Annotated in this window: 54 protein-coding genes (2 of these 54 running past the window's edge); 32 read left to right on the top strand and 22 right to left on the bottom strand. The window is 72.3% G+C overall.

The features are described 5' to 3' along the window. Positions 1 to 400, top strand: partial view of a citrate synthase gene (locus ACIQOU_RS33380; RefSeq protein ID WP_401543227.1) — the 3' end only. It extends 890 nt beyond the left edge of the window; only the last 400 of its 1290 coding nucleotides appear in the window; its start codon lies off the left edge, out of view; it ends in the stop codon at positions 398 to 400. Positions 401 to 1267: 867 nt separating this feature from the next. Here the strand turns inward: ACIQOU_RS33380 and ACIQOU_RS33375 are convergent. From ACIQOU_RS33375 to ACIQOU_RS33360, 4 genes are all read right to left on the bottom strand, one after another. After that, a complete protein-coding gene (locus ACIQOU_RS33375; protein ID WP_401543224.1) occupies positions 1268 to 3526 on the bottom strand; it encodes a heavy metal translocating P-type ATPase in 2259 nt (752 codons plus the stop codon). A gap of 92 nt (positions 3527 to 3618) precedes the next feature. Further along, on the bottom strand, positions 3619 to 3858 hold the full coding sequence (locus ACIQOU_RS33370; protein ID WP_401543221.1) for a heavy-metal-associated domain-containing protein: 240 nt from the start codon (positions 3856 to 3858) through the stop codon (positions 3619 to 3621). A 72-nt stretch (positions 3859 to 3930) separates the two neighbouring features. After that, the gene (locus tag ACIQOU_RS33365; protein ID WP_401543219.1) at positions 3931 to 4881 is read right to left on the bottom strand and encodes a PrsW family intramembrane metalloprotease; all 951 of its coding nucleotides are present in this window, start codon (positions 4879 to 4881) and stop codon (positions 3931 to 3933) included. Between the two features lie 301 nt (positions 4882 to 5182). Further along, the gene (locus ACIQOU_RS33360) at positions 5183 to 5833 is read right to left on the bottom strand and encodes a TetR/AcrR family transcriptional regulator (RefSeq protein WP_401543217.1); all 651 of its coding nucleotides are present in this window, start codon (positions 5831 to 5833) and stop codon (positions 5183 to 5185) included. Between the two features lie 230 nt (positions 5834 to 6063). On the opposite strand from ACIQOU_RS33360, the gene ACIQOU_RS33355 reads away from it, so the two are divergent. Then, positions 6064 to 8340, top strand: a complete 2277-nt coding sequence (locus ACIQOU_RS33355; RefSeq protein WP_401543214.1) for an MMPL family transporter — start codon at positions 6064 to 6066, stop codon at positions 8338 to 8340. A gap of 63 nt (positions 8341 to 8403) precedes the next feature. Next, positions 8404 to 9456: a zinc-dependent alcohol dehydrogenase family protein gene (locus ACIQOU_RS33350; protein WP_401543211.1), complete on the top strand. Its 1053-nt coding sequence runs from the start codon at positions 8404 to 8406 to the stop codon at positions 9454 to 9456. Positions 9457 to 9470: 14 nt separating this feature from the next. On the opposite strand, the gene ACIQOU_RS33345 is transcribed toward ACIQOU_RS33350, so the two are convergent. Beyond that, positions 9471 to 9677, bottom strand: a complete 207-nt coding sequence (locus tag ACIQOU_RS33345) for a helix-turn-helix transcriptional regulator (protein ID WP_401543208.1) — start codon at positions 9675 to 9677, stop codon at positions 9471 to 9473. 581 nt (positions 9678 to 10258) lie between these two features. On the opposite strand from ACIQOU_RS33345, the gene iolC reads away from it, so the two are divergent. The 7 genes from iolC (at position 10259) to ACIQOU_RS33310 (ending at position 20187) form a co-directional block, all read left to right on the top strand. Next, the gene (iolC, locus tag ACIQOU_RS33340) at positions 10259 to 11209 is read left to right on the top strand and encodes a 5-dehydro-2-deoxygluconokinase (RefSeq protein ID WP_401543205.1); all 951 of its coding nucleotides are present in this window, start codon (positions 10259 to 10261) and stop codon (positions 11207 to 11209) included. After that, positions 11206 to 12126 carry a deoxyribose-phosphate aldolase gene (locus ACIQOU_RS33335; protein WP_401543202.1) on the top strand — a complete coding sequence of 307 codons (921 nt, stop codon included), beginning with the start codon at positions 11206 to 11208 and terminating at the stop codon, positions 12124 to 12126. Before iolC ends, ACIQOU_RS33335 begins: the two co-directional genes overlap by 4 nt. A gap of 7 nt (positions 12127 to 12133) precedes the next feature. After that, complete coding sequence (gene iolB / locus ACIQOU_RS33330) at positions 12134 to 12946, top strand: 5-deoxy-glucuronate isomerase (RefSeq protein ID WP_401543199.1); 813 nt, start codon at positions 12134 to 12136, stop codon at positions 12944 to 12946. After that, the gene (gene iolD, locus ACIQOU_RS33325) at positions 12943 to 14820 is read left to right on the top strand and encodes a 3D-(3,5/4)-trihydroxycyclohexane-1,2-dione acylhydrolase (decyclizing) (RefSeq protein ID WP_401543197.1); all 1878 of its coding nucleotides are present in this window, start codon (positions 12943 to 12945) and stop codon (positions 14818 to 14820) included. The genes iolB and iolD overlap by 4 nt, the downstream gene beginning before the upstream one ends. Positions 14821 to 14834: 14 nt before the next feature. After that, on the top strand, positions 14835 to 16337 hold the full coding sequence (mmsA, locus tag ACIQOU_RS33320; protein WP_401543194.1) for a CoA-acylating methylmalonate-semialdehyde dehydrogenase: 1503 nt from the start codon (positions 14835 to 14837) through the stop codon (positions 16335 to 16337). 347 nt (positions 16338 to 16684) lie between these two features. Beyond that, a complete protein-coding gene (locus ACIQOU_RS33315) occupies positions 16685 to 19330 on the top strand; it encodes an alpha/beta fold hydrolase (protein ID WP_401543191.1) in 2646 nt (881 codons plus the stop codon). Further along, positions 19327 to 20187: an ABC transporter permease gene (locus tag ACIQOU_RS33310; RefSeq protein WP_401543188.1), complete on the top strand. Its 861-nt coding sequence runs from the start codon at positions 19327 to 19329 to the stop codon at positions 20185 to 20187. Before ACIQOU_RS33315 ends, ACIQOU_RS33310 begins: the two co-directional genes overlap by 4 nt. Before the next feature lie 61 nt (positions 20188 to 20248). Here ACIQOU_RS33310 and ACIQOU_RS33305 read toward each other — a convergent pair whose 3' ends face one another. Then, positions 20249 to 20659, bottom strand: coding sequence for a rodlin (locus ACIQOU_RS33305; RefSeq protein ID WP_401543185.1), 411 nt, complete (start codon positions 20657 to 20659; stop codon positions 20249 to 20251). 230 nt (positions 20660 to 20889) lie between these two features. Next, positions 20890 to 21303, bottom strand: a complete 414-nt coding sequence (locus ACIQOU_RS33300; RefSeq protein ID WP_401543182.1) for a rodlin — start codon at positions 21301 to 21303, stop codon at positions 20890 to 20892. Positions 21304 to 21499: 196 nt separating this feature from the next. Here ACIQOU_RS33300 and ACIQOU_RS33295 point away from each other — a divergent pair, with 196 nt between their 5' ends. The 3 genes from ACIQOU_RS33295 to ACIQOU_RS33285 all read left to right on the top strand — a co-directional run bounded on the left by ACIQOU_RS33295 (position 21500) and on the right by ACIQOU_RS33285 (position 23330). After that, positions 21500 to 21916: a rodlin gene (locus ACIQOU_RS33295; RefSeq protein ID WP_401543179.1), complete on the top strand. Its 417-nt coding sequence runs from the start codon at positions 21500 to 21502 to the stop codon at positions 21914 to 21916. A 284-nt stretch (positions 21917 to 22200) separates the two neighbouring features. Further along, positions 22201 to 22428, top strand: a complete 228-nt coding sequence (gene chpD, locus ACIQOU_RS33290; RefSeq protein ID WP_401543176.1) for a chaplin ChpD — start codon at positions 22201 to 22203, stop codon at positions 22426 to 22428. Positions 22429 to 22541: 113 nt separating this feature from the next. Next, complete coding sequence (locus ACIQOU_RS33285; RefSeq protein ID WP_401543173.1) at positions 22542 to 23330, top strand: chaplin family protein; 789 nt, start codon at positions 22542 to 22544, stop codon at positions 23328 to 23330. Positions 23331 to 23391: 61 nt separating this feature from the next. On the opposite strand, the gene ACIQOU_RS33280 is transcribed toward ACIQOU_RS33285, so the two are convergent. Together ACIQOU_RS33280 and ACIQOU_RS33275 are read right to left on the bottom strand one after the other, a co-directional pair. After that, positions 23392 to 24654, bottom strand: a complete 1263-nt coding sequence (locus ACIQOU_RS33280) for an NAD(P)-binding domain-containing protein (protein WP_401543170.1) — start codon at positions 24652 to 24654, stop codon at positions 23392 to 23394. Beyond that, entirely contained in the window at positions 24654 to 25919 is a 1266-nt protein-coding gene (locus ACIQOU_RS33275; RefSeq protein ID WP_401543167.1) for an ATP-grasp domain-containing protein, read from the bottom strand. Before ACIQOU_RS33275 ends, ACIQOU_RS33280 begins: the two co-directional genes overlap by 1 nt. 188 nt (positions 25920 to 26107) lie before the next feature. Here ACIQOU_RS33275 and ACIQOU_RS33270 point away from each other — a divergent pair, with 188 nt between their 5' ends. Next, on the top strand, positions 26108 to 27427 hold the full coding sequence (locus tag ACIQOU_RS33270) for a glycoside hydrolase family 26 protein (protein WP_401543164.1): 1320 nt from the start codon (positions 26108 to 26110) through the stop codon (positions 27425 to 27427). A 22-nt stretch (positions 27428 to 27449) separates the two neighbouring features. Here the strand turns inward: ACIQOU_RS33270 and ACIQOU_RS33265 are convergent, their stop codons facing one another. Genes ACIQOU_RS33265 through ACIQOU_RS33225 form a run of 9 tightly spaced genes read right to left on the bottom strand, consistent with a single transcriptional unit; the run spans position 27450 to position 37953 of the window. Beyond that, positions 27450 to 28547 carry a GNAT family N-acetyltransferase gene (locus tag ACIQOU_RS33265; RefSeq protein ID WP_401543161.1) on the bottom strand — a complete coding sequence of 366 codons (1098 nt, stop codon included), beginning with the start codon at positions 28545 to 28547 and terminating at the stop codon, positions 27450 to 27452. Then, complete coding sequence (locus ACIQOU_RS33260; protein WP_401543159.1) at positions 28544 to 29197, bottom strand: lipopolysaccharide biosynthesis protein; 654 nt, start codon at positions 29195 to 29197, stop codon at positions 28544 to 28546. Before ACIQOU_RS33260 ends, ACIQOU_RS33265 begins: the two co-directional genes overlap by 4 nt. Beyond that, entirely contained in the window at positions 29194 to 30369 is a 1176-nt protein-coding gene (locus tag ACIQOU_RS33255) for a glycosyltransferase (RefSeq protein ID WP_401543156.1), read from the bottom strand. Before ACIQOU_RS33255 ends, ACIQOU_RS33260 begins: the two co-directional genes overlap by 4 nt. Then, a complete protein-coding gene (locus ACIQOU_RS33250; protein ID WP_401543153.1) occupies positions 30366 to 31136 on the bottom strand; it encodes a polysaccharide deacetylase family protein in 771 nt (256 codons plus the stop codon). Before ACIQOU_RS33250 ends, ACIQOU_RS33255 begins: the two co-directional genes overlap by 4 nt. After that, complete coding sequence (gene murJ, locus ACIQOU_RS33245) at positions 31120 to 32820, bottom strand: murein biosynthesis integral membrane protein MurJ (protein ID WP_401543151.1); 1701 nt, start codon at positions 32818 to 32820, stop codon at positions 31120 to 31122. Before murJ ends, ACIQOU_RS33250 begins: the two co-directional genes overlap by 17 nt. Continuing rightward, on the bottom strand, positions 32817 to 34169 hold the full coding sequence (locus ACIQOU_RS33240) for an O-antigen ligase family protein (protein WP_401543148.1): 1353 nt from the start codon (positions 34167 to 34169) through the stop codon (positions 32817 to 32819). Before ACIQOU_RS33240 ends, murJ begins: the two co-directional genes overlap by 4 nt. Before the next feature lie 4 nt (positions 34170 to 34173). Continuing rightward, complete coding sequence (locus tag ACIQOU_RS33235) at positions 34174 to 35601, bottom strand: exopolysaccharide biosynthesis polyprenyl glycosylphosphotransferase (protein ID WP_401543145.1); 1428 nt, start codon at positions 35599 to 35601, stop codon at positions 34174 to 34176. Then, positions 35598 to 36773, bottom strand: coding sequence for a glycosyltransferase (locus tag ACIQOU_RS33230; RefSeq protein ID WP_401543142.1), 1176 nt, complete (start codon positions 36771 to 36773; stop codon positions 35598 to 35600). Before ACIQOU_RS33230 ends, ACIQOU_RS33235 begins: the two co-directional genes overlap by 4 nt. A gap of 52 nt (positions 36774 to 36825) precedes the next feature. Further along, the gene (locus ACIQOU_RS33225) at positions 36826 to 37953 is read right to left on the bottom strand and encodes a DUF3344 domain-containing protein (RefSeq protein WP_401543139.1); all 1128 of its coding nucleotides are present in this window, start codon (positions 37951 to 37953) and stop codon (positions 36826 to 36828) included. Between the two features lie 248 nt (positions 37954 to 38201). Between ACIQOU_RS33225 and ACIQOU_RS33220 the strand changes: the two genes are divergently transcribed. From ACIQOU_RS33220 to ACIQOU_RS33190, 7 genes are all read left to right on the top strand, one after another. Beyond that, positions 38202 to 38441 (top strand): chaplin, encoded by a 240-nt coding sequence (locus ACIQOU_RS33220; protein ID WP_401543136.1) that lies wholly within the window; start codon positions 38202 to 38204, stop codon positions 38439 to 38441. Positions 38442 to 38725: 284 nt separating this feature from the next. Continuing rightward, positions 38726 to 39424 (top strand): hypothetical protein, encoded by a 699-nt coding sequence (locus tag ACIQOU_RS33215; RefSeq protein ID WP_401543133.1) that lies wholly within the window; start codon positions 38726 to 38728, stop codon positions 39422 to 39424. A 217-nt stretch (positions 39425 to 39641) separates the two neighbouring features. After that, entirely contained in the window at positions 39642 to 39929 is a 288-nt protein-coding gene (locus ACIQOU_RS33210; RefSeq protein WP_401543130.1) for a hypothetical protein, read from the top strand. A 222-nt stretch (positions 39930 to 40151) separates the two neighbouring features. Next, positions 40152 to 40646 (top strand): DUF5949 family protein, encoded by a 495-nt coding sequence (locus ACIQOU_RS33205; RefSeq protein ID WP_401543127.1) that lies wholly within the window; start codon positions 40152 to 40154, stop codon positions 40644 to 40646. Positions 40647 to 40896: 250 nt separating this feature from the next. Continuing rightward, complete coding sequence (locus tag ACIQOU_RS33200) at positions 40897 to 41415, top strand: hypothetical protein (RefSeq protein WP_401543124.1); 519 nt, start codon at positions 40897 to 40899, stop codon at positions 41413 to 41415. A 155-nt stretch (positions 41416 to 41570) separates the two neighbouring features. Next, positions 41571 to 41990, top strand: coding sequence for a tyrosinase family oxidase copper chaperone (locus tag ACIQOU_RS33195; RefSeq protein ID WP_401543122.1), 420 nt, complete (start codon positions 41571 to 41573; stop codon positions 41988 to 41990). After that, positions 41974 to 42840, top strand: a complete 867-nt coding sequence (locus ACIQOU_RS33190; protein ID WP_401543119.1) for a tyrosinase family protein — start codon at positions 41974 to 41976, stop codon at positions 42838 to 42840. The genes ACIQOU_RS33195 and ACIQOU_RS33190 overlap by 17 nt, the downstream gene beginning before the upstream one ends. A 163-nt stretch (positions 42841 to 43003) precedes the next feature. Here ACIQOU_RS33190 and ACIQOU_RS33185 read toward each other — a convergent pair whose 3' ends face one another. From ACIQOU_RS33185 to ACIQOU_RS33170, 4 genes are all read right to left on the bottom strand, one after another. Continuing rightward, a complete protein-coding gene (locus ACIQOU_RS33185) occupies positions 43004 to 43282 on the bottom strand; it encodes a chaplin (RefSeq protein ID WP_401543116.1) in 279 nt (92 codons plus the stop codon). Positions 43283 to 43523: 241 nt separating this feature from the next. Next, the gene (locus ACIQOU_RS33180; RefSeq protein WP_401543114.1) at positions 43524 to 44384 is read right to left on the bottom strand and encodes an immunity 49 family protein; all 861 of its coding nucleotides are present in this window, start codon (positions 44382 to 44384) and stop codon (positions 43524 to 43526) included. A 92-nt stretch (positions 44385 to 44476) separates the two neighbouring features. Then, on the bottom strand, positions 44477 to 45352 hold the full coding sequence (locus ACIQOU_RS33175; protein WP_401543112.1) for an immunity 49 family protein: 876 nt from the start codon (positions 45350 to 45352) through the stop codon (positions 44477 to 44479). 193 nt (positions 45353 to 45545) lie between these two features. Then, a complete protein-coding gene (locus ACIQOU_RS33170; RefSeq protein ID WP_401543291.1) occupies positions 45546 to 47018 on the bottom strand; it encodes an FAD-dependent monooxygenase in 1473 nt (490 codons plus the stop codon). 74 nt (positions 47019 to 47092) lie between these two features. Between ACIQOU_RS33170 and ACIQOU_RS33165 the strand changes: the two genes are divergently transcribed. The 11 genes from ACIQOU_RS33165 to ACIQOU_RS33115 form a co-directional block, all read left to right on the top strand. Next, a complete protein-coding gene (locus ACIQOU_RS33165) occupies positions 47093 to 47767 on the top strand; it encodes a TetR/AcrR family transcriptional regulator (protein WP_401543110.1) in 675 nt (224 codons plus the stop codon). Between the two features lie 402 nt (positions 47768 to 48169). Beyond that, positions 48170 to 48571 (top strand): hypothetical protein, encoded by a 402-nt coding sequence (locus ACIQOU_RS33160; RefSeq protein ID WP_401543107.1) that lies wholly within the window; start codon positions 48170 to 48172, stop codon positions 48569 to 48571. A gap of 113 nt (positions 48572 to 48684) precedes the next feature. Next, positions 48685 to 48918, top strand: a complete 234-nt coding sequence (locus tag ACIQOU_RS33155) for a hypothetical protein (protein WP_401543104.1) — start codon at positions 48685 to 48687, stop codon at positions 48916 to 48918. Then, entirely contained in the window at positions 48915 to 49919 is a 1005-nt protein-coding gene (locus ACIQOU_RS33150; RefSeq protein ID WP_401543101.1) for a polyprenyl synthetase family protein, read from the top strand. Before ACIQOU_RS33155 ends, ACIQOU_RS33150 begins: the two co-directional genes overlap by 4 nt. Further along, complete coding sequence (locus ACIQOU_RS33145; protein WP_401543099.1) at positions 49916 to 51295, top strand: cytochrome P450; 1380 nt, start codon at positions 49916 to 49918, stop codon at positions 51293 to 51295. The genes ACIQOU_RS33150 and ACIQOU_RS33145 overlap by 4 nt, the downstream gene beginning before the upstream one ends. Before the next feature lie 98 nt (positions 51296 to 51393). Then, positions 51394 to 52296, top strand: coding sequence for an SAM-dependent methyltransferase (locus ACIQOU_RS33140; RefSeq protein WP_401543096.1), 903 nt, complete (start codon positions 51394 to 51396; stop codon positions 52294 to 52296). Then, positions 52293 to 53357, top strand: coding sequence for a polyprenyl synthetase family protein (locus tag ACIQOU_RS33135; protein WP_401543094.1), 1065 nt, complete (start codon positions 52293 to 52295; stop codon positions 53355 to 53357). The genes ACIQOU_RS33140 and ACIQOU_RS33135 overlap by 4 nt, the downstream gene beginning before the upstream one ends. Then, positions 53351 to 54220 carry a TauD/TfdA dioxygenase family protein gene (locus tag ACIQOU_RS33130; protein WP_401543091.1) on the top strand — a complete coding sequence of 290 codons (870 nt, stop codon included), beginning with the start codon at positions 53351 to 53353 and terminating at the stop codon, positions 54218 to 54220. The genes ACIQOU_RS33135 and ACIQOU_RS33130 overlap by 7 nt, the downstream gene beginning before the upstream one ends. A 2-nt stretch (positions 54221 to 54222) precedes the next feature. Continuing rightward, complete coding sequence (gene aepY / locus ACIQOU_RS33125; RefSeq protein ID WP_401543088.1) at positions 54223 to 55398, top strand: phosphonopyruvate decarboxylase; 1176 nt, start codon at positions 54223 to 54225, stop codon at positions 55396 to 55398. Further along, the gene (gene aepX / locus ACIQOU_RS33120; protein ID WP_401543085.1) at positions 55395 to 56339 is read left to right on the top strand and encodes a phosphoenolpyruvate mutase; all 945 of its coding nucleotides are present in this window, start codon (positions 55395 to 55397) and stop codon (positions 56337 to 56339) included. Before aepY ends, aepX begins: the two co-directional genes overlap by 4 nt. Then, positions 56336 to 56551, top strand: the 5' end (the start) of a protein-coding gene (locus tag ACIQOU_RS33115; protein ID WP_401543083.1) for an MFS transporter. Its footprint extends 1374 nt past the window's final position; only the first 216 of its 1590 coding nucleotides appear in the window; it begins with the start codon at positions 56336 to 56338; its stop codon lies beyond the right edge, outside the window. Before aepX ends, ACIQOU_RS33115 begins: the two co-directional genes overlap by 4 nt.

Raw genomic sequence — 56551 nt, 5'->3', positions numbered from 1 at the left:
GGACGGCGTCCGCCTGATGGGCTTCGGCCACCGGGTCTACAAGAACTTCGACCCGCGCGCCAAGATCATCAAGGCCGCCGCGCACGACGTCCTCTCCGCGCTCGGCAAGTCCGACGAGCTGCTGGACATCGCGCTGAAGCTGGAGGAGCACGCGCTCTCCGACGACTACTTCGTCTCGCGCAGCCTCTACCCGAACGTCGACTTCTACACCGGCCTGATCTACCGGGCCATGGGCTTCCCGACCGAGATGTTCACGGTCCTGTTCGCCCTCGGCCGCCTCCCGGGCTGGATCGCCCAGTGGCACGAGATGATCAAGGAGCCCGGCTCCCGCATCGGCCGCCCGCGCCAGATCTACACGGGCGTCGTCGAGCGCGACTTCGTCCCGGTGGAAGAGCGCTGACGGTTCATTCCGTTCAGGCTCCAACGGCAGAGGGCGTCGATTCCGGCGCCCTTTCGCCGTCCCAGGGCCAACGTCACCGCCGTTCAAGACGCCCACCCGACGGCGCCTACAGGCTTCTCCGGTCCCCCGACCAACCCAGCGAGTGAGCCAAAGGGGCGCGCCGGTGCCGAGGGACCGAACGCGCGGAGGCCCGAAGGGTCGAGCACGATCGGGCACTCGACACCGGCTTCGGCGCCCCGGAGGCGAACCGAGCTTTCAAAAAAATACAGAAGGCGCCCTGGCGGCGGTCCCCCCACGGGCCGACGTCCAGGGCGCCTTCCCATGTCCCGGTGCGGATTCCCCCCACGGGATCCGGCCGGGCGTCTGTGAGGACAGCGCCTGAATCGCTGGTGTTGCTGTTGAGCGGGCTTGCGGTGTGACAGTGATGCGGGTCGAACGATCCTGCTGTTGAGCAGAACGAGCAGAACTCGTCGTACTCATGGCTGCGATGTGCCGGGACAAGCGCACGTCGGGAGGGCCGCTCAAAGCTTCCCGGTGCGCGTGTCCCGGCAACGCATCTCCGAGGCAGTCCCCCAAGACAACCTCAGATGTCAGAAAACGCCCCCCAAGACGTTGACTGACATCGTCAACTTAGACCTTCGAACCCCTTAGATGGTTACGTTCACATCACTGTGATCTGCGTCTCTTGCATATGTCCGTTAAGTGCGCAAGAGGCCCGTTGTCGCGACGGGGACCCCAGCGTAAGGATGATGCGCGTGGCTTGTGAAGAGCTTATGTGAGCCGGGCGCAGGACTCTAGGGGGACTCTTACCCCGACTTCGACGAACCGTCGGTAACCCCTAGATTCCCGCCGAACCCGGCTCCCGGCTCAGCGGAACGTCCGCAACCGGAGGCTGTTGGTCACCACGAACACCGACGAGAACGCCATCGCCGCCCCCGCGATCATCGGGTTGAGCAGCCCGGCGGCGGCCAGCGGCAGCGCGGCCACGTTGTAGCCGAAGGCCCAGACCAGGTTGCCCTTGACGGTGGTCAGAGTGCGCCGCGCCAGCCGGATCGCGTCCGCCGCCACCCGCAGGTCGCCGCGGACCAGCGTCAGATCGCTCGCCTCGATCGCCGCGTCCGTCCCGGTGCCCAGGGCGATCCCGAGGTCGGCGACGGCCAGCGCGGCGGCGTCGTTCACCCCGTCCCCGACCATCGCCACCGCGCGGCCCTCGCCCTGGAGGCGGCGGATCACGTCGGCCTTCTCCTCGGGCAGCACCTCGGCCACTACCTCGTCGATGCCGACCTCCCGCGCGACCGCCTCGGCCACCGCGCGGTTGTCGCCGGTCAGCAGCACCGGGGTGAGTCCCAGCGCGCGCAGGGCGCGGACCGCCTCCGCGCTGGTGTCCTTCACCGCGTCGGCGACGGTCACGATCCCGCGCGGCACGCCGTCCCAGCCGACCACGACGGCGGTACGGCCGCCCCGTTCGGCCTCGTCCTTGGCGCGGGCCAGTCTGTCGGGCAGCGTGTCGAAGAGGCGGCCCACGGCCACCGTGCGGCCCGCTGTGTGCCCGCGTACGCCCTTGCCGGGCACGTTCTCGAACTCCGTCACCCCGGGCAGCTCACCGAGCCGCTGTGCGGCCCCCGCGGCGATCGCCCGGGCCACCGGATGTTCGGAGGCGTGTTCGACGGCACCGGCGAGCCGCAGCACCTCGTCGACGTCGGTGGAGTCGTCGGCGTGGACCTCCTGGAGGGTCATGCGGCCGGTGGTGACCGTGCCGGTCTTGTCGAGGACGACGGTGTCGACGCGACGGGTGGACTCCAGGACCTCGGGGCCCTTGATGAGGATGCCGAGCTGCGCGCCGCGCCCGGTGCCGACCATCAGCGCGGTCGGCGTGGCGAGGCCCAGGGCGCACGGGCAGGCGATGATCAGGACGGCGACGGCGGCGGTGAACGCGGCGGTGGCGCTGCCCGTGACGGCGAGCCAGACCCCGAACGTGCCGAGCGCGATGACCATGACGACCGGCACGAACACCGCCGAGACCCGGTCGGCGAGCCGCTGCACCTCGGCCTTGCCGTTCTGCGCGTCCTCGACCAGCCGGGCCATCCGGGCCAGCTGGGTGTCGGCGCCGACCCGGCTCGCCGCGACGACCAGGCGCCCGCCGACGTTCACGGTCGCGCCCGCGACGGCGGCCCCGACGCCCACGTCCACCGGCACCGACTCGCCGGTCAGCATCGACGCGTCCACGGCGGAGGCGCCCTCCATGACGGTGCCGTCGGTGGCGACCTTCTCGCCGGGCCGGACGACGAACCGGTCGCCGACGGCCAGTTCGGCCACCGGGACGCGCACCTCACGGCCGTCGCGCAGCACGGCGACGTCCTTGGCGCCCAGCTCCATCAGGGCCCGCAGCGCGGCGCCCGCGCGGCGCTTGGAGCGGGCCTCCAGATAGCGGCCGAGCAGGATGAGCGCGACGACCCCGGCGGCGACCTCCAGATAGATCGCGGAGGCGCCGTGCGCGCGCGACACGGTGAACCGGAACGAGTCCTTCATGCCCGGCATGCCCGCGTCCCCGAGGAACAGCGCCCACAACGACCAGCCGAACGCGGCCAGCGTGCCGACCGAGACCAGGGTGTCCATGGTGGCGGCGCCGTGCCGGGCGTTGGTCCACGCGGCCCGGTGGAACGGCAGCCCGCCCCACACGACCACCGGCGCGGCCAGCGTCAGCGCCAGCCACTGCCAGTTGTCGAACTGGAGAGCGGGCACCATCGACAGCAGCATCACCGGGACGGCGAGCAGCGCGGAGACGGTCAGGCGCTCGCGATGGGCGGTCAGTTCGGGGTCCTCGTCGGCGGTGGGTCCGGCCGGTGCCGCCACGCGCGCGGGGCGCGGCGGGGGCGGCTGTTCGGCGGTGTAGCCGGTCTTCACGACGGTGGCGATCAGGTCGGCGACCTCGACGCCCGCGGGGTGGGCGATCTTCGCCTTCGCGGTCGCGTAGTTGACGCTCGCGGTGACGCCGTCGATGCGGTTGAGCTTCTTCTCGACGCGGGCGGCGCAGGACGCGCAGGTCATCCCGCCGATGAGCAGCTCGACCTCGCGGGCGTCGGCGGCCTGTGGCGGGTCGGTCGTGATCGGGGTCGTGGTGGTCATGTCCGGACTCCAGACATCGGACCGGACCGTGCGGGTCCGGTATCAGCCGGTCGGCACGGCCCGGTCGGAGAACAGGGTGTGCGTGCGGGTGCTCAGACCGTGCCGGCCAGCTCGAAGCCCGCCTCGTCGACGGCCGCGCGCACGGCGGCCTCGTCGAGCGGGGCGGCGGAGACGACGGTGACCTCGCCGCTCGACGCGACGGCCCGCACCGAGGTCACGCCGGGCAGCCCGGACAGCTCGCCGGAGACGGAGCCCTCGCAGTGTCCGCAGCTCATGCCGGTCACCTGGTAGACGGCGGTGACGGTACCCGGGGTGTCGGTCGGGGCGGTCATGTCGTTCTCCTCGTCGAGGCGTGTGGGGTCGGCGGGGCCCCAGGGGACCCCCTCGTTCCCCACGTTATACCCCTAGGGGGTATTTCTCCAAGAGGGGTCACGGTGAGCCAGCGACCGCACCCAGGCCACGCCGAACAGCGACACCAGCACCAGGCCGCCCACCGAGAACAGCGTGAACAGGTGTTCCTGCTGATCGGTCGGGCGCGGGATGTAACCCTGCGCGAACAGCCCTTTGTCGAGGCCGGTCTTCGTCACCTGGGCGACCAGCCAGACCGCGATGCCGTGCGTGGAGTCCCACAGGGCGTGCAGCAGGGCCACCCCGACATAGGTGCCGAGCACCGGCGCGGCGAACCGGAAGTGCCCGTTCGGGCGACGGTAGGAGAGCAGCACCCCGCCCGCGATCGCCGTCCACAGCCCGTGTCCGAAGGGTGCGAGGACCCCGCGCAGGATCTCGGTCTGGAGCAGCGCCCGCAGATCGATGCCATCGGTACTGAGGGCGGCGTTGAAGGCGTACCCGGCACTCTCCAGGGCGGCGAAACCGAAGCCGACGGTCGCGCCGAGCACCAGCCCGGGCCGCATGCCCCGGATGCGTACCTGGCGGCGCAGCACGAACATCAGCGCCGCCAGCTTGACCGCCTCCTCGATCAACCCGACGCCCACGAACATCCACAGGGAGGGGTGCAGGAGGTAGTACTCCATCAGCGACGCGCCCAGCACGCCCAGCGTCCCGCCGGTCAGGAAACAGCCGAGGATCACGCTGACGCCCAGGTCACGGCCGTGCCGCTCGTACGCCCACAGCACGAACGTGACCGGCATGAGGAAGCTGCCGAGCAGGATCAGCGTCGGCAGCAGCGTCGTGTTCCTGGTGGCGTACGTGACCAGCGCGGTCAGCACCCACAACGCCAGGCCACCCCACAGGCACCGCTTCCACAGCCCGGTACGGATCTGCGGATACGTCGGTGGCGGCTGCTGCGGTCCGGGGATGCGGGCCCGGGGTGTGCCGGGCGGCGGCGGGTAGGTCACGGCTGATCCCCTCGTGCGCGGGCGGCGGTACTCGGCGGGCGGGCTGACGATATTTACCGGCACTTTAGGGTGCATATCGGTCAGGTCGCAGTCCGGGAGGCCCGCCCCGCCCTCGCCGAACACCCCGCCGCACTGCGGGAGGCGCCGCCCGCCCCGGTGCCGTCGCCCCGTTTCGCGGGGTCCCGCCGGACCCGTGGACCGACCCCGCCGTACTGGGCCGGGCGGGCGACGGATGCTGTCGCCCGCCCGGCCTCCCGCCGCCTTGCGCCAACGGTCCCGCCGGCGCCGTTCGCGGGAGGGGTCAGGGGGTGGTGGCGGGCGTGGCGGCGCGGTCGCCGACCAGGGGTTCCAGGTAGCGGGTGAGGACGTCCTTCAGCTCCTGGACGTAGACCTCGCGCTCGGCGCCCTCGCGGGCCAGCACCAGTTCCAGGCCCGACTTGTAGATGCCGAGGCACATGTGGGCGACCCGGGTGACATCGGCGGACGGCGACGCGGGCAGGAAGGCGGCGATGAGCGCCTCGATCCGGGTCACCATGGCGCGGTGCAGCGCGTCGTGCTCCTCGGCGATCCGGCCGGGGATGTCCGGGCCGTGCATGAGCGCGAAGAACACCGGGCGACGGCAGTTGAAGTCGATCAGCCGGTCGACGGTGACGTCGATGACGTCCGCCACCGGGGTCGTGGGGTCGATCAGCGTGAACGCCTCGCCGTGCGACTCGCGCATCTCGTGCATCAGCCGGCCGCCCAGCTCGATCGCGATCGCTTCCTTGTTCGGGAAGAACTGGTAGAGCGTGCCCGGCGACACCCCGGCCTCGCGGGCTATGGCGTTGGTGCTGGCGGCCGAGTAACCGCTGGTGCTGAAGACGCTGGAGGCGGCTTCGAGCAGCTGGGCGATGCGGCGCTCGCCGCGGGCCTGGCGGCGGCGCGGCGGCTCGCCGGATGGGTTGTCGGGCACGAGTTATCCCCAAGTCTCCGAACGCCGTTGACAAACGCGAGTGGTCACTCGCATTCTGGGTGGAACGCGAGCGCCTACTCGTGTTTGCCATTTTATGGCTTCCACGAGCTTTCCGCGGGCGTCCACAGGTATGCACGGATGTCCGCGCAGGTATCCATGGCCGTCCGAAGGTATCCATCCGGGCGCCCACGCGTTGACCATGAGTTCCACGGTGAAGGGGACACCGCATCATGACCGACGTCAACAGGCCGCCCGCACCCGGAGGCTGGACCCGTTTGGTGACCGCCAGGCCACGGCTCTCGCTGCTGGTCGCCCTGGTGATCACCGCGCTGGCCGTGGTGATCGGCAGCGGGGTCGCCGACCACCTGGGCAACGGCGGCTGGGAGGACCCGGCCGCCGAATCGACCTACGCGGCCCAGGCCCTGGAGCGCGAGTTCCCGGACTCCCAGCCCAACCTGCTGCTCCTCGTCGACGCGGGCGGCGCCTCGGTCGACTCCCCGGCGGTCGCCGCCGAGGCCCGTGACCTCGCCGCCCGGCTGGCCACCGAGAAGGGCGTCACCGGCGTCGCTTCCTACTGGCAGGCGGCGCCGTCGGCGGCACCGGCCCTGCGCGCCGAGGACGGCCACGAGGCGCTGATCGTCGCCCGCCTCACCGGCGACGAGACGGCCATGAGCAGGACCCTCGACCGGATAGGTCCCGGACTGCGGGGCATGCACGGCCCGGTGGACGTCAAGCTCGGCGGCATGATCGCCATCCGCCACGAGATGCAGTCGATCATCAAGGAGGACCTCACCCGCGCCGAGCTGATCGCCCTGCCCGTGACGCTGCTGCTCCTGGTGATGGTCTTCGGCAGCGCGGTCGCCGCCCTGCTGCCCCTCGGCATCGGCATCGTGGCCATCCTCGGGACCAACGCGATCCTGCGCGCCCTGACGGAGCTGGCGGACATCTCGGTCTTCGCGATCAACCTCACCACCGCCCTCGGCCTGGGTCTCGCCGTCGACTACGCCCTCTTCATCGTCCGCCGCTTCCGTGAGGAACTGGACGACGGCGCCGACCCGTTGACCGCCCTCGGCACCACCCTGCGCACCGCCGGGCGGACGGTCCTGTTCTCCGCCCTCACGGTCGCCGTGTCGCTGGCGGCGATGCTCGTCTTCCCGCAGTACTTCCTGCGCTCCTTCGCCTACTCCGGCATCGCCGTGGTGCTGCTGGCCGCCACCGCCGCCCTCGCGCTGCTCCCGGCCGCCCTCATCCTGCTCGGCCACCGGGTGAACTCCCTGGACCTGCGCCGTCTCCTGCGCCGCCGCGCCCGGCCCGCACCCACCGCCCCGCGCGAGCGGGGCACCACCTGGGGACGGACGGCGGCCCTCGTCATGCGCCGCGCCCCCTTCTTCGCGCTCGGCACCACAGTCGTCCTCGTCCTGCTCGGACTGCCCTTCCTGGACGCCAAGTTCGGCACCGCCGACGACCGCCAGCTGCCCTCCTCCGCCGAGTCCCGCATCGTCCAGCAGCACCTGCGCGAGAGCTTCCCCGGCAACCCCGGCGGCAGCCTCGAAGTCCTCGCCGACGGCCACGCCACCGAGGCCCAGTACCTCGCCTACAAGGAACGGATCACGGCTCTGCCCGGCGCCCTGCGCGTCGATGGCCCGCTGGTCAAGGGCGACTCCGCGTACTTCACCGTGCAACCCCGGGGCGAGGCCGTCGACGAGACCGCCCAGCACCTGGTGAGCGACCTGCGCGCCACCGATGCGCCCTTCGGCACCCGGGTGACCGGCACGGCCGCCGTCCTGGTCGACTCCCAGCACGCCATCGGGGAACGCCTGCCGTGGGCGGTCGCGTTCATCGTCGTCGTCACCCTCTTCCTGGTCTTCCTGCTCACCGGCAGCGTGCTGATCCCGCTCCAGGCGGTGGTGCTCAACGCGCTCAGCCTGACGGCGATGTTCGGCGCCGTGGTCTGGGTCTTCCAGGACGGCCACCTCTCCGGCCTGCTCGCCTTCACCAGCCCGGGTTCCATCGAGACGACGCTGCCGGTGCTGATGTTCTGCGTGGCGTTCGGCCTCTCCATGGACTACGGGGTGTTCCTGATCTCCCGCATCAAGGAGGAGCACGACCGGACCGGCGACCACGAGGGGGCCGTCCGCCGAGGCCTGGAGCGCACCGGCGGCCTGATCACGGCGGCGGCGGTGATCCTCGCGGTCGTCATGGTCGCCATCGGCACCTCCCGCGTCACCAACACCAAGATGCTGGGCCTCGGCATCGCCCTCGCGGTCGTGATGGACGCGATGATCGTGCGCAGCCTCCTGGTCCCGGCCGTGATGCGCCTGACGGGCCGGGCGACCTGGTGGGCACCGGCCCCGCTGCGCAGGTTCCACGCGCGGTTCGGCGTGGACGAGGGCGCCGCGCGGATACCCCCGTCCATAACCCGGCCCCCGCAGAAGGACCCGGCGCCCGGTCCCACCCCGGAGCAGCCGACGGACACGAACGAGAACAGGCTCACGACACGCGGATAGCGTTCCCTCCATCCCGTCCCGACGGCAGGCGAGGGACGACGGACGAGACGGAGGGACCGGCACATGCGGGCTGTGGTGTTCGAACGGTACGGGGAGCCGGCCGAGGTCCGGGAGGTGGCGGACCCGGCACCGGCGGCGCACGGAGTCGTGGTGCGGGTCGAGGCCACCGGCCTGTGCCGCAGCGACTGGCACGGCTGGCAGGGCCACGACCCGGACATCACCCTGCCGCACGTCCCCGGCCATGAACTGGCCGGAGTCGTCGAGGAGACCGGCGCCCTGGTCACCGGCTGGCGCCCCGGCGACCGGGTCACCGTGCCCTTCGTGTGCGCCTGCGGCACGTGCGCCGCCTGTGCGGCCGGCGACCAGCAGGTCTGCGAGCGCCAGACCCAGCCCGGCTTCACCCACTGGGGCTCCTTCGCCCAGTACGTGGCCCTCGACCACGCCGACGTGAACCTCGTGGCCGTCCCCGAGGACATGTCGTTCGCGACGGCGGCCTCGCTGGGCTGCCGGTTCGCGACGGCGTACCGCGCGGTGGTGCTCCAGGGCCGGGTGGCGGCGGGGGAGTGGGTCGCCGTGCACGGCTGCGGGGGCGTGGGCCTGTCGGCGGTGATGATCGCGGCGGCGTCGGGAGCGCGGGTCGTGGCGGTCGACGTGTCGCCGGGGGCGCTGGAGCTGGCGCGGCAGTTCGGCGCGGCCCACCGCGTGGACGGATCGTCGACGCCGGACACCGCGTCGGCTGTCCGCGACCTGACCGGCGGGGGCGCCCACCTCTCACTGGACGCCCTGGGCTCCCCGGGGACCTCGGCCGCCTCGGTGAACGGCCTGCGCCGCCGGGGCCGGCACGTCCAGGTGGGCCTGCTCCCGTCCCCGGAGGGCACCACCCCGGTCCCCCTGGCCCGGGCCATCGCCCTGGAGCTGGAGCTGCTGGGCAGCCACGGGATGGCCGCGCACGCCTACCCGCCGATGCTGGAGCTGGTCCGCGCGGGCGTCCTGCGCCCCGACCGCCTCGTCACCTCCAAGATCCCGCTGGCCGAGACCCCGGCGGCCCTGTCCGCACTGGGCACGGCGAGAGGAGCCGGGGTGACGGTCATAGAACCGTGGGTCGGCCCCAACTGACCTCGCGGGAGGGCCTATTCAGCCCTCCGCTGCCGATTACGGTTCCCGGGCCGGGCGGCGACCCACGCCCGGACCGTGTCGCCGAACCAGTACGGTTTCCCGCCGTCCACCAGATCTGGCGGCGGCAGCAGCCCGTGTTTGCGGTACGAGCGCACCGTGTCCGCCTGGACGCCGATATGGGCGGCGATGTGCTTGTAGGACCAGAGCTCGCGATCGTTCATGAACGTGCACCTCCCTACGCGCGCCGAGACGACGACCGAGAGGACCGCCGGACAAACCCGACACACACCCCAAGAACGACCCCGCCCCCCTAGCCCCCCCTCTCGTAACAAAAACCAACCAAACCCAAGACATCCGTTACAAACCACCAAACCCCGCCCCAGGGCCGCGGAGAACCGCACAAAAACGCGGCGCAGCCGCGTGCCACCTGCACCCAGGAGTTTCAGGGCCGCGGGGAACTGCGCAAAAACGCGGCGCAGCCGCGTGCCGCCCACGAGCCCGCGGGCAATCGCACCACCTGCGCCCAGCCCCCCCAGGGGCGCGGGGAACTGCGCAAAGACGCGGCGCAGCCGCGTGCCCCGCCCACGAGCCCGCAGGGCAATCGCACCACCTGCACCCAGCCCCCCCCAGGGGCGCGGGGAACTGCGCAAAGACGCGGCGCAGCCGCGTGCCCCGCCCACGCCCCCGCAGGGCCCCGCTCAAGCCCCGCAAGGGAACTCGTCCGAATGTCTGGACAAAGTATTGACACCACTCCCCGTACGGGGCTAGAAATCCGGAGGAGAGCCGCTACGAAGGGAAGCCGATGGCGTACGACCTGATCACCATGGGGCGGATCGGAGTCGATCTGTACCCGCTACAGACCGGCGTCCCGCTCCCGCAGGTGACAAGCTTCGGCAAGTTCCTCGGAGGCTCGGCGAGCAACGTCGCCGTAGCCGCCGCCCGCCTGGGCCACACCGCCGCGGTCATCACCCGCACCGGTGACGACCCGTTCGGCACCTACCTGCACGAAGAGCTGCGCCGCTTCGGCGTCGACGACCGCTTCGTCACCCCGGTCGCCGACCTGCCGACCCCGGTCACCTTCTGCGAAGTCTTCCCGCCGGACGACTTCCCGCTGTACTTCTACCGCCGGCCCAAGGCCCCCGACCTGGAGATCCACGTCAACGACCTGGACCTGGACGCCATCGAGGCGGCCCGCGTCTTCTGGGTCACCGGCACCGGTCTGAGCGAGGAGCCCAGCCGCACGGCGACGCTCCAGGCGCTGGCCCACCGGGCCAAGTCCGGCACCACCGTCTTCGACCTCGACTGGCGCCCCATGTTCTGGAGCCACCCGGACGAGGCCCGCCCGTTCTACAAGCAGGCCCTGCGCCACACCACGGTCGCCGTCGGCAACCTGGACGAGGTCGAGGTCGCCACCGGCGTCCGCGACCCGCACGGCGCGGCCCGCGCACTGCTCGACGCCGGCGTCGAACTCGCCGTCGTCAAGCAGGGACCCAAGGGTGTCCTCGCCGTCAACAGCGCGGGCGAGTCCGCCGAGGTCCCGCCGCTGCCGGTGACGGTCCTCAACGGCCTCGGCGCGGGCGACGCGTTCGGCGGCTCCCTCTGCCACGGCCTGCTGGCCGGGTACGACCTGGAGACGATCATGCGCAACGCCAACGCGGCCGGCGCCATCGTCGCCTCCCGCCTGGAGTGCTCCTCGGCCATGCCGACCACCGACGAGATCGCCGCCGCCGTCGCCGCCGGAGCCGTCCGATGACCGCCGGACAGGCCCCGGGCGCGCCCGCGCGCGTGGACATCACCGAACTGGTCCGGCTGCGCACCGAACGCCCCGAGGCGGTCGCCGAGGCCGCCGCCCGCCGCACCCGGCGCCCGCTGCTCGGCGCGAGCGGCCGCCTGATGATCGTCGCGGCCGACCACCCGGCCCGGGGCGCGCTCGGCGTCGGCGACCGCAAGTTCGCCATGGCCAACCGCGTCGACCTGCTCGAACGCCTCTGCCTCGCGCTGTCCCGCCCCGGCGTCGACGGCGTGCTCGCGACCGCCGACATCCTGGACGACCTGCTGCTGCTCGGTGCCCTCGAAGGCAAGGTCGTGCTCGGCTCGATGAACCGCGGCGGCCTTCAGGGCGCCTCCTTCGAGCTGGACGACCGGTTCACCGGCCACCGCCCCGAGGACATCGAGCGGTTCGGGTTCGACGCGGGCAAGCTGCTGCTGCGCGTCGACTACGCCGACCCCGGCTCGCTGACCACCCTGGAGTCGACCGCCCGCGCCATCGACGACATGGCCGCACGCAAACTCCCGGTCTTCGTCGAGCCGTTCATCAGCCGCCGCGGGGACGACGGCCGGCTGCGCAACGACCTGTCGGCCGAGGCCGTCACCAAGTCCATCGCCATTGCCTCCGGCCTCGGCGGCACCTCCGCCTACACCTGGCTGAAGGTGCCGGTCACCGAGAACCCGGACGACATGGCCGAGGTCATGGCCGCGTCCACGCTGCCGGCCGTGCTGCTCGGCGGCGAGGTCGGGGGCTCCCCGGAGGACCAAGCCGGGGCGTACGAGAAGTGGCGCAAGGCGCTGCGGCTGCCGACCGTGCGCGGACTGGTCGTCGGACGCTCGCTGCTCTACCCGGCGGACGGCGATGTGACCGCCGCCGTCGACACCGCCGTCGGACTGCTGTGAGGGCCGCATGAGCAAGGACCTGTACATCCCGCGCGGCGCCACCGCCGGCGCCGGCTACGCGCTCGACATCGACCCCGAGCGGGCCGGCTGGACCCACAGCAGCCTGCGCGTCGTCGAACTGGCACCGGGCGCCACCCACACCTTCACCACCGGTGACAGCGAGTGGATCGTGCTGCCGCTGGAGGGCGGTTGCACGGTGCGGACCGAGGGTCACGAGTTCCAACTCCTGGGCAGGGAAAGCGTGTTCGCGTCGGCCTCCGACTTCGCGTACGTACCCCGGGACGCCCAGGCCCTGATCGCCTCCGGCGCGGGAGGCCGCTTCGCCCTGGCAGGAGCGAAGTGCGAGCGACAACTCCCCGCCCGCTACGGCCCCGCGCCGGAGGTCCCCGTCGAGGAACGCGGCAGCGGCACCTGTCTGCGCCGCGTCCGCAACTTCGCGTCGGCCGACTCCTTCGAGTGCGACCAGCTGATCGCCGTCGAGGTCATCACGCCCGGCGGCAACTGGTCCTCGTACCCGCCGCACAAGCACGACGAGAACCGGCCCGGCGTGGAGGCCGAGCTGGAGGAGATCTACTACTTCGAGATCGACGGCCCGCACGGCTTCGGCTACCAGCGCGTCTCGCCCTCCCGCGAGGGCGGCGCGGAGGTCCTCGCCGAGGTCCGCTCCGGCGACGCCGTCCTCGTCCCCGACGGCTGGCACGGCCCGTCGATCGCACAGCCCGGCCACGACATGTACTACCTGAACGTCATGGCGGGCCCCGGCGAGAACCGGGAGTGGCGGATCTGCTTCCACCCCGACCACTCCGAGGGGTACCGGTGACCACCCGGCTGACGGTCGCCCAGGCGCTGGTCCGCTTCCTCGCCGCCCAGTACACCGAGCGGGACGGCGTCCGCCACCGGCTGATCGGCGCCACCTGGGGCATCTTCGGTCACGGGAACGTCGCCGGGATCGGCCAGGCGCTCGTCGAGTACGCGGACCGGATGCCGTTCCACCAGGGCCGCAACGAACAGGCCATGGTGCACGCGGCCGTCGGCTACGCCCGCCAGTCCAACCGCCTCTCCACGCATGCGGTGACGACGTCGATCGGCCCCGGCGCCACCAACCTCGTCACCGGCGCCGCCCTCGCCACCATCAACCACCTCCCGGTCCTCCTGCTGCCCGGCGACACGTTCGCCACCCGCACCGCCGACCCGGTGCTCCAGCAGCTCGAAGTCCCGTACGCGGGCGATGTGTCCGTCAACGACACCCTGCGCCCCGTCTCCCGGTTCTTCGACCGCGTCACCCGACCGGAAGCCCTGATCCCGGCCGCGCTCCAGGCGATGCGGGTCCTCACCGACCCCGTCGAGACCGGCGCGGTCACCCTGGCGCTCCCGCAGGACGTGCAGGCGGAGGCGTACGACTGGCCGGACGAGTTCTTCGCCGACCGCGTCTGGACGGTCCGCCGCCCGGCCGCCGACCCCGTCGAACTCGCCGCCGCCGTACGGGCGGTCCGCGCCGCCCGCCGCCCCCTGCTGGTGGCCGGCGGCGGAGTGCACCACAGCCGCGCCGAACAGGCCCTCGCCGCGTTCGCCGAGGCCACCGGGATACCCGTCGCGTCCACCCAGGCCGGCAAGGGCTCCCTGCGCTTCGACCACCCGCAGGACGTGGGCGGCATCGGCCACACCGGCACCGCCACCGCCGACGAACTCGCCCGCACCGCCGACCTGGTGATCGGCGTCGGCACCCGCTACACGGACTTCACGACCGCGTCGCACACCCTGTTCACCGGCGCCGACGTGCGCTTCCTCAACGTCAACATCGCCTCCCTCGACGGCCACAAGCTGGCCGGCACCCCGCTGATCGCCGACGCCCGCTCCGCCCTCGACCAGCTGACCGAGGCACTCGCGGCCGAGGGACACCGGGTCAGCGACGGGTACACGGCCGAGTACACGCAGGACAAGGAGCGCTGGGAGCAGCGCGTCGACGCCGCGTACGAGGCCGAGGAACCGGACGTCCGGCCGACCCAGACGCAGGTGCTCGGCATCCTGGACGCGCTCGTCGACGAGAGCGACATCCTCATCAACGCGGCCGGTTCGCTCCCGGGCGACCTGCACAAACTGTGGCGGGCCAGATCCCGGGACCAGTACCACCTGGAGTACGGCTACTCCTGCATGGGGTACGAGATCCCGGCCGCCATCGGCGTCAGGCTCGCCGCCCCCGACCGCCCCGTCTGGGCGCTGGTCGGCGACGGCACCTACCTGATGATGCCGACCGAGATCGTGACCGCCGTCCAGGAGGGCGTCGCGATCAAGATGCTGCTCGTGCAGAACCACGGGTACGCGTCGATCGGCGGCCTCTCCGCCTCGGTGGGCGGCGAACGCTTCGGCACCGCCTACCGCTACCCCGCCGACGACGGCACGTTCACGGGCGCCCCGCTGCCCGTGGACCTCGCCGCCAACGCGGCCAGCCTCGGCATGCGGGTCCTGCGCGCGAAGACCGTGCGGGACCTGCGCGAAGCACTCGCCGAGGCCCGGGCCGCCGACACTCCCACTTGTGTCTACGTCGAGACCGAAACGGCCGACACTGTGTCGGGCGCGCCTCCGGCGCAGGCCTGGTGGGATGTTCCTGTGGCCGAGACCGCGACCCGCAAGTCCGCAGTCGAGGCACGTGAGCTGTACGAACGGCACGTCTCCACCCGACGCCGCCATCTGTGAAGGAGCAACTGGGAATGACGAAGATCGTCAACCACTGGATCGGCGGCAAGGCCGTCGAAGGCGCGTCGGGCACGTTCGGTCCGGTGACGGACCCGGCGACCGGCGCGGTCACCACCGAGGTCGCGTTCGCGACCGTCGACGAGGTCGACGCGGCCGTCGCCGCCGCCAAGGACGCGTTCGCGACCTGGGGCACGTCCTCGCTCGCCAAGCGCACCACCATCCTGTTCAAGTTCCGGGCGCTGCTCGACGCGAACCGCGACGCGATCGCCGAGCTGATCACCGCCGAGCACGGCAAGGTGCACTCCGACGCCCTCGGCGAGGTCGCGCGCGGCCTGGAGATCGTCGACCTGGCCTGCGGGATCACCGTGCAGCTGAAGGGCGAGCTGTCCACCGAGGTCGCCAGCCGCGTCGACGTGTCGTCGATCCGGCAGCCGCTGGGCGTCGTCGCGGGCATCACGCCGTTCAACTTCCCGGCGATGGTCCCGATGTGGATGTTCCCGATCGCCATCGCGACCGGCAACACCTTCGTCCTCAAGCCGTCCGAGAAGGACCCCTCGGCCTCCCTCAAGATCGCCGAACTCCTCTCCGAGGCCGGCCTGCCCGACGGCGTCTTCAACGTCATCAACGGCGACAAGGTGGCCGTCGACCGCCTCCTGGAGCACCCGGACGTCAAGGCCGTGTCCTTCGTGGGCTCGACCCCGATCGCCCGCTACATCCACACCACCGCCTCCGCCAACGCCAAGCGCGTGCAGGCCCTGGGCGGCGCCAAGAACCACATGCTGGTCCTGCCCGACGCCGACCTGGACGCGGCGGCCGACGCGGCGGTCTCGGCGGCGTACGGCTCGGCCGGCGAGCGCTGCATGGCCATCTCGGCCGTGGTCGCCGTGGGCCCGATCGGTGACGAACTCGTCGAGAAGATCCGCGAGCGCGCCGAGAAGATCAAGATCGGCCCGGGCAACGACCCGACGTCCGAGATGGGCCCGCTGATCACCAAGGTCCACCGCGACAAGGTGGCGTCCTACGTCACGGGCGCGGCGGCCGAGGGCGCGGAGGTCGTCCTCGACGGCACCGGCTTCACGGTCGAGGGTTTCGAGGACGGCCACTGGATCGGCATCTCCCTCCTGGACAAGGTGCCGACCACGGCGAAGGCCTACCAGGACGAGATCTTCGGCCCGGTCCTGTGCGTGCTGCGCGCCGACACCTACGAGGAGGGCCTGGCCCTCATCAACGCCTCGCCGTTCGGCAACGGCACCGCGATCTTCACCCGTGACGGCGGCGCCGCCCGCCGTTTCCAGCTGGAGGTCGAGGCCGGCATGGTCGGCGTCAACGTCCCGATCCCGGTCCCCGTCGGCTACCACAGCTTCGGCGGCTGGAAGGCCTCGCTCTTCGGCGACCACCACATCTACGGCAACGACGGCACCCACTTCTACACCCGGGGCAAGGTCGTCACCACCCGCTGGCCCGACCCGGCCGACGCCCCCACAGGCGTAGACCTCGGCTTCCCCCGCAACCACTGACAGACACGAGCCACTAAACGCACGGTTCCCCCCGCCCACGCCAGGGGCGCGGGGAACGGCGCGCTCAGCCCCAACGCACGCGCACGCGCAAACACACAGTTCCCCCACCCACCCAAGGGGCGCGGGGAACGGCGCGCTCAGCCACAACGCACGCGCACCGGTAAACGCACAGTTCCCCCACCCACCCAAGGGGCGCGGGGAACGGCGCAAAAACCCCCAACGCACCCGCACCCGGCAACGAGCAGATCCCCACGGGGGGAGGCCGTACACCAACCGCGGTACACCTCAAGTCACCGTCAACCTATAGACCCACGCCAACTGTCAGAGACACCCCGTACGGTTGTCGCATGGATCTTCGCCCACCCCGCCCCGGCCGTCCCAGAGGCCGCCGCCTCTGGGCCACGACAGCCGCCGCGGCCCTCCTCACCGCCGCGGGCACCTGGACGGCGGTGGCCAAGAGCAACCCCCAGCCGGACATCCACCGCACGGACCGCACGATGTCCGTGAACGGCGTCTCCCTGGACACCTCGTACTTCACGTCCGGCAGCAAGGACACCCGCCGCCCCGCCGTCCTCCTCGCCCACGGCTTCGGCGGCACCAAGAACGACGTCCGGGCCCAGGCCCAGGACCTCGCCCGGGACGGCTACACGGTCCTCACCTGGTCCGCCCGAGGCTTCGGCAAGTCCACCGGCCGCATCGGCCTGAACGACCCGAAGGCCGAGGTCGCCGACGTCTCGAAGCTGATCGACTGGCTCGCCCGCCAGCCCCAGGTCCAGCTGGACAAGACCGGCGACCCGCGCGTGGGCGTCGCGGGCGCCTCCTACGGCGGAGCGGTCTCCCTGCTCGCCGCGGGCTACGACCACCGCGTCGACGCCATCGCCCCCGCGATCACCTACTGGAACCTCGCGGACGCCCTCTTCCCGAACGGCGTCTTCAAGAAACTGTGGGCCGGCATATTCGTCAACTCCGGCGGCGGCTGCGCCAAGTTCGAGCCCGACCTGTGCCGCATGTACGAACGCGTCGCGGAGTCCGGCACCCCGGACGCCCAGGCCCGCAAGCTGCTTGAGGCCCGCTCCCCGTCCGCCGTCGCCGCCCGCATCAAGGTGCCCACCCTCCTGACGCAGGGCCAGACGGACTCGCTCTTCCCGCTCGGCCAGGCCGACGCCGCCGCGAAGGCGATCCGCGCCAACGGCGCCCCCGTCGACGTCGACTGGATCGCGGGCGGCCACGACGGCGGCGACCTGGAGACGGCCCGCGTGCAGACACGCGTGCGTGCGTGGTTCGACCGCTACCTCAAGGACGACACCGCCACCGCCACCGGCCCGGCCTTCCGCGTCACCCGCACCGGAGGCGTCGACTCCACCGACGGCAACGCCGTTCTGCGCGGCGCCACTTCGAAGAACTACCCCGGCCTGGAGAGCGGCCTCGAACCGATCGCCCTCACCGGCCGCGAGCAGCGCTTCGCCAACCCGCCGGGCGCCAACCCACCCGCCGTCTCCGCCCTGCCGGGGCTCGGCGGCGGCGGCCTCTCCCAGCTCTCCTCCCTCGGCGTCGGCGTCTCCCTGGACTTCCCCGGCCAGTACGCCCGCTTCGACTCGGCCCCGCTGTCCACCACCCTGCGCATCACCGGCTCCCCGAAGGCCACCGTCCACATCAAGTCCACCAGCCAGGACGCGATCCTCTTCGCCAAGGTGTACGACGTCGGCGCCGACGGCACCCAGTCCGTGCTGCCCTCCCAACTGGTCACGCCGCTGCGCGTCGACGACGCCAAGGCCGGCCAGGACGTGACGATCACGCTCCCGGCCATCGACCACGAGGTCGAACAGGGTCACCGGCTGCGCCTGGTCCTCGCCTCCACCGACCTCGGCTACGCCTCCCCGGCGGCCCCGGCCACCTACACCGTCTCCCTCAAGGGCGACCTCAAGGTGCCGACCGCCCCGAGCGTGCGCACCGCCGCCACTCCGCTGCCCTCCTGGGTGTGGTGGCTGCCGCTGGCCGGTGTCGCCATCGCCGCCGCGCTGCTGCTGACCGGCCGCCGCCGCACCGCCGTTGCCCCGCCCGAGCCCGAACTGACCGACGTGCCCCTCCAGATCACCGGCCTGAGCAAGCGGTACGCCCGCTCCGCCGACCGGTACGCGGTCCGGGAGCTGTCGTTCCGCGTGGAGAAGGGCCAGGTCCTCGGCCTGCTCGGCCCGAACGGCGCCGGCAAGACCACCACCCTGCGCATGCTGATGGGCCTGATCAAGCCCGACGGCGGCGAGATCCGCGTCTTCGGCCAGGCCATCCGCCCCGGCGCCCCCGTGCTGTCCCGGGTCGGCGCCTTCGTCGAGGGCGCCGGTTTCCTGCCCCACCTCTCCGGCCGGGAGAACCTGGAGCTGTACTGGCGGGCCACCGGCCGCCCGCCCGAGGACGCCCACCTCGACGAGGCCCTGGAGATCGCCGGACTCGGTGACGCCCTGGCCCGCGCGGTGCGCACCTACTCGCAGGGCATGCGCCAGCGCCTGGCCATCGCCCAGGCCATGCTGGGCCTGCCCGACCTGCTCATCCTGGACGAGCCCACCAACGGCCTCGACCCGCCGCAGATCCGCGAGATGCGCGAGGTGATGATCCGTTACGCGGCCGCCGGACGCACCGTCATCGTCTCCAGCCATCTGCTGGCCGAGGTCGAGCAGTCCTGCACCCACCTCGTCGTCATGGACCGCGGCCGGCTCGTCCAGGCGGGCCCGGTCGCCGAGATCATCGGCTCCGGCGACACCCTCCTGGTCGGCACCGCCACCCCGGTCGAGGAACCCGTCGTGGAGAAGGTCGCCGCCCTGCCCGGCGTCGCCTCCGCCCTGCGCACCGACGACGGCGTCCTGGTCCGCCTCGAACCGGACGGCAGCGCCGAGAGCCTGGTCGTCGAGCTGGTCCGGCTCGACATACCGGTCGCCTCCGTCGGCCCGCACCGCCGCCTGGAAGACGCTTTCCTCACCCTGATCGGAGGCTCCGCATGAGCACCTCGACGCTCACCGACGTGGCCCCCGGCTACCGCGCCGCCCGCACCCTGCCCCTACGGGTCGAGCTGGCCCGCCAACTGAAGCGCCGCCGCACCCTGTTCATGGCCGGCATCCTCGCCGCGCTGCCGTTCGTGCTGCTGGTCGCGTTCGCGGTCGGCGGCGAGCCCGGCGGCCGGGGCAACCGCGTCACCCTGATGGACACGGCCACCGCGTCCGGCGCCAACTTCGCCGCCGTCAACCTGTTCGTGTCGGCCGGCTTCCTGCTGGTGATCCCGGTCGCCCTGTTCTGCGGGGACACGGTCGCCTCGGAGGCCGGCTGGTCGTCCCTGCGCTATCTGCTGGCGGCACCGGTGCCCCGGGCCCGGCTGCTCTGGTCCAAGCTGGTCGTCGGGCTCGGCATGAGCCTGGCCGCGATGATCCTGCTGCCGGTGGTGGCGCTCGCCGTCGGCACCGCCGCCTACGGCTGGGGCCCGCTGAAGATCCCGACCGGCGGCGCACTGGACACCGGCACCGCCGCCCAGCGCCTGGTGGTGGTCGTCGCGTACATCTTCGTCTCCCAACTGGTCACCGCCGGGCTCGCGTTCTGGCTCTCCACCCGCACCGACGCCCCCCTCGGCGCGGTCGGCGGCGCCGTCGGCCTGACCATCGTGGGCAACGTCCTGGACGCGGTGACGGCCCTCGGCGACTGGCGCGACTTCCTGCCCGCGCACTGGCAGTTCGCCTGGGCCGACGCGGTCCAGCCGCACCTGGAGTGGTCCGGCATGCTCCAGGGCACCGCCGTCTCCCTCACCTACGCCGTGATCCTCTTCGCGCTGGCCTTCCGGGGCTTCGCCCACAAGGACATCGTGTCGTAGCCGGGACACGGCGAAGCGGGCCGCCGATGGTGATCGGCGACCCGCTCGGGAGGTGCTGCGGTCAGCTGCCGGCGGAGCCGTTGCCCGACAGGACCGGGATGTTGTCCAGGATGTGCGAGAGCGGCTCGTCACCCTTGGCCTGGGTGGAGTTCTCGACGCACTGCTGGTTCTGCGGCGCGGACAGGATCGGCACGTCCTGGAGGACGGTGACCGGGACGAGACCGACGAGCGAGGCCAGGTTGGCCTTGACCGGCAGACCGATGCAGGGCTTGTTCAGCGAACCCTGGACAAGCGAGAGCTGAGGGCTCATGTTGCCGTGGGTCGACTGGTTGCCGTAGATCTGCGAGGCACCGTTGCCGTTGGTGGTCGTGGTGCCGTTGTCGTTGCCGATGGCCAGCGCCTGGGGAGCGGTGGCGGCGCCCACGCCCGCGACGGAGGCGGCGATGGCCGCGGTCGCCAGCAGCTTCTTCATGTTTTCTATCCCTTTCGGAGAGCGGACTCCGTGCAGAGTTTTCGGAGACGGACTCCGTTGCAGAGCCGCGTGAGGATCAACCCCCGACGGACGGTTTGGTTGCGCTTTTTGCCCCGAACGGCCTAGCGTGCGCCGCGTCGCGCGCCCCCGTCCCGCACCGCCCGCACGCCGGTGGACACACGACAGCGGGCCGCCGAGAGAACTCGGCGGCCCGCTGGGTGGGTCGTGGATCAGCTACCGAGGGAGCCGTTGCCCGACAGGACCGGGATGTTGTCCAGGATGTGCGAGAGCGGCTCGTCACCCTTGGCCTGGGTGGAGTTCTCGACACACTGCTGGTTCTGCGGGGCCGACAGGATCGGCACGTCCTGGGCGACGGTGACCGGGACCAGGCCGACGAGCGAGGCCAGGTTGGCCTTGAGCGGCAGACCGATGCAGGGCTTGTTCAGCGAGCCCTGGATGAGCGCCATCTGCGGGCTCATGTTGCCGTAGGTGGCCTGGTTGCCGTAGATCTGCGAGGCACCGTTGCCGTTGGTGGTCGTCGTACCGCTGTCATTGCCGATCGCGAGCGCCTGGGGCGCCGTGGCGGCCGAAACACCGGCGACGGAAGCGGCGATCGCCGCAGCAGCCAAAACCTTCTTGATCACTTGCATGTCCCTTCTGGAGAAACCCCGTCCACCGGAGCGACCTGCACAACTGGCCGTGCCCCGCATGGTTGCTGGCGTTCACTCCAATGGAGCAATGCGAATCCGCGAGGGTGAAGCCACGAAACCAATCCGGCTCCACCTGGTTGTTGTGACGGGGCAGCAATGTGCGGCTCCGTCAGGAAAGGATTCTGGACGAATGTTCAAGAAGGCAATGGCCGCCACCGCGGTCGCGGCTTCCGTCGTCGGCGTCTCTGCGGCCGTGGCTCCCCAGGCGCTGGCCATTGGCAACGACAACGGCGTCACCACCGTCAACGGCAACGGCGCCGAGCAGGCGTTCGGCAACGCCAAGACCGGCGGTGACATGAGCCCCCAGGCCAGCCTGGTCCAGGGTTCGCTCAACAAGCTCTGTGTCGGTCTGCCGGCCAAGGTCAACGCCGCCTCGCTGGTGGGCGTCCTGGTCCCGGTCACCGCTTTGCAGGACGTGCCGATCCTGTCCGCGCCGCAGAACCAGCAGTGCGCCGAGAACTCCACCCAGGCCAAGGGCGACGAGCCGCTCTCGCACCTGGTGGACAACGTGCCGGTGCTCTCGGGCAACGGCTCCCTCGGCAGCTGACGACCGCTGCCGGGCCGGGCTCGGGCGGCGCGTCGTTCAGGCGTGGCCGCCCGGGTTCCCGGAATTCCACAGGCCCTTGAAAAGAAGCGTTTCTGCCCCGGTAGGTCGTCCGGTCCTTTCGGTGCGCAGCGTTCGAGTGAATTGTCTTTCGAGTCGTGCCCCGTAGTTTCTTCGGGTGTCCGTCCCTCGTTTTGCAGCCTGTAGGTCATGGCGCGAGCCGTTCCGGCTGTGCTCGCTTCGGTTTCGACCGCCACTTGGGCATGACCCGAAGAAGGGAAATCTTCATGAAGAAGACTGCTGCCGTCATCGCGGGCGCGATCATGGCCCTCGGCATGGCCGCCCCGGCCTTCGCCGACGCGGGCGCGGAGGGCGTCGCCGTCGGTTCGCCCGGTGTCATCTCCGGCAACGTCATCCAGATCCCCGTGCACGTGCCGATCAACCTGTGCGGCAACTCGATCAACGTGATCGGGCTGCTGAACCCCGCGTTCGGCAACGTGTGCGTCAACAAGTGACGTCGTAACGCTCACGCGTCAGCCTTTCGGCTGAACTTCTGGCCGGCCTCGGCACCTTCCCGTGTCGAGGCCGGCTTTTCCCACTTCTTCTCCTCAAGCAGGAAGACAACGAGATGCGACAGCCCCTGAGTAGGGGAATGGTCGTCGCCGCCGCTGCGACAAGCATTCTGTCTCTGTACGGCAATCCCGCCTTCGCCGACACGCACGCGAAGGGCGCCGCCACCGAGTCGCCGGGCGTGCTGTCCGGCAACAACGTCTCGGTCCCGGTGAACGTGCCGGTCAACGCGTGCGGCAACACCGTCGACGCCGCCGCGGCGCTCAACCCGGCGTTCGGCAACTCGTGTGCCAACGTCTCGCACTCCCACCACCGTGCCCCGGCCCCGTCGTACGGCGACGAGGACAACGGCTACGGGGGAGGCGGCGGCTACGGCGACCACACCCCGCCGAGCCACCACACCCCGCCCCCGAGCCACCACACGCCCCCGCCGCCGGGAGGCCACCACACGCCGCCGCCCGGCGAGGGGCACCACTCGCCGCCTCCCGGTGGGGGCCATCACACCCCGCCTCCCGGTGGCGGTCACCACACCCCGCCGCCCGGCGGTGGGCACCACACGCCTCCTCCCGGGGGCGGGCACCACACGCCGCCGCCGTCCGGAGGGCATCACACGCCTCCTCCCGGGGGCGGGCACCATGTCCCGCCGCCCAGCAGCGGGCATCACATGCCTCCGCCGGCCGGTGAGCGGCACGTTCCGCCGCCGTCCAGTAGGCATCTCACCCCGCCGCCCGCGCTCGCCGAGACCGGGAGCAGCGAGGGCATGATGGTCGCCGCCGGTGCCAGTGCCGCGTTGATCGGGGCCGGCGCCCTGCTGTACCGGCGTGGCCGGATCGGCGCCCAGCGCTAGCGGTCTGGTCGGAGAACTCCGGGTGCCGGACGGTGGGTCGTCCGGCACCCGTGGCATGTCGTCAGCGGGGTGACGGTGCCGGGGCCTCGGCCCGGGCCGGTGCCGGGAGGGTCACGTCGGGGGCGGTGGCGCGCAGGCGGCGTCGGACGCCCCGGACCAGGGTGCCCGCCGTGTAGGTCGCGCCGTGCACGAAGCGCATCGACGGGCCGAATCCTGCGGCCGTGACCAGGCCGGCCAGGAACAGCCCGGGGTGCGAGGACTCGAAGTCACGGCCGACGGCGGGGGAGCCGTCGGCGACCGTGGCCAGGCCGGTGCGCAACTCGTCGGCGAGCAGCGCGAGTCGGTCGCGGGTCGCGGTGAACCCCGTTGCGGCGAGGACGTGTCGGGTCTCCAGGGTGCGCAACCTGGCGGCGGCGCGGTCCAGTACCTCCAGGCGTACCCCGCCGTCCGGCGTCGCGCGGGCCGCCGACACCTCGTGGCCGAGCAGCACCTCGACGGAGCCCTCCACCCGGTCCCGGACCCACCAGGCGCCCGCGGGTCCGAGCGCGGTGGCCGCGACGCGGGCCCGGGTCGGCTCGGGGAGACGCCGGTACAGGCCGGGGCGTTCGGAGTAGAACCAGTTGCGCCAGCCGGGGCCCAGGCCGCTGTGCGGGGAGCGGGCCGACTGCCACCACGGGCGCTCCCAGGGCGGCGGGACGTCGTTCCAGGAGAGTTCCTCGGCGCGGGCCAACACCCTGACCCGGGTGCCCTGTTCGGCGAGGAGAGCAGCCGTCTCCAGGGCTGCCTGGCCGCCGCCGATCACCGTGACGTCGCCGCCCCGGAAGCGGTCCAGGTCGCTGTGGTGGCTGCTGTGGGTGACGAGGGGGGCGTCGAGCGCGCGCAGCGCCGGGGGGATCTCGACGAACGGCATGACGCCCACCGCCAGCGCGACCGCACGGGCCCGCACCGTCCGGCCGTCGTCGGTGACGGCCTCGAAACCGCCCTGGACCGGGGCGAGTTGAGTCACCATGTGCTCGTCCACGGCGGGGACGGCGTGCCGGGCGAACCACAGGCCGTACTCGGCGAACATCTCCACCGGGATCGGCTCCCCGTGCCGGGCCTCGGTGCCCCGGCTCGCGCAGTACGCCGCCAGGCTCCAACGGCCGCCCGGGTCCGAGAGGTTGGAGGCCCAGGGCTCCGACTTGAGGAACATGCCGCGCGGCATGTGGTCGCGCCAGGACGCCATGGGCCGTCCGAAGACACCCACGTCAAGACCGGCGCTCACGGCGTGGGACGCGATGGACAGGCCGTACGGACCGGCCCCCACCACCAGCAGGTCGTACATCAGCAACTGCTCGCTTTCTCGTCGTCGGACAGATCGGTCGGGGAAGGCGCGGGGGACGGCACCCGGGCCCGGGCGGATGCGGGCGCCTGGGACGTGCGGCCGAGGCGGGTCCACAGGCGGCGGGCGGCGTGCCGGGTCCACAGGCGGCGCAGGGCGCGGCCGGGGCCGGGGTCGTCGGCGGCGTGCCAGGCCAGCTCGCGGCCGGCCGGGACCCGGCGCAGGGCGGTCAGCGGGGCGTAGTTCTCCACCACGAACGCCCGTCCGGGCAGCGGCTTCCCGGCAGGCAGTTGACGGTGCGTCAGGTCCAGGTGCAGGGCGCGGACGACGTCGAGTCCGGCGGAGTCGGCGAACAGGCGGAACTGGGCGCCGGGACGGGGGTTGAAGTCCAGCAGGTGGTAGCGCCCGGAGGGGCCGCGCCGGAAGTCGAGGTCGAGGACGCCCCGGTAGCCCAGCTCGGCGACCAGGCGTTCGGCGAGCGCGCACAGGCCCGGGTTGGCCGCCCAGCGGCCGGCTGCGGTGAGCCCGGCGCCGCGCGGCCAGGCCAGCAGCTTGACGCCGGTGCCGCCCGCCCGCAGCGCCCCGGACCGGTCGACGTAGCCGTGCAGGAACCAGTCGCTCTCCGCGCGCGGCGGCAGGAACGCCTGGAGCAGCAGTCGGCTGCCCGCCTCCCCGGAGCGCAGATACAGCTCCCGTGCCTCCCGCGCCGAGCCCAGCACCACCGTGCTGCGCAGCCCGGTCTGGGCCGGCAGCAGCCAGGGCCGGCTCCACTTGGCGACCAGCGGCAGCCCGAGCCGCCAGGCGGCGGAGGCGGCGTCGGTGGCGCTCTCCGGGACGATCGTCGAGGGGTGCGGGACGTTCAACGCGGCGCACACATGGGCGAGTTCGGCCTTGTCGGCGACCCGGGCCGGCACCTGTTCCGGCATCGCCGGCAGCAGATAGGAGGGCGCCAGTTCGGCGCGCCGGGCGCCGACCGCGAGGGCGCTGGCGTCGTCCAGGGGGATCAGGACGGCGGGCTTGGCGACGCGGGCGGCGACCTGACGCAGCGCGTGGACGATGTCGTCGGCGGACGCGCCGGGCGGGGGCGGTGGATGCAGCCGCCCCACGAAACGGGACGCGGCGACGGGACTGCCGTCGCAGTCGGCGACCACGTGCACCTCCACGCCCGCCCGGCCGAGCGAGCGCACGGCACCCAGGGTGCCGTGGTGAAAGGGGTTCCGGTCGATCCGCAGCAGAACGGCGGGGACGCGGATGTCGAACAGAGACAAGGGAATGGGTCCTTCGCATCGATCGGGCGGTTCCGGAGAATCGGTCGGGTGGTGACGGCGTTTCACTCGTGCGGGCGATCCGGCCACTCGAAAGCCCTAAGTGCGGTAGCGGAATTCATACTGATATGACTGAGTGTCAGTTATTCCGGAGAAAGAGAGAGCCGGACAGAGCGGAGAAAGGAGCAGGCATGGCCTCACAGCAGCGACGTCCCGGGACCCGGCGGCTTGCCGTCGTCGCGGCGACGGTCCTCGTGGCGGCCGCGCTGGCGTCCGGACCTGGGTACGCGGCGGGCACGGGGGCGGTGCGGGCGGCCGACCCTCCCGCTCCGGCTCCGGCATCGGCCCCGACGACAGCCCCGGCCGCGCCCACCGCGCCCGCAGTCCCCGCAGCGGCTCCGGTCACCCCCGCCCCGGGTGTCTCCCCGGCGCCGGGGGCGCAGGGCCAGAAGCCCGTCACCTCCCTGCCCGCGTTCGGCGCCTACCTCGACTACGGGGCTCGCGGGGTGGCCCGCATCGCCGAGTTGAGCCAGTGGCTGGGCGGCGCTGACCTGCGGGTCGGCCACACCTACCTGCCCGGCGACCGGTGGAGCAACATCGAGGGCGCGCACGGTTTCCTCGACGTGTGGGCGGACTGGCGGGCCGAGCGGGCCGACCGGATGCTCGTCCTCAACGTGCCGATGCAGGAACGCAACGAGGGCGGCGTCTCCGACACCCAGGTCCGTGCGCTGCTCGCGCAGGGCGTGGCCGGACGGTTCGATCACCACTTCAAGGCCCTCGCCCAGCGGCTGGTGGAGGCGAAGGCGCCGGACACGGTGATCGTGCTCGGCTGGGAGATGAACGGCATCACGTACACCTCTCGGTGCGGGCCCGACCCGGAGGCCTGGAAGAAGTACTGGAACAGGATCGTCACCACCATGCGTTCGGTGCCGGGGCAGAAATTCCGGTTCGATTTCGCGCCGACCCGCGGCCGGGACGCCGTTCCGTGGACGCAGTGTTATCCCGGGGACTCCACCGTCGACATCATCGGCATGGATTCGTACGACCAGCCGTCCGGGCTGACGTTCGATCAGCAGGTGAAAGAACCCTACGGGCTCCAGGAACACGTGGACTTCGCAAAAACCCACGGCAAGCCCATTTCCTATCCCGAATGGGGGCTTTTCCGCAACGGCGACAACGCCGAGTACATGCGGCGCATGCTGGCCTGGATGGACGAGCACAAGCCGCTGTACAACACGCTGACCGACTACTGCCCGCACGGGGTCTGGCAGTGCGGGCAGAACCCGAAGGCGTCCGAGGTCTACCGGTCGGTGCTGTCCGGGCGCACCGAGGCACCGGTCCCGGCGACGCCGGAGCCGGCCAAGTCCACCGGGCCCACCGCTCCGCCCGAGCCGCCGGCCACGCCGGTGCATCCGACGCAGTGCGCGCCGGTGGAGCTGGGGGCGTGGGTCGAGCACTGGCTCGGCGGGAAGCTGTGCCTGCGCTTCGACTGGTGGTCGCGCAACCGGTGAGTCCCGGGTGGCGGCGGGTCGTTCAGGCTCCGCCGCCACCGCGCTCCCTCCAGACCCGCACCAGTTCCTTGCCCCGGCTGCGGGCGGCGACGTCACAGACGGCCGCCGCGAGCAGCGGGGCGGTGTGCCGTCGGGCCAGCAACAGCCTCTGGTTGACGACGGGTTCGGGCCGCCAGTGGTGTTTGTACGGTTCGTTGCCGCGCAGCAGGCTCAGCGCGCCCCGGGTCCCGGTGCCGGTGTGCTCGGCGCACGCGTCGAGCAGCATCACCGCCACGTCCGCCTTCCGCTCCCGCAGCCGGGGGTGGGCGCCGTACAGGTAGCCGCCCGCCAACTCCCGTGACAACAGCGTGAGATCGACGGCGACCACCTCGCCGTCGAGCCGGAACTCGGTGACGACCGCGTCCCCGGAGCGGACCATCGGGCCCACCGAGCGCACCAGGTGGTCGCAGAACCGGGGCCGCAGATGTTCCGTCGTCACCTTCCGCTGCTGCCACTGGAGTCGGTGGAGTTCCAGCATCCGGCGCAGCGCGCGGTCCACGTCGTCGGGGCCCGCCACCCGCCGCTCGACGCCGAGGGCGGTGAGCTTGCGCAGCTTGGCGCGGACGCGCTGGGCCTTGGCGGCGGGCAGACGGGCGAGGAGCTGGTCCATGGGGAGGGCGGGCAGCTCCAGGCAGAGCGAGTCGCCGAACCGGCGGCGCGGCCCCCGCCACCGGTCGTAGACCCGCTCGGCGGCGCCACCCGGACGCACCTCGCGGAAGTCGATCAGCGCGGTGCGGGCGACGGCGGCGAGGCCCTCGGTGAGCGCGTCGACGGCCGTGTCCCGGCGTTCGTCGTCCAGCAGGACGTCCCCGTAGTCGGAGATCGCCCCGCCGAGCGGCACCAGCGCGGGGACCGGGCGGCGCACCCGCATCAGCGGTGCGGCGGCGACGAGTTCGGCGCCGTCGCGCACCAGGAGCAGCCGCAGTCGGCCGGGTCTGCCGTACGACAGCCACCAGGAGTGCAGCCAGGCATGGCTCTGGAACGGCGTCGCCGTGGCGCAACGGCCGTACAGCCGGGCCCAGTCGGGGGCGAGGCGGGCGAAGTCGTCCTCGGCGGTGATGAGTTGGGTGGTGTAGGTCACAGCTGGCCGTGGGCTTCGGCGGCGACGGCCGGGCCCGGCACCGAGGCGGCCAGGCCGGGTTCGGGCCGCGCGCGGCGCGGGCGCACCAGCAGCAGGAGCCCGCCGAGCAGCCCGCCCGCGCTGGCGCCGACCAGCCCGGTCACCTCCGCCGACGCCGAGGAGGGCGCGGTGGGTTTGGTGGCACGGGCGAACTGCTGGAGTTCGACGTGGGTGGCGTTCTGGACGTCGCCCGCGTGCCGGGTCAGGGCGCGGGAGACGGCGTTGGCCATGTCGGCGGCCAGGTCGGGGCGGGCGGCGGTGGCGGTGACGGCGACCATGGGGGCATCCGGCGAGGTCTCCGCGTGCACGCTCTGTTGGAGGGTGCGGACGGGGACGCCGGCCCAGACCTGCGCGTCGCCGAGGACGGCGAGCTGGGTGGCGACCCGGCCGTAGGCCTGCGCGAAGCCCAGCGCGGACGCCGGTTCCGAGCGGTCGGTGGGGACGGCGACGACATAGCTGGTGGCCGTGTAGGTCGGCGTCCTGGCCAGGCCGTAGCCGCCGCCGAGCAGCCCGCCGACCAGGACGCCGGCCGCGATCAGCGACCACGGGGGCAGCGCCCTGGCACGGTTCAGGGCGACCGGGCGACGGACCGGGGTGGCGTTCTCGTTCATGAGGAGAGGGCTTCCTGGGAGGGGCGGGCGGAGGGTGAACAGGCCGACGGGACAGGGGTGTTGGCCGTCGCGGCCGCGTAGACGTCGAGGAGGCGGGCGGCGCTGCGGGTGATGTCGTAGTGGTGGGCGGCGTCGGGGGCGGTGCGGGGGGCCGGGCCCGCCTGCCGGGCGGCGACGACGGCGCGCGCGAAGGAGGCGGGGCCGCCGGTCACCCGGCGGGCGAGGGGGGCGGCCGCCGGTGGCAGGTCCTCGACGGCCGGGCAGGACGTGTAGAGCACCGGAAGGCCGGCCGCCAGCCCCTCGACGACCGCGAGCCCGAACGCCTCCTCGGCGGACGGCGCGACCAGCAGGTCCATCGCGGAGGTCAGCGCGGGCAGGTCGGGCCCGGGGCCGCCGTCGGCGAGGTAGGGCCGTTCGCCGGTGAACAGGACCCGGTCGGCGACCCCCGCCTCGGACGCGACCCGGCGCAGCACGTTCTCCTCGGGGCCGCCCCCGACCAGCACCATCCAGTGGTCCTGCGGGAGTTGGGCGAGGGTGCGCAGAGCGACGTCGAAGCGTTTGCCGGGGGCGAGCCGGCCGATGCCGCCGATCACGAAGGCGCCCTCCGGCAGGCCGAGCCGTTGCCGGGTGCGGTGGCGGCGGACCGGGTCGAAGCGGAAGCCGGTCAGATCGATGCCGTTCGGCACGACCTCGATGCGCGGGCCCGGCACTCCCCAGCGCCGGAGGCGGTCGGCGACGGTGGGGGAGACGGCGACCGTGCGGCGGCCGAGGCGCTCGCTCGCCAGGTACAGGGCGCGCATGCCCTGGTTGAGGTCGCGGCCCTCCAACTGGGCCTCGCCCAGGGAGTGTTCGGTGGCGACGATGGCCCGCACGCCCGCGAGCCGCGCCGCGAGCCTGCCGTACACGCAGGCCCGGTAGAGGTGGGTGTGGACGAGGTCGTAGCCGCCGCCCCTGATCAGCCGGACCAGCCGGGGCAGCGCGGCCAGGTCCCGGTTCCCGGCCATGCCGAGGTGCGTCACCCGCACCCCGTCCGCCATCAGACCGTCGGCGACGGCGCCCGGGTTGGTGAGCGTCACGACGTCGCACTCGACCGGCAAGTGCCGCAGCAGCAGCCGGAGTTGCTGTTCCGCACCACCGACGCCGAGGCCGGTGATGAGGTGCAGCGCCTTCACTTCAGCCCCTCGACCGGGCGGCGCCGCAGCCGGTGCAGCCGGTGCTTGAGGTGGAGGCGGACGGCGTGGTCGTGCTGCCCGATGTGGACGCGGGGCAGGGCGAAGAGGCCGTTCAGCTCGCCGGGGTCGATGGCGCAGGCGTAGCGGTACCCGGCGTCCCGGACGGCGTCGGCGGCCCGCTGGTCGAGCGTGCCGTACGGGTAGCAGAAGCCCTCGACCGGCGTGTCGGTCAACTCCCGCAGCAGGGCCCTGCTTTCGGCGACCTCGGCGGTCAGGGTGGCGTCGTCGGCGCGGGTGAGGTCGACGTGGGTGAGGCCGTGCGAGCCGATCTCGACGCCGGACGCGGCGGCGCGGCGGATGCCGTCGGCGGTGAGCAGGGGCTTGCGCGGGCCCAGCGGGTCCCAGGCGTTGTCGCCGCCGAGCCGCCCCGGCAGCACGAACAGGGTGGCGCCGAATCCCCAACGCTCCAGCAGGGGAAGGGCGTTGTCGACGAAGTCGGCGTACCCGTCGTCGAAGGTGAGGCCGACCAGGCGGCGGCCCTCGCCGCGGGTGCGTGCGGTGAGCAGCTCGCTCAGGGTGACGCCCCGCAGGCCGCGCCGGTGCAGCCAGCGCAGTTGCGCGTTCAGCCGCTCGGGCGTGACGGTGATGCGGTACGGGTCGTCGAAGCAGTCACCGACGGAGTGGTACATCGCCACCCAGGGGACGGGCCCGGAGGCCCGGCGCCGGGCGGCGCCTGTGGGAGCGGCGGTGTCAACGGACGCGGGCATGCGGGAACCTCCGGGTCACACGGCGGACGGAACGGAGCGCGGGCGCCAGGCCCTGGACGCCCAGAGCCCGGCCGAGCAGCACGAACACGGCGGCCGCGGTGACGCAGCCGACGGCCAGGGCGGGCACGGCGGGACCGATGTGGTGCGCGGCGAACGCGGCGGCCACCGTCGCCCCGACGGCCGCGCCGAGCGGGCGGCTCAGCTCCGCCAGCACCCGCCGGGTGCGGATCGGGACGCTGCGCGGGCCGGTGCCGGCCAGCAGCAGGGCGGCGGTGGCGGTGATGCCGACGGCGTTGGCGAAGGCGATGCCCAGGACGCCCCAGGGGCCGACGGCCCAGCTCCCGAGCAGCGACGTCACCACGATCCCGGACGTCATCGCGGCCACCGGGTACCAGGAGGGGCGGCCCGCCGAGAAGTAGGAGCGGACCAGCACGCCGACCAGGGTCTGGCCGAGCAGCCCGAGCGCGTAGACCCGCATCACGGACGCCGTCGCCGCCGTGTCCCCGGCGGTGAACGCGCCGCGCTGGAAGAGGAGTTGGACGATCTGCGGGGCACACGCGATCACCGTGGCGGCGCCCAGCAGCACCACGCAGGCGGCCAGTGTGAGGTCCCGCTCGACCCGGTCGCGGGCCCGCTCGACATCGCCGTCGGCCAGTGCCCGCGCGACCACCGGGAAGGTGACCGTGCACAGCATCATCGACAACGTCATCGGGATCTGCGCGACCTTCTGCGCGTAGTTGAGGTGCGAGATCGCCCCGGACGGCAGGCTGGAGCCGAGGAACCGTTCGATGAGCACCTGGGACTGCCGGGCCAGCGCGAACAGCAGCACGCTCGCCATCAGTGCCACATCCATCGGGCGGGGCGGCTCGGAGTCGGCCCCCGGCTCCCCGGGCGCCGGTCGGTCGGACCGCAACTGCCGCCACAGCACGGGCAGTTGGGTGAGCACCATCAGACAGCCGCCGAGCGCGACCCCGGCCGCGGCCGACCGCACCCCGAACCGTCCGCCGAGCACGCACATCCCCGCGATGATGCCGACGTTGTACGCCACGTAGATCGCGGCCGGGGCCAGGAACCGCCGATGCGCCCGCAGCGCCGCGCTGCAATACCCGGCGAGCCCGAAGCTCAGCACACAGGTCGCCGTCAACCGCGTGCAGTCGACGGCGAGTCGGGGATCGTCCAGGCCGGGCGCGAGGACCTCGACCAGATAGGGGGCGGTCCCGGCGAGCAGGGCGCCCACCGCGGCGAACGCCAGCGCCAGCCGGGGCAGCGTGCTGGCGACCAGCGCCCGCACCGGATCGCCGGACGCCCCCTGCGCGCGCCGGGCCAGCGCCAGGCTGAACGCCGGGATCAGCGCGAACGCCAGCCCGTCCTCGATCAGCAGCGTCGCCGCGAACTCCGGGACCGTCCACGCCACCAGGAACGCGTCCGTCTCGCTCCCGGCCCCGAACAGCCGGGCCAGCGCCTGGTCCCGCACCAGCCCCAGCAACGCCCCCGCGATCGAGAGCGCCGCCGTGACGAACGCCGCCTTGGCGAGGAAACCCCGGGAGACGGGCGGGTCGGAGGGCGGCCGGGCGGCGGGGAGGGGGGCGGCGGCCCGGGCACCGTTCTCCGCCGGGGCAACGGCGGTCTCGGCGCCGTTGCCCGTACCGGGTCCGGCGTCCGCGGCCGAGGGGGTCACCGTCATCGGGCCGCCGCCTGTTCAGCCGGGCGCCGGGGCGCCGGCGTCGCCGGGAGGGGCTCGGCGCGGTCGGCGCCGGCCAGCGCCCACCAGGTCACCAGGCCCAGGGAGACGGCCGTCAGCACCGTCGAAGGACCGCCGATGTCCGCGTACACGAAGTCGGTCAACTGCCAGATCAGCAGCCCGCAGCCGATCAGCGCGCAGTCGAGCCCGGTGCCCGAGCGGTGCGCCCGCCCCAGCCCGCGCAGCCCGCACACCAGCAGCGCCAGCCAGCCGCCCGCGAGCGCGACCAGACCGATCAGCCCCTGCTCGGCGAGGACCAGCAGATACATGTTGTGCGGGGACAGCAACGGCTGCCGCGAGAAGCCCTCGCCCGCGCCCTCGGTGTCGCTGCCGGAGGACAGCGCGAGCGGGGCGTGCCCGTCCCGGTAGGCCGGGAAGTCCTTCAACCCGACGCCGGTGAGCGGGTGTTCGCGCCAGATCGCGACCGCCGACGCCCACAGCGTGTACCGGTCGACGACGGACTGGTCGGGGGCGTCGGTGACCTGCGTGATGCTGTCGATGCGGTCCTGGAGCATCGTCGTCCCGGCCCCGAACCCGCCGATCAGGACGATCCCGGCGGCGAGCACGGCCGCGCCCGCCGCCAGCGCCCGCCGCACCCCGGCCAGCAGGAGCTGGAGCGTGCAGGTGGCCGCCGTCGCGATCCACGCGCCCCGGCTGAAGGAGAGCGCGAGGGGGAGCAGCAGGGCGACCGCGCAGCCGGCGGCGAGCGCGCGGTGCCGGGTCCCGGCCTGCCCGAGGGCCAGGCCGAGGGCGCAGATCAGGCCGAACGAGACGACCGTCGACATCCCCATCACGTCCTGCGGCCCGAACGTGCCGACCGCCCGGATGTCCTCGCCCTGGTAGGAGGCGCCGGTCCCGGTCAGGTACTGGTGCACCCCGACCGCCCCCTGCCACCCGGCGAGCGCGACCAGCGACCAGGCGAGGGCGCGGAAGTCGGCCCGGTCGCGGACCAGCAGCAGCACGGCCGCCGGGACCAGCACGAAGATCTGGAGGTAACGGCCGAGCCCGCCGACCCCGGCCCCCACCGAGGACGCCCCCATCGCCGCGAGCGCGAGCCCGACCACCGGCATCCCGAGCACCACGACCGACACCGGGCTCAACGGGCGTTCCTGCGCGCGGAGTTGGCGGATCGCGCAGTACAGCACGAGCAGCCCGGACGCCACGTCGGCGGGGCCCGCGCCCTCGCTGCCCTGGGCAACCGGCAGCGCCAGCAGGGCGATCACGGCGACGACGGGCAACACCGGCGCGTGGCAGCGGAGTTGAAGGAGGGCCGACGGCGGTGCGTGGCGCATCGGTTCAGCTCCCCGTCGGCCGCACGAGGGCGGCGGCGGTGCGCAGCAGGATGCACAGGTCCTGCCAGAGCGACCAGTTGTCGATGTAGGCGTTGTCGAAGCGGGCCCGGTCCTCGATCGAGGTGTCCCCGCGCAACCCGTTGATCTGGGCCAGCCCGGTGATGCCGGTCCGCATCCGGTGCCGGGCCGCGTAACCCGGGTAGGCCTGGCTGAACTGGGCGACGAAATAAGGGCGTTCGGGGCGCGGACCGACCAGGCTCATGTCGCCCCAGAAGACGTTCCACAGCTGGAGCAGCTCATCCAGCGAGGTGCGCCGCAGAAAGCGGCAGAACCACGGCATCCGGTGCTCGTCGGCGACGCTCCAGCGGGTCGCCGCCTCGTGCTCGTCGACCGGGCGGTGGGTGCGGAACTTCAGCAGCGTGAAGGGTCTGCCGTCCTTGCCGATGCGTTCCTGCCGGAACACCACGCCGGGCCCGCCACTGATCCGCAGCGCCACCGCACACGCCAACAGCAACGGGCTGACCAGCAGCAACAGCAGCCCCGACACCAGCATGTCCAGGGCCCGCTTGCCGACGCTGCCCCGCCGCCGCCCGAACCCCAGGTCCAGCCTGCGGCACGAGAACCCGGCCAACTGCTCCCGGCTCGCGTACGACGGGGTGTCCGCGTCCACCTCCCACACCGCGCACCCCGACTCCGCGAGCGCCCGCAGCAGCGGCCCCTGCTGGACACGGACCGAGGGATGCACGGCCAGCACGTCCCGGACGCCGTTCTGGATGAGCGCCCGCTGCACTTCCTGACCCGTCGTCAGAACCGGCAACCCACCAGCCCCGTCGAGGAGTTCGGCGACCACACCGACCGGGCGGATGCCGTGCCGGGGGTGGCGCAGCACGGCAGCGGCCACCCGCTGCGCGGTCGCGGCCGGGCCGATCACCAGGGCGGCGCGCGGACGGCTGAGCAGCCGGGCCCGGCGCCGCCAGTGGGCCAGCGACCGGCCCACGCAGCAGGCGGCGGTCTGGAGCAGCAGACCGAGCAGCAGGGTGCGCGCCGACAGCGCGAACGGCGCCGACCAGGCCGCGAGACACGCCGCCAGCAGCGCCCAGGCCACCGCGATCCGCCCGCACACGGTGGGCAGTTCGTCCAGCACCCCGGGTACCGGACGCGGCAGCTGCGCCCGGGTCAGCATCGACGCGGCCACCAGCAGCCCCGCGAGCAACGGCCGGTGCGCGGCCCCGGCGAACACCAGGCCGCCGGTGAGCGCGCCGCCCAGGTCGGCGGCGAGCAGCGGCACCGGGGAGGCGGGCCGGGTGCGCGGACGCCGGGCCGGGAACCGGAAACCGGCGGCGACCTCGGGCGACGGCAGGACCGACACGGGCGAGAATCCGAGATCCCGAGGCTGCCCGCCGGGCGAGGGAACGGTACTTTCCGCGGTCACGAGTGGATCGACTCCCTGCGCAGCGAAGGCACGACGGGCACTGCGGGCGCGCCGCCGAGCAGGTCGCGGTACACGTCCGCCACCGCCTCGGCCGTGTGCCGCACATCGTGCGTGGACAGGACGTGGCGGTGGCCCTGATGGCCGAGCGACTCGCGCAGCAGCGGGTCGAGCAGCAGCCCGGTGACGGCGGCGGCCAGCGACGGTGGCCGGTCCGGCGCCACCAGACAGTGCGCGGCGAGCGCGGCCGGCAGGCTCTCCCGGGCGCCGTTCACATCGCTGGCCACCACGGGCCGCCCGCAGGCCATCGCCTCCAGCGGGGCCAGCGCCATCCCCTCCCAGCGGGAGGGCAGCACCACCAGATCGGCGGCCTGGTACCAGGGAACGGCGTTCGCGACGGCCCCGGTGAACAGCACCGACGCCGGTGCCCGGTCCGCGAGACGGGCGCGGTCGGGTCCGTCGCCGACCAGCACCAGGCGCGCGGCGGGAAGGCGCCGGGCCACGAACTCCCAGGCGTCGAGCAGGACATCCTGGCCCTTCTGCCGGCAGAGCCGCCCGACGCAGACCACCAGCGGGGCGGCCGGGTCGAGGTCCGGCAGCAGCGCGGCCCGTACGGTGCCGACGGCGGCGGGGTGGAAGCGGCCGGGGTCGACGCCGTTGCGGACGACGTTCCACCGCGCCTCGATCCCGGCGCGTACGCCGGTCGCGCGCTCCGCCTCGCTCACGCACACCACCCGGGAGGCCCAACGCGCCCCCCAGCGCTCCCACTTCAGCGCCACCTCCGCGAGGGGCCCCTCGACGGCCTCGAAGGACCAGGCGTGCGGCTGGAACACCGTCGGGACGCGCCCGCGCACCGCGAGCCGCCCGGCGAGGCCCGCCTTGGCGCTGTGCGCGTGCACCAGATCGGGCCGCACCTCGGCGACGATCCGGCGCAGCCGGTGTACCTCTCGAACAAGCGTCGGCCCCGGCGAACGGCGCGCGCGCCAGGCGCGCACCTCCGCTCCGAGCCCCCGCAAGCCGGTCGCGAGCGGGCCCGGCGGGCAGGCGACCGTGACGTGCAGACCCGCCGCGAGCTGAGCGCGCGTCAGGTCCGTGACGACACGGGCGACACCGCCGTCCACCGGCTGCGTGACATGCAGGACCCGTGGCCGGGAGGCGGATGGTTCCAGGTGCATTGCGCGGTTTCCTCGCTCACGGACGGCGCTCGGGACGGGGCGGGACCGCGCCTCATTGCGGTGCGTCGACGGCGGCGAAGAGCACCCCTGCCCATGCCGCGTCCCGCTGGGAAACGAGCCGGAAGGCCAGCTGGTCACCGCCGCCCCGCAGAGCAGTGCGGAGATCGAACACATCGGAGTCGTAGCCCAGCGTGTTCGAATAGGCGGGGACCCTCGGGGCGGGGACGGCGCCCGGCTCGGAGATCGTCGAATTCAGCACATCCGACGGGGGATTGGCGCCGTCGGACAGTGCGGTGGCGCGGGCCTTGTTCGACTTCGTACGCGTGGTGACGGTGAACGAGTCGCCCCGCACGCCCCGGCGCCCGTCGTACGCGACCAGCCCGGCGCGCCCGCCGGCGCCCGCCGAGAAGCGCGCGCCGGTCAGCCGCACGCCGTGCGCGGTACGGGAGTCGAGGGTGTCGAAGCCGTCCCACAGGGCGAGGTGCCGCAACGGTTCAGCGGCGTTCTCGTAGGCCACCACCAGGGTCCAGCCGCCCCACGCGCCGGCCGCGGAGCGGCCCATCGCCGCGTTGACCTGCGCCACCGTGTAGAGCCCGGGACCGCTCTGCCGCACCAGGCCGGTGACATCGGCGGAGGCCTGGAACGCGTCCGCGCCCCCCGCCGCCCGATGGCCGACGACGGTGTCGGCGAGCACCTCCCGGTAGTCGCCGCCGGGCTCCGCGAGCAGCACCCGCCCGTTGTCGCGCGGCGGCTTCTGCTCGCCCACCCGCAGATTGCCGCCCCAGTACAGCCGCGCGTACGTCACCCGGGCCGCCTCGGGCAACCGGACCTCGGCGCGGGAGGAGTTGTAGGTGCGGGGGTCGTCGTCGACGTCGATGTAGAACATGTCGAAGTCGCTGTTGACGGAGGCCGTCCCGGCGCGGGCCGCGGGGCAGGCCGGGGCCGGGGCGGCGCCGGTGGCGCGGCAGCTGACGGAGGTGTTGGCGGCGCGGACGATCCCGCCGTGCTGGAGCGCGCGGTACCGCTCGGTGAACGGCACCCGCTCCGCCTCCCGGACCGGCGACGCGGCCGGGGTGGCGGCGCTCACGGGGGCGCACAGTGCGCCCAGCGCACTCAGCGCGCTCAGACCGACGACACCGACCAGTGCGCGGCGCAGCAGAGGACCCGGGGAATTGCGCATGAGGGGCGTCGCCCTTTCGGGAGGTCATGAATCCGATTGACCGGCTATAGGGGTGGGTCGGGAGGTGCGCAACTGTAGCCGCTATCCGGATTAATCCCCTGAAACCGGGCATGTGTGTCGGATTGGTGAAGGAGAGCCTCGCCGCCAGATCACTCCATTGGCGGCACAACCCGGACGGGCGCCACGCGTTGACACAACGCCGGGCAGCCGCCCGGATGTTGGCTTAAACCCCCAAGGAGCACCTCTCCATGTCGCGTATCGCGAAGGGCCTGGTCCTTACCACCGCCGCCGCCGCGGCCGTCGCCGGCGCCGCCGGCATCGCTTCCGCCGACAGCGGCGCGCAGGGCGCGGCCGTTGGTTCGCCGGGCGTCGTGTCGGGCAACACCATCCAGGTCCCGGTCCACGTTCCGATCAACCTGTGCGGCAACACGATCGACGTGATCGGTCTGCTGAACCCGGCCTTCGGCAACACCTGCGTCAACCACTGACGTCACAGGACGCCGACGCAGAGCCCTTCACCGGCCGCCCTCCCGCGATTCCACCGCGGGAGGGCGGCCGGTTTTCCATGCCCCGACGCCGCCGCCCCGCACGCCGTTGCTCCGAACGGGGAACGTCGGCGCACGCCCTCTCATCGCTCGCGCACAGCGTCTCACCAGGGGTGATGCCGACCAAGCGGGGTACGGGCGGCGCCGGGTGATGCTGGCTCAGTTGCGGAGCGGGACAGGCGCTTTCACGGTGGTTTCAGGATCAAGTACCACCGAAAGGAACACCCATGCGTGCCCTTCCCGCACGGCGTCTCGCGACCTCCGCGCTCTGCGCCACCCTCCTGATCGGCATCACCGCGCCGACCGCCCTCGCCGCCGACGGCGGTACGGCCCGGGAGCAGCACGCCCCCTCCGCCCTGCGCGCCCCGGTCCCCGGCGCGGACGCCCTGCTCGCCCAGGCAACGGAGTTGGGCGCCCTCGGCGGTGTCCTCGCCCCGGTCTCCGACCTGCTGAACACCGTGCTCAAGGCGGACGGCGGCAAGCCCTCGGCGGCCGACCTCACCGCGGCGGCGAGCAAGGTGAAGGACGCCATCACCAAGGCGTCGGCGGCAGCCCCGGCCGTCCCCGCGACCCCGGCCGTCCCCGCGACGCCCGCGCTCCCGGCGACGCCCTCGCTCACCAAGAGCGGCGACGACGGCAAGGCCGTTGCCGCCGCGTCGGACGTCAAGGCCGACGCCCTCGCCGCGTTGCAGAAGGCGACCGACGGCCTCGTCGCGGCGGCCAGCGCGGGCGACGCGACGAAGGTCGTACCGGCCGCGACCGGCGTGGTGACCGGACTGGTCAACGTCGTCGCCGCGACCCTGCTCGGCGGCGGCCTGCCGGCGCCCAGCCTGCCCGGGCTGCCCAAGTTGCCGAGCCTGCCCGCCACTTCGAGCCTGCCTGCCGCTCCGGCGGTTCCGGCGGTGCCGAGTCTGCCCGTGGGCTGATCCGGGCCGTGCCGGGTCCGTCCGGCGGTCGACCGGGCGGTATCGGTGCTCCGTCGCGCCGCTCCACGGGGGCGGCGCGGCGGATGTTCGATGAAATCCTTCCTTCGGGTGGGAGGGAGAAAAATTCCGTTCACGGGGTTTCCGGGCCGTCGGGGCGTCGTTAGGCACGACGTCAGAATTCCCCCTGGCGACGTGAGTTGCCGATGAAAGGAACCCGATGAAGTCCCTCAAGGCTGTAGCCGTCGTTGCCGGTTCCGTCGCCCTGGCCGGCGCCGCCGCGCCCGCGTTCGCGTACGACACCGCCGCCGTGACGCCCACCAGCCTCAACGGCGCTGTGAACTCCCTGACGTCGGGCCGGATCGAGCCCGTCGACCTGATGCCGCTCCAGCACCAGTCGGACGCGCTGGACACCAAGAAGAAGGGCTCCCCGCTCAGCGCGGTGGACGGGGCGACGACCGCTCTGAACAAGCCCACCCAGCTGCTCGGCGGACTTCCGCTCGGCTAGCAATTCCCGGACCGGGAATACGACTTCCCCCTCACTCCCGGTCCTTATTACGTCGAAGTCCCGTCGGCGTTTCATCGAAAGGGCCGATTCCGTGTCGTACGGAATCGGCCCTCGGTGCTGTTCGAGGGCGCGTCCCCCGTTCGTGTGGACAGGGCGCGGAATGTCGCCCGGTCGGGTGAGGACACGGCCGAACGTGTCGCGCCCCGTAGATAAGGTCACGCGGTGACCTCAACCTCAAGCGAAACCCGCGCCTCCGCCGCAGACCTGGGCACCCTCGTCGTGCTGGCCTGGAGCGGCGAGGCCCCCGACGGCGACATGCCCTACCTCCTTGCCTACCCCCTCGGGGACGTGCCGGCCGGCCCCGAGGCCTCGTCGGCCGCCGTCGCGCAACTCCTCGACAGAAGCGGCCTTCCGGCCGGTGCCGACCTCGTCGACGCCGCCACCCGGCCGAGTCTGCCGTTGAGCCTGCTGGTCGAGGGCGGCCAGGCCGTCGTCACCATGCCGGGCTGCACCGCCCAGTGCACCCCGCCGCCGGAGTGGCTGGCCGCCGTCGACGAACGCGGCTACGCCTACTTCATCTTCACCACCCGCCCCTGGCCCGAGGCCGAGCCAGGCAAGCCGATCGACGCGCAGGCGCTGGCCGCGTTCGCGGGCGCCGACGAGACCCTGTCGGCGGCCGCCCACGTCGTCCTGCCCGTCCGCAAGCTGCGCGGCTGACGGCCCCGCACCCCCGCGCCCGCACCGCATTCCGGCGACCGGTCCCGTACGCCACGGACCGGTCGCCGTCGGCGTGTCGGCCCCGTTTCCCGGCCGCCCCGACCACCGCCCCGATTTCCCCGTCGTACTACTACTGCGGCACTCGGGGGAAAGTTGCCCTCATGGCGTCGGCCGCCTCGTTTACCTCGGTACGCACGCAGCGACCGCAGAGAAAACAGACACGCCGAATTCCGGAAGGGACCGCAGCGAGATGAAGCCGACCACCCGAGGAACCCTTGCCGCCGTCGTCACAGGCGTCGCGGCAGCCGTGGGCGCCGCCATGGCCACGCCCGCAGCGGCGGTGGGCACGGTTCCCGTGCCGGTGCCGCTGGAGGGCGCCGAGCAGGCCCTCGGCATGGAACTCCCCAGCCTCAGCGGCCAGATCCCGCTGCCCACCCCCGGCAACCCCGACGGCCCCCGGTACGTCGAGGGCCGCCTCATCCCCGACCGTGCCGTCCCCCAACTCCCCGTCACCGGCGGCCTGCCCGGCCTCACCCTGCGCGCGCCGCTCCCGCACGTCCTGGGCGACGGCTTCGACCACGTCGGCCTCGCCCTCCCCGCCTCCGACCTGCGCACCCTCAGCCCCGGCCTGGCCCTGGACGCCCCGCTGACCGCGCCGGACGCCGCCAACTCCGGCCTGCCGGGCCCCAAGCTGCCGCAGGTGGGCGTGCTCGCCCCGGTCCTCCAGACCGTGCCGGGCGCCGACCTGGTGACGGGACCCGGCCTGTAGGGACACGGCCACGACGACACCGAGAGGCCCGGGCGGGCTCAACTGCCCGGGCCTCTCGGCCGTTTCGCCGCCTTGCTGTGTCCTTCCCGTCCGTGACCGTGGGGGTGGTCGGCCGGTTACCGGGGTGACAACCGAATCCGGACGAGGAGCGAGCCATGGCCGTCAGTGTCGACGTCGGCGGGGAACCGGTGGATGCGGGGCGCGTCTCGCGGCGGGGCGTGCTGCGCGGGCTGCCGGCCTCGGCCGCCGCGCTGGCCCTCGCCGCGCTGGCCACCGCCTCGCGCCGGGCGGGTGCCGACGCGTTCGGCGAGACGTACCGGGGCCGCCGTATCGAAGGGGTCAGGGCGGCCGCCGGGGGCGGGTGGCGGGTGACCGTCGACGGGCGGGCGCTGCATCTGATGCGGCGGGCCGACGGGAGTTGGCTGAGCATGGTCGACCACTACTGCTCGTACCCGACGCCGCTCACCGCCGCGCGCGCCGCCGTCGACGCACTGGGCCCCGGGCGCCAACTCCGCGACCCGGCCGCCCACTTGGACATGACGAACGAGGGGGCCGGTCATGGCGTACACGCGTAAGGACGTCAGCACGCTCACCGCGACCGAGAAGAAGCGGTTCGTGAACGCGCTGCTGGAGGTCAAACGCCGGGGCGAGTACGACGAGTTCGTGCGCACCCACATCACGTACTACGTCCCCGACGGCGAGGACGGACTGCGCGCCGCCCATATGACGCCCTCCTTCCTGCCCTGGCACCGCCGGTTCGTGCTGGACCTGGAGCGGGCGCTGCGCCGGGTCGACGCGTCGGTGACCGTGCCGTACTGGGACTGGACGCGGGACCGCGCGACGACGGCGACGCCGTGGACCGCGGACCTGCTCGGCGGCACCGGACGCCGTTCCGACCACCAGGTCACGACCGGCCCGTTCGCCTACAAGGAGGGCAACTGGCGGATCACGGAGAACGTCGACGACGGCGACTTCCTCGCCCGCGACCTCGGCCGGGCCGCCGACCCATTGGCCCTGCCCACCAAGGCCGACCTGGACGCGGCGCTCGCCGACCCGGTGTACGACGTCGCGCCCTGGGACTCCACGGTCACCCGGGGCTTCCGCAACCGCCTTGAGGGCTGGGGCACCGGGCGCGGCCCCGGCTCCTGGCGTGTCCACAACCTCGTGCACCGCTGGGTCGGCGGCGCGATGCTCGGCGGCGCGTCCGTCAACGACCCCGTCTTCTGGCTCCACCACGCCTTCGTCGATCTCCAGTGGACCCGCTGGCAGCACCGCCACCGCGCCGCCCGCTACCTCCCGGCCAAGCCGCCGGGCCCCGGCGACGACCAGCACGGCAGGATCATCGCCCGCGACGAGAAACTGCCCCCGTGGGGCGTGACACCCCGCGAACTGGAGGACGTGAGCGCCATCTACCGCTACGCGTGAGGCAGTTCGGCAACGGCGGTGTCGTGGCCGTGGACACGGGAGAGCCCCGGCGCTCAGGGTGCCGGGGCTCTCGGGTGCGTACGGTGCGCGTACGGCGGGGGTCACACAGGTGCAGACAGGTGCTAACAGGTGCAGAAAGGTTCGGGTCGGTCGTCCGGCCGGGTCAGTGGCCGTAGCCGCCGTGGTGACCGTGGTGGAGGTTGCCGGGGTTGACGCAGGTGTTGCCGAACGCCGGGTTCAGCAGGCCGATCACGTCGATCGTGTTCCCGCACAGGTTCACCGGGATGTTGATCGGGGCCTGGATGACATTGCCCGAGATGACACCGGGCGAGCCGACGGCCGCGCCCTGGGCACCGGCGTCCGCCATGGCGAGGCCGGTACCGCTGACGACCACGGCGCCGGCGCCGAGTGCGACCGCGGTCGCCTTCGCGATGCGAGACATCACGTTCTCCTTTGACTCGATGAATACGCCGGCACCACTCGCCGCCGCACTCCCCCTACAACGCGAACACCGACCCTGGGTCACGGCGTGCGCGGGGGCGTCACTCTGATTGAGGGGGCGGGCGATTCCGGTTGCTCGCCCGGCAAGGGCCCGGCGGACGTCACGTGTTCCCACCTCGCATCGACTGGAAGCGGCGCCGGCGTCCCGCCCTTCGGGCGCGCCCGGGTGGCGAGAACGGGGGTCAGGTGGGGAATCCACCCAGCCAGCTGTGCTGGAGGAGGTGCCCGGGGAGGTAGTCGGACTCCACGCCGATGGGGATTCCGCCGTCGTGGGCGAGACAGGCGAGGGCGAGGGGGCCGAGGGCCAGGTATCCGGCCGTGCGATCGGCCCGATCCTCGTTCAGGGTCCAGTAGGCCCTGTGCAGTTTCAGTGCCTCCTCCAACGCTGGGCCAAAGCCGTCTTCGTCCTTGCGGACGAAGTGGTAGAAGAGGTTGACCGGTGGATAGAGCTGGCCGTCCAGCAGGTCCCGCGGTGCGATCCGTGCCACAGCGGGGTCCGACGTCTCGAACGTGGCGGTGAGCTTCTCCACCAGTCCCGGCCTCTGTAGCCAGTACGTCTGGAGCGTGTCCACCCAGTGATAGACGTACTCGTCGTACTCGCCCCCGGGGGAACGAAGCCGATCCAGCGGGACCTCGCACAGTCGCGTCATCCGGTCCTGGTCACGGCAGACGATCGCCAGCCAGAACGCCGTCAGCCAGTTTCCCGCGTCCGCGTACGGACGTGGACCGATGGCCGGGACATGCCGTACCTCGTGATTGATACGGCATTCGACCGTGCCCTCAGTCGTTCCGGTCACCGCGAACATGGCTGATCCGAACTGCATCGCGCAAACAGCGGCTTCCCACGTCTCCACCTTCGCCGCTACAGGATCAACGCTGCATCGTGCCTGAAAGTGAAGAAGAGCAGTCGTGAACATGGAGTCGACCGATCCGGGAAACCGCTCGATCCTCTGAGCGTCCTCGGCAACGTCTTCGCCGAGCTCCTCGGCCCAGCTCTCGGTGTCGGGGTCCGGCACACCATGCCGGGGGACGATGACGATCACGGAAGAGTTCCCTTGCTGATGTCGAACCGGCGGTACTCGTCATGGCGACGGCCTTGCTGATTTCGGGTCTCCCCGGCTGGCGAGAACGGGGATCAGGTGGGGAACTCTCCTGTCCAGGAACGTTGGAGCAGCGCCTTGGGCAGGTAGTCGGATTCGACCTCGATCGGTATATCGGCGTCGTATGCCATGCAGGCGATGGCGAGTGGGCCGAGGGCTATCAGGCCCTCGCCGCTCAGGGCACGTGCCTCGTCGCCGGTCCAGTACTCCTTGTGCCACGTGAGGGCGTCGACCAGCGCCGCGTTGAACTGCTCCACGTCCTGACGCTGGTATCGATGGAAGAGTTCGAGCGGCGGCGAGAGGATCTTGAGCATCAATTCGGCGCCGGCGCCCCGTGTCGCGTCGGGAGTGGTGGCGTTGACCGCCGTGACCAGCGTGTCCCAGGTCTCCCGCCGGCCGAACCAGGCGTTCTGGAGGGTCTCCACCCATGCGTAGATGTATTCGTCGAACTCCGCTCCGGAGGCACGGAGAAACGAAAGGGGGACGCGCGCCAGTTGATCCAGACGTTCGTTCTCGCGGCAGATCGCCGCCAAGTAGTAGGAGGTGAGCCAGTTTCCCGCATGCAGGTATTCCCGGGGGCCCGTCGCGGGTAGGTTCTTCACCTCGCCTCGGCTGCCGATGCGGCAGGGCACCGGTCCTTCGGTCGCCGTTCCCGAGATGAACAGGGCGGCCCCGACCTGCATGGCGGTCACCCAGGCCTCCCAGGTGGGGAATTCACCCGCCATGGGGTCCGCCAGACAGGACCATTTCGCTGCGGTGAGCGAATAGCCCAGGGCATCGAAACGATCGAATTCCGACGTCTCGATCTCACCGAGTGTCTCCTCGACTACCTTGACGATCGGTGCCATGACGTCAATGACGTCGGTGACGTCGTCCGTGCGGAAGTTGTGGCGGGCGATACGCGTGACCACGTGCCCCCCTCTCAGCCGATCGTCACGTAATCGAACACGGCGCCAGCGTAGTCGGAGCCGTCGGGACGGCCTCTGTGTGCCGGCAGCCAAGGTGGTGCATGCCTCGTGCGCCCCTGCGAGGACTTCCCGTGTCTCGGGAGAAGGCGTCTCTCGACATGGCCCTCCTCGCAACGGCCCTCTCATGGCAACCCCCTCAGACGTTCACCCCCACCCACCCCCGCAACGCCCCCGCCCGCTCCTCCGTGCGCTTCTTCGTGGCTGTTGTTCGGGTGGCCCAGGCGGTGTGGCCGTCGGGGCGGATGAGGATTTCTGTGACGTCGGGGAGGGCGGGGTGGAGGGCGGTGAGGGTGGTGAGGTGGGGGAGGCCGGTGGGGGGTGCAGGGGTGTCGGGGCGGGTGAGGAGGAGGAAGGTGGCCTTCTTGAGGAGGGGGTACAGGCGGCCCCTCGGCAGGTCCGCGTCCGGTATGCGGTGGCCCACCAGGGGGTCGGCGTCCGGGGTGGTCGGGGGGTAGACCGTGCCGAGGGCCGAGACCTGGCCGGCGAGGCGGCGGTTGACCTCTTCCATGCCGAGCAGCTCGTCGAGGAGCGTGCGCAGAGCCGTTGCCGGACGCCGGTACTGCTCCATGAGCGGCAGCTCGAACAGCAGCGTCTGGATCTCCGTGTTCTCGATCAACGCACGCCCGATCGGCCGCCGTTCGGCCTCGTAGGTGTCCAACAGGCCAGGCGGCGCCCAGCCGTTGACCGTGGCCGCCAGCTTCCAGCCCAGGTTCATGGCGTCCTGGAGACCGGTGTTGAGGCCCTGGCCCGCCGCCGGGAAGTGGATGTGGGCGGCGTCGCCCGCCAGCAGCACGCGTCCGGCGCGGTAACGGTCCGCCAGCCGGGTGGCGTTGCCGAACCGCGACAGCCAACGGGGCTCGCCCACACCGCAGTCGGAGCCCGCCCGCCGGACCAGCGCCGCCCGGAACTCCTCCAGCGTCACCGGCTCCCGTGACGACACCCGCAACAGTTCCGGGTCCAGCAGGACGAACCGGGTGGAGCCGCCCTCCAACGGCACCGAGAGCACGCCCCGTTCGCGGGCCGTTTCGAGTTCGCCGGGGCGGGCGTCGACGACCGCGAAGTCGCCGAGCATCCCCGTCAGGGTCTCGTCGGTGCCGGGGAACCCGATCCCCGCGGCCGCCCGCACCACGCTGCGCCCGCCGTCGCAGCCGACCACGTACCCGGCGCGCAGGGTCTGGGCGACATCGTCGGGGCCGCGCACCTCCACCTCGACGCCGTCGGCGTCCTGGCGCACGGCGCGCACCTCGTGGCCCCGGCTGATCTCCACGCCCAGCTCACCCGCCCGCTCCGCGAGGATCGCCTCGGTCCGCGCCTGCGCCAGGAAGAGGGCGTAGCCGTGCCGGGCGCCCAGGGCGGCGAAGTCCAGCTGGGTGGGGAGCCCGCCGAAGTGCCAGCCGGTCACCTTCCGGCCGAGCGGGAGGAAACGGTCGAGCAGGCCCCGCTGGTCCATCAGTTCCACGCTGCGCGGATGCAGGCTCAGCGCCCGCGAGTCCCGCTGCGGCTCGATCCGCCGCTCCACGACGCGGGTCGGCACCCCCGCGAGCGCCAGCTCGCACGCCAGCATCAGCCCGGTCGGGCCCGCGCCCACCACGATCACCCCGGTGTCCATCCGGCCTCCCATGTCGAACCTCCCTGATTTAGTGAACGATGTTCACGTGAACGGCGTTCACTATAGTGAGGTCCATGAGCTCCCCGTCAAGCCCCGCCCGTGGCCGGCCCGCCCGGCTCGACCGGGCCCGCACCGTCCGCACCGCCCTCGGCCTGCTGGACGAGTCCGGCCTCGACGCGCTGACCATGCGCCGCCTCGCCGACGCGATGGGCGTCCAGGCCGGGGCGCTCTACCGCTACTTCGCCACCAAGCAGGACCTCCTCGCCGCGATGTCCGAGCGCATGGTCGAAGGGCTCGCCGGGGTGCCGGGGGGCGGCGACTGGAGTGACGAAACGGCGTGTCTGGCACGGGCGTTGAGGGCCGCGCTGCTCGCCCATCGCGACGGCGCCCGCGTCTTCGCCGGGACGCACTCGACCGGCCCGAACACCCTGGGCTTCGCCGACCGCCTCGTCGGTGTGCTGCGCGCGGCGGGCTTCGGGGACGACGAAGCGGCGCGGGCGCTCTACGCGGTGGCCAATTTCACCGTCGGCCACACCTTGGAGGAGCAGGCCGTGCTGCGGCCGGAGGGCGCGGGGCTCGCCGCCCTGGGAAGCCTGCGGGACGTGGTGGCACAGGGTGCCGACGCGGGGGAGTATCCGCACCTCATCGCCTCCCTGCCGGTGCTCGCCAGCGCGGATCTCACCGCCCACTTCGAATTCGGGCTGCGGCTGCTGCTGGACGGGCTGCGCGCGCTGCTGCGGGAGAAGTGACGCTCGTTTCTCACGGAGGGGCAACGTCCGCTCCTGCGGCGGGGGTTGGGGGCGCGGAAGGGGCTCGGGGGCGCGGGCGAGGGGGCTGGGGGAGTGGGCGCGGGCGGGGGCGCGGGTCCCCCGGGCTGGTGGGGGACGGTTTCGGGCTTGATTGTCGTCGGGCGACGGTAGTTTTCCGATCTTCACTTCACCGTCGAGAATTCACGTCACTCTTCGCTCCCTCGGGTAATTTTTCCATTTACTGGTTGCTTACCGCCCGGGTCGTCGCTACTCATAGAGGATGCGCCGCGACAGATCATTTCTGGTGGCGGCGGATCATTCCTGGCGTTCGAACGGGCATGTGAATTTCCTGCCCGAAAGTTTTCGCAGTCGGAGTTCGTGATCACCCACGAAAGGTGAAGTATGACTGTCGACGCCGAAAATCCCGAAGAGAAGCCGACCAGCAGCTACGCGAGCTTCATGGCCTCCGTGATCGCTCTCGACGGCAAGTCGTTGATCGCTGATCTCCATAAAGCGGAGGCTGAGTTTCCGGAATTGATCACCGCCTTCACGTATCTGAGCATCCACGCGTCCGCCTCGGTCATCGCCGGTAATACTTTCCGGCGGGGCAACCTGCTCGCGGACTGCGGGCCCGCCGTCGCCGAACTTGCGATCACCGCGGCGAACTCCGTCGTGAACAGTCCGGATCTGGCCAAGAGCGCGATCTCCCGGATCAACGCGCACTACATCCAGGCCGCCATGGAGAAATCCATGGAAGAAGGCCATGTCGTCGCGCCGACGGTGGTCAAGATCTCCGAGTTCTAGAGCGATCCCCGGCCGGAGACGGCACACCCGGATACGGCGCACTCCGGATACGGCATACCCGGATACGGCACACCCCGAGACGGCACAACACAGTGACTGAGGTGACCGCTGCCATGAACGCGATCAATATCGTCGACCTTGCACGGCTGTTCGACGCGGCATTGTCGACCGGTGCCGAGAGACCGGCGCTCGTGCCCGACCAGGCCCAGGGCGCCGAGCGGGCACGGGTCGAGCAGGTGCTCGCGGCGCTGCTGGCCAGCCCGGAGGAGGAGCGCATGCTGCGGCTGCCGATGGCCGACACCGACATGGTCGACTTCGAGATCCCGGAGGAGGTCGGACACCGGTGAACGCCCCCGTGCGCGACGACATCCAGTGGAACCTGGCCGAACACGCCGTGTCGTACCCGGCGTTCGACGGCCATCCCGCCATCAAGGCCGAGTTCGCGCGGTCGCTGGGCAAACGCACCAGGCTCTGGGAGCCGTTGCTGAGTCTGCTCGCCGCCGAGTTCGACCACCGCCCCTCCGACGCCTCCGCCCGGGTCCTGAGCGGCTGGTTCACGATGGTCCATCTCTCGGCGCCGATCGACCAGTTGGTGGACCGCGACCCGATGTCGGACCACTGGCGTGAACTCGGCGGTGCCGGTGCCATCCAGCTCGTGCTGGCGCTGAAGGACCAGGTGCTGCGCGCCCCGCTGCTCGCCCTCGGCGCCGACGCCGACGACCGCACGCACCGCGCGGTGTCCCGGGCCACCGTCGAACTGGGCTCGGCGTGCCTGACCGCCTCCATCGGCGAGTACCTCGACGTCGTCGGCTACTCCGAGCTGCGGTCGAGGCCGCCCTACCCGGTCGAGGCCGCCGTTCAGGTCGCGTTGTTCTACGAACAGCTCGTCGGCTGGAAGTCGTCCGTCATCTACGAGTGCCTGCTGCGCTGTGCGGCGATGACCATGGAGGCGCCGGAGCCGGCGATCGAGGCGTTGGCGGTTTTCGGCCATCACATCGGGTTCGCGGTGCAGGTGCTCGACGACGCCGGCGGGGTCTGGGGCGGCGGCGACGACCTGGAGAAGGACCCCGTCAAGGTCACCTCCCCGCTCGCCTACGCCCTCGCCGTCGACCACCCCGGCCGCGACGAACTCGTCGACCTGCTGCACACCCCCGCCGCCGACCGCGACGTGGCCAGGGCGCGGGAGATCCTGGACGGCGTGCAGGCCCGGGCGTTCCTCGAATTCCTCATCCGGGACCGCGTCTCGCGGGCCGTCGGCGCGCTGGCCGGTGCCGTGCCCGACCTCGCCGCGCCCCTGGAGCGGTGGGCCGACGCCTACTTCCGGCGCACCTCGGGGGCCGTCCGGTGACCGAGGCCGCCGTCCCCTCGGCGCAGGCCGTCGTGCCGCGTCCGGCGGCGATGCCGGGGCTGCCGTACTTCGGCGGCATCGTGCGGATGAAGAAGGACCCGATCGGCTATCTGCGCGAGGCGAGCGGGAGGGGCCCGGTGGTACGGCTCGGCCGGCTCGGCAGGCGGTCGTTCTACCAGGTCAACGACCCGGACCTGGTGCGCTCGGTGATGACGGCGCCCGGCGCGGACGTCGGGATGACGCGCACCAGTGACGTCCTCGGCTTCCTGTTCGGGGAGTCCGTGTTCACGATGCAGGGCGAGCCGTGGCGCAAACGGCGCGACGAGTTGCAGCCGGCGTTCCGGACCTCGAACCTGCCGGAGCTGTTCGGCTCCGCGGCCGGCGAGATCGAACAGACCGTCGAGCACTTTCAGCCGGTCGCCGAGGCGAGGGGGTCGGTCGACTTCAGCGCGGCGCTGCTCGACCTGCTCCAGCGGATGATCGTGCGGATGATGTTCGGGGTGGCCGTCCCGGAGACCGCCGCGCAGCTGACGCAGGCCTTCGACTACGGCCTCGCCTACCGGCAACGGCGGCGCTGGGCCCTCACCAGCAGCCTGCCGCTGTGGTTCCCGACCCCGGCCAACCGGAAGTTCGACGACGGGGTGGCCCGGCTCAACGCCAGCATCGTCGAGATCATCGAGGACCACCGGGCGCACCCGCCGCAGCGGGCCGGTCTCCTCACGATGCTGATGGAGTGCCGGGACGCCGAGACGGGCGTCGGCTGGAGCGACGACGAACTCCTCGCGGAGGTGAAGACGACCTTCGTCGCCGGGTGGCTCACCACGACGACCGCGGCGACCTGGCTGTTCGACCTCCTCGCCCGGCATCCCGAGGTCGCCGCCCGGGTGGTGGCCGAGATCGACGCCCTGCCGTCCGGCCGGCCCCTGGAATACGGCGACCTCCATTCCCTCGAATTCGTCGAGGACACGATTCTGGAGGCCATGCGGCTCTTTCCGCCGGGGTGGCTGCTCAGCCGACGGGTACGGCGCCCGTTCACGCTCGGCGACATCCCGCTGGGCCCGAACTCGGTTCTCCTGGTGTCGCCGTACGCGTTGCACCGCGATCCCACCCACTGGAACGAACCCGACCGTTTCGACCCCGACCGCTTTCACAGCAAGAATCACGGTGAGGCGCACAAGGCGGCTTTCCTGCCGTTCGGATTCGGGCCCCGGGTCTGTATCGGCCGGGGGGTGGCGATGATGGAGCTGAAAATGATCGTCGCGACCCTGCTGCGGCGCTTCCGTTTCACGCTCGCCGACACCGCTCCCGCGAAGCTCCAGCCGGTTTCCTTCCTGCGGCGGGCCGATCCGCTCATTCTCGATATCGCTCCCCGCTGACGCACGCGAAGGCACGCAGTGACATCGGCCCCGGCCCGGCCGATGGGCATCGATTCTCCGGCCGGTCCAGGCCGTCCCCACCCTGACGAGGTGCAGAAATGAGCAAGGTCTCGTTGAACTCCCCCGCATCCGAACTGACGGACAACGGCAACGGCTCCACCGGGGTGCGAGCCGTCGTCGAAACGGAATACGAGCGGGAAGTCGCCCGCATGTACGACGGGAAGCAGGACGATTTCAACCTGCTTCTCGGCAAGGAAACCAACCTCGTCCACCACCACTTCGGGATCGGCGACTTCGACCGCTCGCCCGACGCCCTGCGGAGCGAGTCCGCGATCCAGCGCCGCCTGCACGAGCTGGAGAACGCCCAGACCGAACGGCTCCTCGACCTGCTCGCCGGGCTCGGCCCCGAGCACCGGCTCTTCGACGGCGGCTCGGGCCGGGGCGGCACGGCGTTCATGGCCCACCAGCGCCTGGGCTGCTCCGTCGACGGCGCCACCATCTCGCGCTACCAACGGGAGTTCGCCGAACGTGGTGCCCGGGAGCGGGGCTGCGACGCCGAGGTCCGCTTCCACTTCATGAACATGCTGCGCACCGGCCTGCCCACCGCGAGCATGGACGCCGCGCTGACCAACGAGGTCACCATGTACGTCAGCGAACTCACCCCGCTCTTCCGGGAGTTCGCCAGAATCGTCAAACCCGGCGGCCGCTACGTCTTCGCGACCTGGGCGGTCGACGAGCGCGGCGGCGCCGACGAGACCATCGCCGCGATCGACCGGCACTACGCCTGCACCATGCACACCCGGGGCGCCTATCTGCGCGCCCTGCTCGACTCCGGGTTCGTGCCCTACCACGTCGCCCAGATGGACGAAGACGCCCTGCCCTACTGGGAGTTGCGGCTGCGCAGCGAGCACCGGGACACCATCGAGCAGCTCTTCATCGACGGGTACCGCTCCTCGACGATCGCCTACCTCATGGTCGCCGCCGAACGGGTCGGACAGTGACCCCCGACGCGTTACTCGACCACTTCGACCAGGAACTCTTCGCCTTCCTGCACCGGGCGCAGCCGCAGTCCGAGACGTTCCGCAGGATGGTCGCCGACCACATGGCCTGGCGTTCCTGGGACGACGGGTCGCCACCCGCCCCGAACGCGCGCGGCAAGCGGGTGCGGCCCCTGCTGGCGCTGCTGACCGCGCAGGCGATCACCGGCGACCACCGGGGGGCGATGCCCGCGGCGATCGCCGTGCAGCTCGTCCACGACTTCAGCATCATCCTCGACGACATCATGGACCGCGACCGCATGCGCCGTAACCGCCCCGCGCTGTGGGTCCGTTACGGCACCGGGCACGCGATGACGGCCGCCGCCGGGATCTACGTCATCGGCCTCGACGCCCTCCAGGACTACCTGGACGCGCGCTCGCCCCACGTCGAACCGCGCGGCCTCACCCGGACCCTGCTGGACTCGTGCCTGGAGATGGCCGACGCCCAACACCTCGACCTGGACTGGGAGAAGCGCCTCGACATGACCCTCGGCCAGGTCAGGGAGGTGGCCCTGGGCCGCTCGTGCCTGATCAGATGCGGAGTCGAACTCGCGGCGGCCGTCTCCACCCCGGACCCTGAAGTCCGGTCGGCGCTCAGGGAGTTCGGGGCGCTGGTGGCCACCGCGTTCTCCCTCATCGACGACCACCGGGGCCTGTGGGGCAGCGCCGAACGCAACGGCAAACCCCTGCTCAGCGACATCCGTCAGCACAAGAAGACGTATCCGATCGTCGTCGGCCACCTGCGCTGCGACCCGGCCGGGCGGCGCCGTCTGCACGCGCTGCTCGCGCGTCCCGAACCGAGCGACCCCGAGATCACCGAGATCATGGACATGCTGGACGGGGCCGACGCCTCGGGCGCCACCCTGCGCGAGGTGGCCCGCCTGTCCGAGCTGGCCGTCGAGCGACTGCGCCGTCCGCCGCTGGCGTCCCTGGAGGTCGCCGGGCTCGTCGAGCTGACCGAGTCCCTGTTCGGCGGGCTCGCCGGTTCCTCCCCCGTACCGTCGCCAGGAGGATCGACATGGTAGGCCCCGACCCCACCGACACCGCAGACCCCACCGACCTCGACCATCCCACCGACCCCGCCGCACCGCCGTTCGCCACGCTTTCGGGGCTCACCTCGGCGGGGCTGGCCGAGCTCGCGCCCCGGATCAAGGAGGCCTGGCAGCGGCATCCGGTGCTGGTGTTCCACGGGTGCGCGTTGACGCCGGAGGACCTCGTGACGTTCGGGGCGCTCTTCGGGACGCCGGTGCCGGTGCCGCCGCAGGAGGGCATCGTCGACACCACGGGGCTGCCGCCCGAGATCATGATCGTCTCCAACATCGTCGAGAACGGCCGTCCCCTCGGCCACCTCGGCGGCGGCGACCTGAACTGGCACACCGACATGTGTTACGTGCCCGAACCCGCCCTGGCCAGCGCCCTGTACGCCGTCGAGGTCCCGGACGGGCACGGCGACACCTGGTTCCTGGACATGGCGGCCGTGTACGAGCGGCTGCCCGAGCGGCTGCGTACCCGGATCGCCACCCTGACCTGCAAGCACGACGACAGCCGCACGGCCGCGGGCGATCTGCGGCATGGACGGGAACCCGTCGTCGACATCACCACCTCCTCCGGCGCCGTCCACCCCCTCGTCAGGGTCCGGCCCGAGAGCGGGCGCCCGGCGCTCTACCTCGGGCGCCGCCTGAACGCCCACATCCCGGGGCTGCCGCTCGCCGAGTCCGAGGCGCTCCTCGACGAACTGTGGGCGTACTGCGACGACCCCGCGCTCGCCCGGCCGCACCGCTGGCGCGCGGGTGACCTGGTGGTCTGGGACAACCGCGTGATGATGCACCGGCGCGACGCCATCCCGGACGGCGCCCGCCGGCTGATGCGACGGATTCAGGCGAGGTGACCGTGGACCGGACACCCGGGCCCGGGGCCACCGAGGCCCTCGACGCCGACCACGTCATCGACGCCTTGCTGGCCCGCGACTACCGCGAGATGGCCGCCGTGCCGTGCAGCTACCTCAAACCGCTCCTCGAACGCGCCGCCCACCGCGAGGACCTGCGCTACTTCCCGGCGACCTGCGAGGGGGAGGCGGTGTCGGTCGCGGCGGGCGCCTGGTTCGCCGGGCGCCGTGTGGTTGTCGCCATGCAGAACTCCGGCCTCGGCGACGCCCTCAACCCGCTCGCCTCCCTCTGCCTCCCCTACGGGGTGCCGGTGCTGCTCCTGGTGTCGGTGCGCGGCGAGCCGGGCACCCGCGACGAACCCCACCACGACGTCATGGGCCGCACCACCGACCAGATCCTCACCGACGTCGGCATCAGCCACGCCTGGCTGCCGACCGACCCGGCCGGCTGCGTCGAGGCCCTCGACGAGGCCGAGCGCGAGATGGCGCGCGCCCGCCGCCCGTACTGCCTGCTGGTCAGGAAGGGCGCCTTCCGCGACGGCCCGACGCCGCTGCCGTTGCAGCCCACGGCGCCCGACCAACTGCCGCGCGCGACAACGACGTTGAGCCGCGCGGAAGCCATCAGGTGGCTGCGGGAGCGGATGCCCGAGGAGCAGGTCGTCGTCACGACCACCGGGCTGACCAGCCGCGAGCTGTACGCCGCCGGGGACCGCGCCACCTACCTCTACCTCAGCGGCTCGATGGGCTGCGCCGGGGCCGTCGGTCTCGGCATCGCCCGCTCCGGGCACCGTCCGGTGGCGGTGTTCGACGGCGACGGGGCGGCCCTGATGCGGTTCGGGACGCTGGTCAGCGCGGCCGCGTCGGAGGCGACGGACTTCCTCCACGTCATCTTCAACAACGGCTGCTACGACTCCACCGGCGGCCAGCCCATCCAGGGCTCGGTCCCGTTCGCCGCCACCGCCGAACTGCTCGGCTACGCGGCGACGGCACGCTGCGCGTCGCTGGCCGAACTCCAGGCGGCCTACGACAAGTTGGCGTCCCAGCCGGGCCCACGGCTCCTGGAGATCAAGGTGACGACCGACCCGGTGCCCGCACCCCGGGTGCCGCTCGTCCTCCCCGAGATCGCGACCCGGCTGCACGCCCAACTCGCCCCGCCGGAAACGGCGGTGACCGCGCCGTGAGCGTCACCAGCGGCCCCCCGGGCCCCACCGCCACCAAGGCCTCCCGGCTCCGACACCTCCTGGAACGACCGGAGTTGGGCTTCCTGATGGAGGCGCACAACGGCCTGTCGGCGAAGCTCGTGGAACGCGCCGGGTTCGAGGCGATCTGGGCCAGCGGCCTGTCGATCTCGGCCGCCCTCGGCGTCCGCGACAGCAACGAGGCAAGCTGGACCCAGGTGTTGGAGGTCGCCGAGTTCATGAGCGACGCGACCGGCATCCCGATCCTCCTCGACGGCGACACCGGCTACGGCAACTTCAACGCGGTCCGCCGCCTGGTGCGCAAGCTCGAACAGCGCGGCGTCGCCGGGGTCTGCATCGAGGACAAATTGTTCCCGAAGACCAACAGCTTCGTGCGCGGCGGCGCCCAACCCCTCGCGGACGCACGGGAGTTCGCGGGCAAGATCCAGGCCGCGAAGGCCGAGCAGCGCGACGCGGACTTCGTCGTCGTCGCCCGCACCGAGGCGCTGATCGCGGGCCGGGGCCTGGCCGAGGCGCTGCGCCGGGCCGAGCTGTACCGGGGTGCGGGCGCCGACGCCGTCCTGATCCACTCGGCGCGGGCCGACGCGGACGAGATCCGCGCGTTCAAGGCGGAGTGGGGCGAGCGGCTGCCGGTCGTCATCGTGCCGACGACGTACTACCGCACGCCCACCGAGGTCTTCGCCGAGGACGGGTTCGCCGCCGTCATCTGGGCCAACCACCTGATGCGCGCCGCCCTCACCGCCATGCAGACCACCGCCGCCGAGATCTTCGCCCAGCAGCACCTGCGCGGCGTCGAACAGCGGATCGCGCCGCTCACCGAGGTCTTCGCGCTCCAGGGGCAGGATGAGCTGGCCGAGGCGGAGCGCCGCTGGCTGCCCCGGCCGACCACCCCCCGATGTGCTGGAGAGGACCCAGGACGTTGACCGCACCTGTCCCGGCCGCGTCCGAACGAGGCGTACGGACGCCCGAGGGCACCGACCGCGCGCCCCGCCACACCCTGATCCTCGTGGTCGTGCTGGCCGCCGTGCTGCTGGTGTCGATGGACAACTCCATCCTCAACGTGGCCCTGAAGACCCTCGCCGAACCCGCGCCCGTCGGCCTGGACGCCGACCACAGCCAGCTCCAGTGGGCCGTC

The sequence above is a fragment of the Streptomyces sp. NPDC091279 genome (genome assembly GCF_044757465.1).
GTDB lineage: Bacteria > Actinomycetota > Actinomycetes > Streptomycetales > Streptomycetaceae > Streptomyces.
The sequence above is the reverse complement of the archived record's forward strand: the minus strand, read 5'-3'. Positions and strand labels throughout refer to the sequence as shown.

Coding starts and splice junctions, on each gene's coding strand:
- ACIQOU_RS33200 (WP_401543124.1), top strand. CDS start 40,897: ATGAAGCCGACCACCCGAGGAACCCTTGCCGCCGTCGTCACAGGCGTC.
- ACIQOU_RS33195 (WP_401543122.1), top strand. CDS start 41,571: ATGGCCGTCAGTGTCGACGTCGGCGGGGAACCGGTGGATGCGGGGCGC.
- chpD (WP_401543176.1), top strand. CDS start 22,201: ATGAAGAAGACTGCTGCCGTCATCGCGGGCGCGATCATGGCCCTCGGC.
- ACIQOU_RS33155 (WP_401543104.1), top strand. CDS start 48,685: ATGAACGCGATCAATATCGTCGACCTTGCACGGCTGTTCGACGCGGCA.
- ACIQOU_RS33335 (WP_401543202.1), top strand. CDS start 11,206: ATGACCGCCGGACAGGCCCCGGGCGCGCCCGCGCGCGTGGACATCACC.
- ACIQOU_RS33370 (WP_401543221.1), bottom strand. CDS start 3,858: ATGACCGCCCCGACCGACACCCCGGGTACCGTCACCGCCGTCTACCAG.
- ACIQOU_RS33160 (WP_401543107.1), top strand. CDS start 48,170: ATGACTGTCGACGCCGAAAATCCCGAAGAGAAGCCGACCAGCAGCTAC.
- ACIQOU_RS33315 (WP_401543191.1), top strand. CDS start 16,685: ATGGATCTTCGCCCACCCCGCCCCGGCCGTCCCAGAGGCCGCCGCCTC.
- ACIQOU_RS33230 (WP_401543142.1), bottom strand. CDS start 36,773: ATGCACCTGGAACCATCCGCCTCCCGGCCACGGGTCCTGCATGTCACG.
- ACIQOU_RS33305 (WP_401543185.1), bottom strand. CDS start 20,659: ATGAAGAAGCTGCTGGCGACCGCGGCCATCGCCGCCTCCGTCGCGGGC.
- ACIQOU_RS33225 (WP_401543139.1), bottom strand. CDS start 37,953: ATGCGCAATTCCCCGGGTCCTCTGCTGCGCCGCGCACTGGTCGGTGTC.
- ACIQOU_RS33190 (WP_401543119.1), top strand. CDS start 41,974: ATGGCGTACACGCGTAAGGACGTCAGCACGCTCACCGCGACCGAGAAG.
- ACIQOU_RS33355 (WP_401543214.1), top strand. CDS start 6,064: ATGACCGACGTCAACAGGCCGCCCGCACCCGGAGGCTGGACCCGTTTG.
- murJ (WP_401543151.1), bottom strand. CDS start 32,820: ATGACGGTGACCCCCTCGGCCGCGGACGCCGGACCCGGTACGGGCAAC.
- ACIQOU_RS33210 (WP_401543130.1), top strand. CDS start 39,642: ATGAAGTCCCTCAAGGCTGTAGCCGTCGTTGCCGGTTCCGTCGCCCTG.
- ACIQOU_RS33260 (WP_401543159.1), bottom strand. CDS start 29,197: ATGAACGAGAACGCCACCCCGGTCCGTCGCCCGGTCGCCCTGAACCGT.
- ACIQOU_RS33280 (WP_401543170.1), bottom strand. CDS start 24,654: ATGTACGACCTGCTGGTGGTGGGGGCCGGTCCGTACGGCCTGTCCATC.
- ACIQOU_RS33185 (WP_401543116.1), bottom strand. CDS start 43,282: ATGTCTCGCATCGCGAAGGCGACCGCGGTCGCACTCGGCGCCGGCGCC.
- ACIQOU_RS33215 (WP_401543133.1), top strand. CDS start 38,726: ATGCGTGCCCTTCCCGCACGGCGTCTCGCGACCTCCGCGCTCTGCGCC.
- ACIQOU_RS33295 (WP_401543179.1), top strand. CDS start 21,500: ATGTTCAAGAAGGCAATGGCCGCCACCGCGGTCGCGGCTTCCGTCGTC.
- ACIQOU_RS33140 (WP_401543096.1), top strand. CDS start 51,394: ATGAGCAAGGTCTCGTTGAACTCCCCCGCATCCGAACTGACGGACAAC.
- ACIQOU_RS33350 (WP_401543211.1), top strand. CDS start 8,404: ATGCGGGCTGTGGTGTTCGAACGGTACGGGGAGCCGGCCGAGGTCCGG.
- ACIQOU_RS33250 (WP_401543153.1), bottom strand. CDS start 31,136: ATGCCCGCGTCCGTTGACACCGCCGCTCCCACAGGCGCCGCCCGGCGC.
- ACIQOU_RS33220 (WP_401543136.1), top strand. CDS start 38,202: ATGTCGCGTATCGCGAAGGGCCTGGTCCTTACCACCGCCGCCGCCGCG.
- ACIQOU_RS33165 (WP_401543110.1), top strand. CDS start 47,093: ATGAGCTCCCCGTCAAGCCCCGCCCGTGGCCGGCCCGCCCGGCTCGAC.
- ACIQOU_RS33345 (WP_401543208.1), bottom strand. CDS start 9,677: ATGAACGATCGCGAGCTCTGGTCCTACAAGCACATCGCCGCCCATATC.
- ACIQOU_RS33270 (WP_401543164.1), top strand. CDS start 26,108: ATGGCCTCACAGCAGCGACGTCCCGGGACCCGGCGGCTTGCCGTCGTC.
- ACIQOU_RS33375 (WP_401543224.1), bottom strand. CDS start 3,526: ATGACCACCACGACCCCGATCACGACCGACCCGCCACAGGCCGCCGAC.
- ACIQOU_RS33285 (WP_401543173.1), top strand. CDS start 22,542: ATGCGACAGCCCCTGAGTAGGGGAATGGTCGTCGCCGCCGCTGCGACA.
- ACIQOU_RS33240 (WP_401543148.1), bottom strand. CDS start 34,169: ATGCGCCACGCACCGCCGTCGGCCCTCCTTCAACTCCGCTGCCACGCG.
- ACIQOU_RS33310 (WP_401543188.1), top strand. CDS start 19,327: ATGAGCACCTCGACGCTCACCGACGTGGCCCCCGGCTACCGCGCCGCC.
- mmsA (WP_401543194.1), top strand. CDS start 14,835: ATGACGAAGATCGTCAACCACTGGATCGGCGGCAAGGCCGTCGAAGGC.
- ACIQOU_RS33170 (WP_401543291.1), bottom strand. CDS start 47,018: ATGGACACCGGGGTGATCGTGGTGGGCGCGGGCCCGACCGGGCTGATG.
- iolB (WP_401543199.1), top strand. CDS start 12,134: ATGAGCAAGGACCTGTACATCCCGCGCGGCGCCACCGCCGGCGCCGGC.
- iolC (WP_401543205.1), top strand. CDS start 10,259: ATGGCGTACGACCTGATCACCATGGGGCGGATCGGAGTCGATCTGTAC.
- ACIQOU_RS33130 (WP_401543091.1), top strand. CDS start 53,351: ATGGTAGGCCCCGACCCCACCGACACCGCAGACCCCACCGACCTCGAC.